Origin of the sequence: Bacillus salitolerans, from assembly GCF_042680805.1 — a bacterium.
In the GTDB taxonomy this organism is placed as follows: domain Bacteria; phylum Bacillota; class Bacilli; order Bacillales; family SA4; genus Bacillus_CJ; species Bacillus_CJ salitolerans.
The window spans coordinates 91,873-149,543 of sequence record NZ_JBHUEM010000045.1 but is presented as its reverse complement, the minus strand read 5'-3'; the positions used below and the strand labels follow the sequence as shown (position 1 = coordinate 149,543).

Annotated in this window: 63 protein-coding genes, 1 other RNA gene and 2 pseudogenes (1 of these 66 running past the window's edge); 44 read left to right on the top strand and 22 right to left on the bottom strand. The window is 35.4% G+C overall.

Features of this window, described 5'->3' with window-relative positions; genetic code table 11:
* Positions 1-288 precede the first annotated feature (288 nt).
* The 7 genes from ACFSCX_RS18505 to ACFSCX_RS18475 all read left to right on the top strand — a co-directional run bounded on the left by ACFSCX_RS18505 (position 289) and on the right by ACFSCX_RS18475 (position 5,982).
* Positions 289-459, top strand: coding sequence for a YpmA family protein (locus tag ACFSCX_RS18505; RefSeq protein WP_377929722.1), 171 nt, complete (start codon positions 289-291; stop codon positions 457-459).
* A gap of 12 nt (positions 460-471) precedes the next feature.
* Positions 472-945: a PepSY domain-containing protein gene (locus tag ACFSCX_RS18500; RefSeq protein ID WP_377929721.1), complete on the top strand. Its 474-nt coding sequence runs from the start codon at positions 472-474 to the stop codon at positions 943-945.
* A gap of 13 nt (positions 946-958) precedes the next feature.
* A complete protein-coding gene (locus ACFSCX_RS18495) occupies positions 959-2,146 on the top strand; it encodes a pyridoxal phosphate-dependent aminotransferase (RefSeq protein WP_377929720.1) in 1,188 nt (395 codons plus the stop codon).
* A gap of 283 nt (positions 2,147-2,429) precedes the next feature.
* Positions 2,430-3,722: an asparagine--tRNA ligase gene (asnS, locus tag ACFSCX_RS18490; RefSeq protein ID WP_377929719.1), complete on the top strand. Its 1,293-nt coding sequence runs from the start codon at positions 2,430-2,432 to the stop codon at positions 3,720-3,722.
* 368 nt (positions 3,723-4,090) lie between these two features.
* On the top strand, positions 4,091-4,786 hold the full coding sequence (locus tag ACFSCX_RS18485) for a DnaD domain-containing protein (protein WP_377929718.1): 696 nt from the start codon (positions 4,091-4,093) through the stop codon (positions 4,784-4,786).
* A gap of 19 nt (positions 4,787-4,805) precedes the next feature.
* A complete protein-coding gene (gene nth, locus ACFSCX_RS18480; RefSeq protein ID WP_377929717.1) occupies positions 4,806-5,456 on the top strand; it encodes an endonuclease III in 651 nt (216 codons plus the stop codon).
* Position 5,457: 1 nt separating this feature from the next.
* Positions 5,458-5,982, top strand: a complete 525-nt coding sequence (locus tag ACFSCX_RS18475) for a YpoC family protein (protein WP_377929716.1) — start codon at positions 5,458-5,460, stop codon at positions 5,980-5,982.
* Between the two features lie 31 nt (positions 5,983-6,013).
* Here the strand turns inward: ACFSCX_RS18475 and ACFSCX_RS18470 are convergent, their stop codons facing one another.
* Both ACFSCX_RS18470 and recU read right to left on the bottom strand, forming a co-directional pair.
* Positions 6,014-8,530 carry a PBP1A family penicillin-binding protein gene (locus tag ACFSCX_RS18470; RefSeq protein WP_377929715.1) on the bottom strand — a complete coding sequence of 839 codons (2,517 nt, stop codon included), beginning with the start codon at positions 8,528-8,530 and terminating at the stop codon, positions 6,014-6,016.
* Between the two features lie 36 nt (positions 8,531-8,566).
* Positions 8,567-9,169 carry a Holliday junction resolvase RecU gene (gene recU / locus ACFSCX_RS18465; protein ID WP_377929714.1) on the bottom strand — a complete coding sequence of 201 codons (603 nt, stop codon included), beginning with the start codon at positions 9,167-9,169 and terminating at the stop codon, positions 8,567-8,569.
* Positions 9,170-9,380: 211 nt separating this feature from the next.
* Here recU and ACFSCX_RS18460 point away from each other — a divergent pair, with 211 nt between their 5' ends.
* The 3 genes from ACFSCX_RS18460 to ACFSCX_RS18450 all read left to right on the top strand — a co-directional run bounded on the left by ACFSCX_RS18460 (position 9,381) and on the right by ACFSCX_RS18450 (position 11,362).
* Positions 9,381-10,364: a DUF2515 domain-containing protein gene (locus tag ACFSCX_RS18460; RefSeq protein ID WP_377929713.1), complete on the top strand. Its 984-nt coding sequence runs from the start codon at positions 9,381-9,383 to the stop codon at positions 10,362-10,364.
* A gap of 333 nt (positions 10,365-10,697) precedes the next feature.
* Complete coding sequence (locus tag ACFSCX_RS18455) at positions 10,698-10,925, top strand: hypothetical protein (RefSeq protein WP_377929712.1); 228 nt, start codon at positions 10,698-10,700, stop codon at positions 10,923-10,925.
* A 62-nt stretch (positions 10,926-10,987) separates the two neighbouring features.
* On the top strand, positions 10,988-11,362 hold the full coding sequence (locus ACFSCX_RS18450; RefSeq protein ID WP_377929711.1) for a YppE family protein: 375 nt from the start codon (positions 10,988-10,990) through the stop codon (positions 11,360-11,362).
* Between the two features lie 14 nt (positions 11,363-11,376).
* Here the strand turns inward: ACFSCX_RS18450 and ACFSCX_RS18445 are convergent, their stop codons facing one another.
* Entirely contained in the window at positions 11,377-11,550 is a 174-nt protein-coding gene (locus ACFSCX_RS18445; protein ID WP_377929710.1) for a hypothetical protein, read from the bottom strand.
* Between the two features lie 108 nt (positions 11,551-11,658).
* Complete coding sequence (gene yppF, locus ACFSCX_RS18440; RefSeq protein ID WP_377929709.1) at positions 11,659-11,844, bottom strand: YppF family protein; 186 nt, start codon at positions 11,842-11,844, stop codon at positions 11,659-11,661.
* A gap of 309 nt (positions 11,845-12,153) precedes the next feature.
* Here yppF and ACFSCX_RS18435 point away from each other — a divergent pair, with 309 nt between their 5' ends.
* The 3 genes from ACFSCX_RS18435 to ACFSCX_RS18425 all read left to right on the top strand — a co-directional run bounded on the left by ACFSCX_RS18435 (position 12,154) and on the right by ACFSCX_RS18425 (position 17,450).
* Entirely contained in the window at positions 12,154-15,279 is a 3,126-nt protein-coding gene (locus ACFSCX_RS18435; RefSeq protein WP_377929708.1) for an S-layer homology domain-containing protein, read from the top strand.
* Positions 15,280-15,402: 123 nt separating this feature from the next.
* Positions 15,403-15,807: a YppG family protein gene (locus ACFSCX_RS18430; protein WP_377929707.1), complete on the top strand. Its 405-nt coding sequence runs from the start codon at positions 15,403-15,405 to the stop codon at positions 15,805-15,807.
* A 386-nt stretch (positions 15,808-16,193) separates the two neighbouring features.
* Positions 16,194-17,450, top strand: coding sequence for an MFS transporter (locus ACFSCX_RS18425; RefSeq protein ID WP_377929706.1), 1,257 nt, complete (start codon positions 16,194-16,196; stop codon positions 17,448-17,450).
* On the opposite strand, the gene ACFSCX_RS18420 is transcribed toward ACFSCX_RS18425, so the two are convergent.
* From ACFSCX_RS18420 to ACFSCX_RS18405, 4 genes are all read right to left on the bottom strand, one after another.
* A complete protein-coding gene (locus ACFSCX_RS18420; protein ID WP_377929705.1) occupies positions 17,447-17,608 on the bottom strand; it encodes a hypothetical protein in 162 nt (53 codons plus the stop codon). The genes ACFSCX_RS18425 and ACFSCX_RS18420 overlap by 4 nt on opposite strands.
* A 92-nt stretch (positions 17,609-17,700) precedes the next feature.
* The gene (locus tag ACFSCX_RS18415) at positions 17,701-18,285 is read right to left on the bottom strand and encodes a YitT family protein (RefSeq protein ID WP_377929704.1); all 585 of its coding nucleotides are present in this window, start codon (positions 18,283-18,285) and stop codon (positions 17,701-17,703) included.
* 100 nt (positions 18,286-18,385) lie between these two features.
* Entirely contained in the window at positions 18,386-18,637 is a 252-nt protein-coding gene (locus ACFSCX_RS18410) for a sporulation protein (RefSeq protein WP_377929703.1), read from the bottom strand.
* Positions 18,638-18,649: 12 nt separating this feature from the next.
* On the bottom strand, positions 18,650-18,847 hold the full coding sequence (locus ACFSCX_RS18405) for a hypothetical protein (RefSeq protein ID WP_377929702.1): 198 nt from the start codon (positions 18,845-18,847) through the stop codon (positions 18,650-18,652).
* A gap of 131 nt (positions 18,848-18,978) precedes the next feature.
* Between ACFSCX_RS18405 and ACFSCX_RS18400 the strand changes: the two genes are divergently transcribed.
* The 3 genes from ACFSCX_RS18400 to ACFSCX_RS18390 all read left to right on the top strand — a co-directional run bounded on the left by ACFSCX_RS18400 (position 18,979) and on the right by ACFSCX_RS18390 (position 21,451).
* Positions 18,979-19,374 (top strand): YuzC family spore coat inner layer protein, encoded by a 396-nt coding sequence (locus ACFSCX_RS18400; protein ID WP_377929701.1) that lies wholly within the window; start codon positions 18,979-18,981, stop codon positions 19,372-19,374.
* Between the two features lie 461 nt (positions 19,375-19,835).
* Positions 19,836-20,948: a phosphatidylglycerol lysyltransferase domain-containing protein gene (locus tag ACFSCX_RS18395; RefSeq protein ID WP_377929700.1), complete on the top strand. Its 1,113-nt coding sequence runs from the start codon at positions 19,836-19,838 to the stop codon at positions 20,946-20,948.
* Positions 20,949-21,046: 98 nt separating this feature from the next.
* Positions 21,047-21,451 (top strand): cytosolic protein, encoded by a 405-nt coding sequence (locus ACFSCX_RS18390; protein ID WP_377929699.1) that lies wholly within the window; start codon positions 21,047-21,049, stop codon positions 21,449-21,451.
* A gap of 47 nt (positions 21,452-21,498) precedes the next feature.
* On the opposite strand, the gene ACFSCX_RS18385 is transcribed toward ACFSCX_RS18390, so the two are convergent.
* Positions 21,499-21,792 carry a DUF6509 family protein gene (locus ACFSCX_RS18385; protein WP_377929698.1) on the bottom strand — a complete coding sequence of 98 codons (294 nt, stop codon included), beginning with the start codon at positions 21,790-21,792 and terminating at the stop codon, positions 21,499-21,501.
* A gap of 123 nt (positions 21,793-21,915) precedes the next feature.
* Between ACFSCX_RS18385 and ACFSCX_RS18380 the strand changes: the two genes are divergently transcribed.
* Positions 21,916-22,092 carry a hypothetical protein gene (locus ACFSCX_RS18380; protein ID WP_377929697.1) on the top strand — a complete coding sequence of 59 codons (177 nt, stop codon included), beginning with the start codon at positions 21,916-21,918 and terminating at the stop codon, positions 22,090-22,092.
* A gap of 30 nt (positions 22,093-22,122) precedes the next feature.
* On the opposite strand, the gene ACFSCX_RS18375 is transcribed toward ACFSCX_RS18380, so the two are convergent.
* Positions 22,123-22,884 (bottom strand): YqcI/YcgG family protein, encoded by a 762-nt coding sequence (locus ACFSCX_RS18375; protein ID WP_377929696.1) that lies wholly within the window; start codon positions 22,882-22,884, stop codon positions 22,123-22,125.
* A gap of 63 nt (positions 22,885-22,947) precedes the next feature.
* Positions 22,948-23,571, bottom strand: coding sequence for a LysE family transporter (locus tag ACFSCX_RS18370; RefSeq protein ID WP_377929695.1), 624 nt, complete (start codon positions 23,569-23,571; stop codon positions 22,948-22,950).
* Positions 23,572-23,728: 157 nt separating this feature from the next.
* Between ACFSCX_RS18370 and ACFSCX_RS18365 the strand changes: the two genes are divergently transcribed.
* Entirely contained in the window at positions 23,729-24,412 is a 684-nt protein-coding gene (locus ACFSCX_RS18365) for an MOSC domain-containing protein (protein ID WP_377929694.1), read from the top strand.
* Between the two features lie 18 nt (positions 24,413-24,430).
* Here the strand turns inward: ACFSCX_RS18365 and ACFSCX_RS18360 are convergent, their stop codons facing one another.
* The 4 genes from ACFSCX_RS18360 to ACFSCX_RS18345 all read right to left on the bottom strand — a co-directional run bounded on the left by ACFSCX_RS18360 (position 24,431) and on the right by ACFSCX_RS18345 (position 26,220).
* Positions 24,431-24,688: a hypothetical protein gene (locus tag ACFSCX_RS18360; RefSeq protein ID WP_377929693.1), complete on the bottom strand. Its 258-nt coding sequence runs from the start codon at positions 24,686-24,688 to the stop codon at positions 24,431-24,433.
* Positions 24,689-24,765: 77 nt separating this feature from the next.
* Positions 24,766-25,269, bottom strand: coding sequence for an Rrf2 family transcriptional regulator (locus tag ACFSCX_RS18355; RefSeq protein WP_377929692.1), 504 nt, complete (start codon positions 25,267-25,269; stop codon positions 24,766-24,768).
* Between the two features lie 71 nt (positions 25,270-25,340).
* A complete protein-coding gene (locus ACFSCX_RS18350) occupies positions 25,341-25,955 on the bottom strand; it encodes a succinate dehydrogenase/fumarate reductase transmembrane subunit (RefSeq protein WP_377929691.1) in 615 nt (204 codons plus the stop codon).
* A gap of 157 nt (positions 25,956-26,112) precedes the next feature.
* Entirely contained in the window at positions 26,113-26,220 is a 108-nt protein-coding gene (locus ACFSCX_RS18345; protein WP_377929690.1) for a YjcZ family sporulation protein, read from the bottom strand.
* Positions 26,221-26,490: 270 nt separating this feature from the next.
* Here ACFSCX_RS18345 and ACFSCX_RS18340 point away from each other — a divergent pair, with 270 nt between their 5' ends.
* On the top strand, positions 26,491-27,048 hold the full coding sequence (locus tag ACFSCX_RS18340; protein ID WP_377929689.1) for an isochorismatase family protein: 558 nt from the start codon (positions 26,491-26,493) through the stop codon (positions 27,046-27,048).
* 68 nt (positions 27,049-27,116) lie between these two features.
* On the opposite strand, the gene pdxR is transcribed toward ACFSCX_RS18340, so the two are convergent.
* Together pdxR and fbpA are read right to left on the bottom strand one after the other, a co-directional pair.
* A complete protein-coding gene (pdxR, locus tag ACFSCX_RS18335; RefSeq protein WP_377929688.1) occupies positions 27,117-28,574 on the bottom strand; it encodes a MocR-like pyridoxine biosynthesis transcription factor PdxR in 1,458 nt (485 codons plus the stop codon).
* Between the two features lie 233 nt (positions 28,575-28,807).
* Positions 28,808-28,912: a Fur-regulated basic protein FbpA gene (gene fbpA / locus ACFSCX_RS25735; protein ID WP_465252675.1), complete on the bottom strand. Its 105-nt coding sequence runs from the start codon at positions 28,910-28,912 to the stop codon at positions 28,808-28,810.
* A gap of 262 nt (positions 28,913-29,174) precedes the next feature.
* On the opposite strand from fbpA, the gene ACFSCX_RS18330 reads away from it, so the two are divergent.
* The 3 genes from ACFSCX_RS18330 (at position 29,175) to ACFSCX_RS18320 (ending at position 31,405) form a co-directional block, all read left to right on the top strand.
* Positions 29,175-29,510: a MerR family transcriptional regulator gene (locus ACFSCX_RS18330; protein ID WP_377929687.1), complete on the top strand. Its 336-nt coding sequence runs from the start codon at positions 29,175-29,177 to the stop codon at positions 29,508-29,510.
* Positions 29,511-29,751: 241 nt separating this feature from the next.
* Positions 29,752-31,023 carry an ammonium transporter gene (locus ACFSCX_RS18325; protein ID WP_377929686.1) on the top strand — a complete coding sequence of 424 codons (1,272 nt, stop codon included), beginning with the start codon at positions 29,752-29,754 and terminating at the stop codon, positions 31,021-31,023.
* A gap of 130 nt (positions 31,024-31,153) precedes the next feature.
* Positions 31,154-31,405, top strand: a complete 252-nt coding sequence (locus ACFSCX_RS18320) for a hypothetical protein (protein WP_377929685.1) — start codon at positions 31,154-31,156, stop codon at positions 31,403-31,405.
* A gap of 177 nt (positions 31,406-31,582) precedes the next feature.
* On the opposite strand, the gene ACFSCX_RS18315 is transcribed toward ACFSCX_RS18320, so the two are convergent.
* Positions 31,583-31,774, bottom strand: coding sequence for a hypothetical protein (locus tag ACFSCX_RS18315; protein WP_377929684.1), 192 nt, complete (start codon positions 31,772-31,774; stop codon positions 31,583-31,585).
* Positions 31,775-32,130: 356 nt separating this feature from the next.
* Between ACFSCX_RS18315 and sda the strand changes: the two genes are divergently transcribed.
* The 8 genes from sda to ACFSCX_RS18275 all read left to right on the top strand — a co-directional run bounded on the left by sda (position 32,131) and on the right by ACFSCX_RS18275 (position 39,697).
* Positions 32,131-32,268 carry a sporulation histidine kinase inhibitor Sda gene (gene sda / locus ACFSCX_RS18310; protein ID WP_377929683.1) on the top strand — a complete coding sequence of 46 codons (138 nt, stop codon included), beginning with the start codon at positions 32,131-32,133 and terminating at the stop codon, positions 32,266-32,268.
* Between the two features lie 134 nt (positions 32,269-32,402).
* The gene (locus tag ACFSCX_RS18305) at positions 32,403-34,670 is read left to right on the top strand and encodes a DEAD/DEAH box helicase (RefSeq protein ID WP_377929682.1); all 2,268 of its coding nucleotides are present in this window, start codon (positions 32,403-32,405) and stop codon (positions 34,668-34,670) included.
* Positions 34,671-34,686: 16 nt separating this feature from the next.
* Entirely contained in the window at positions 34,687-35,940 is a 1,254-nt protein-coding gene (locus ACFSCX_RS18300) for a ribonuclease H-like domain-containing protein (protein WP_377929681.1), read from the top strand.
* A 379-nt stretch (positions 35,941-36,319) separates the two neighbouring features.
* A complete protein-coding gene (locus tag ACFSCX_RS18295) occupies positions 36,320-36,643 on the top strand; it encodes a CotD family spore coat protein (RefSeq protein WP_377929680.1) in 324 nt (107 codons plus the stop codon).
* Between the two features lie 199 nt (positions 36,644-36,842).
* Positions 36,843-37,412 (top strand): SLOG family protein, encoded by a 570-nt coding sequence (locus ACFSCX_RS18290; protein WP_377929679.1) that lies wholly within the window; start codon positions 36,843-36,845, stop codon positions 37,410-37,412.
* Between the two features lie 125 nt (positions 37,413-37,537).
* On the top strand, positions 37,538-37,834 hold the full coding sequence (gpsB, locus tag ACFSCX_RS18285) for a cell division regulator GpsB (protein WP_377929825.1): 297 nt from the start codon (positions 37,538-37,540) through the stop codon (positions 37,832-37,834).
* A gap of 78 nt (positions 37,835-37,912) precedes the next feature.
* Positions 37,913-38,305, top strand: an RNA gene (gene rnpB, locus ACFSCX_RS18280) — RNase P RNA component class B.
* Between the two features lie 246 nt (positions 38,306-38,551).
* Entirely contained in the window at positions 38,552-39,697 is a 1,146-nt protein-coding gene (locus tag ACFSCX_RS18275; protein WP_377929678.1) for a THUMP domain-containing class I SAM-dependent RNA methyltransferase, read from the top strand.
* Positions 39,698-39,734: 37 nt separating this feature from the next.
* Here the strand turns inward: ACFSCX_RS18275 and ACFSCX_RS18270 are convergent, their stop codons facing one another.
* On the bottom strand, positions 39,735-39,938 hold the full coding sequence (locus ACFSCX_RS18270; RefSeq protein ID WP_377929677.1) for a TM2 domain-containing protein: 204 nt from the start codon (positions 39,936-39,938) through the stop codon (positions 39,735-39,737).
* Between the two features lie 206 nt (positions 39,939-40,144).
* Between ACFSCX_RS18270 and ACFSCX_RS18265 the strand changes: the two genes are divergently transcribed.
* The 8 genes and pseudogenes from ACFSCX_RS18265 to ACFSCX_RS18230 all read left to right on the top strand — a co-directional run bounded on the left by ACFSCX_RS18265 (position 40,145) and on the right by ACFSCX_RS18230 (position 48,691).
* Positions 40,145-40,333 (top strand): DUF3921 family protein, encoded by a 189-nt coding sequence (locus ACFSCX_RS18265; RefSeq protein ID WP_377929676.1) that lies wholly within the window; start codon positions 40,145-40,147, stop codon positions 40,331-40,333.
* 93 nt (positions 40,334-40,426) lie between these two features.
* A complete protein-coding gene (locus ACFSCX_RS18260; RefSeq protein ID WP_377929675.1) occupies positions 40,427-42,358 on the top strand; it encodes an ATP-dependent DNA helicase in 1,932 nt (643 codons plus the stop codon).
* Between the two features lie 58 nt (positions 42,359-42,416).
* Positions 42,417-43,931, top strand: a complete 1,515-nt coding sequence (locus ACFSCX_RS18255; RefSeq protein ID WP_377929674.1) for a carboxypeptidase M32 — start codon at positions 42,417-42,419, stop codon at positions 43,929-43,931.
* A 470-nt stretch (positions 43,932-44,401) separates the two neighbouring features.
* On the top strand, positions 44,402-45,406 hold the full coding sequence (locus tag ACFSCX_RS18250) for a S66 family peptidase (RefSeq protein WP_377929673.1): 1,005 nt from the start codon (positions 44,402-44,404) through the stop codon (positions 45,404-45,406).
* 159 nt (positions 45,407-45,565) lie between these two features.
* Positions 45,566-45,856: pseudogene (locus ACFSCX_RS18245) on the top strand (histidine phosphatase family protein); the annotation flags it as partial.
* Positions 45,857-46,048: 192 nt separating this feature from the next.
* Complete coding sequence (locus ACFSCX_RS18240; protein ID WP_377929672.1) at positions 46,049-46,264, top strand: hypothetical protein; 216 nt, start codon at positions 46,049-46,051, stop codon at positions 46,262-46,264.
* Positions 46,265-46,389: 125 nt separating this feature from the next.
* Positions 46,390-46,692 carry a hypothetical protein gene (locus ACFSCX_RS18235; protein WP_377929671.1) on the top strand — a complete coding sequence of 101 codons (303 nt, stop codon included), beginning with the start codon at positions 46,390-46,392 and terminating at the stop codon, positions 46,690-46,692.
* Positions 46,693-47,686: 994 nt separating this feature from the next.
* Positions 47,687-48,691, top strand: a complete 1,005-nt coding sequence (locus ACFSCX_RS18230) for a DUF3231 family protein (RefSeq protein ID WP_377929670.1) — start codon at positions 47,687-47,689, stop codon at positions 48,689-48,691.
* Between the two features lie 420 nt (positions 48,692-49,111).
* Here the strand turns inward: ACFSCX_RS18230 and ACFSCX_RS18225 are convergent, their stop codons facing one another.
* A complete protein-coding gene (locus tag ACFSCX_RS18225) occupies positions 49,112-49,321 on the bottom strand; it encodes a methionine aminopeptidase (protein ID WP_377929669.1) in 210 nt (69 codons plus the stop codon).
* A 162-nt stretch (positions 49,322-49,483) separates the two neighbouring features.
* On the opposite strand from ACFSCX_RS18225, the gene ACFSCX_RS18220 reads away from it, so the two are divergent.
* Together ACFSCX_RS18220 and ACFSCX_RS18215 are read left to right on the top strand one after the other, a co-directional pair.
* A complete protein-coding gene (locus ACFSCX_RS18220) occupies positions 49,484-50,455 on the top strand; it encodes a sodium-dependent bicarbonate transport family permease (protein WP_377929668.1) in 972 nt (323 codons plus the stop codon).
* Between the two features lie 688 nt (positions 50,456-51,143).
* Positions 51,144-51,917 (top strand): SDR family NAD(P)-dependent oxidoreductase, encoded by a 774-nt coding sequence (locus ACFSCX_RS18215; RefSeq protein WP_377929667.1) that lies wholly within the window; start codon positions 51,144-51,146, stop codon positions 51,915-51,917.
* A gap of 141 nt (positions 51,918-52,058) precedes the next feature.
* On the opposite strand, the gene ACFSCX_RS18210 is transcribed toward ACFSCX_RS18215, so the two are convergent.
* Both ACFSCX_RS18210 and ACFSCX_RS18205 read right to left on the bottom strand, forming a co-directional pair.
* Positions 52,059-52,565: a hypothetical protein gene (locus ACFSCX_RS18210; RefSeq protein WP_377929666.1), complete on the bottom strand. Its 507-nt coding sequence runs from the start codon at positions 52,563-52,565 to the stop codon at positions 52,059-52,061.
* Positions 52,566-52,621: 56 nt separating this feature from the next.
* Positions 52,622-53,259, bottom strand: a pseudogene (locus ACFSCX_RS18205) (IS1595 family transposase); the annotation flags it as partial.
* Between the two features lie 514 nt (positions 53,260-53,773).
* Here ACFSCX_RS18205 and ACFSCX_RS18200 point away from each other — a divergent pair.
* The 4 genes from ACFSCX_RS18200 to ACFSCX_RS18185 form a co-directional block, all read left to right on the top strand.
* A complete protein-coding gene (locus ACFSCX_RS18200; RefSeq protein WP_377929665.1) occupies positions 53,774-54,880 on the top strand; it encodes a PRK06851 family protein in 1,107 nt (368 codons plus the stop codon).
* Positions 54,881-55,589: 709 nt separating this feature from the next.
* Positions 55,590-56,687 (top strand): type III polyketide synthase, encoded by a 1,098-nt coding sequence (locus tag ACFSCX_RS18195; protein WP_377929664.1) that lies wholly within the window; start codon positions 55,590-55,592, stop codon positions 56,685-56,687.
* Positions 56,687-57,250 (top strand): isoprenylcysteine carboxyl methyltransferase family protein, encoded by a 564-nt coding sequence (locus ACFSCX_RS18190; RefSeq protein ID WP_377929663.1) that lies wholly within the window; start codon positions 56,687-56,689, stop codon positions 57,248-57,250. The genes ACFSCX_RS18195 and ACFSCX_RS18190 overlap by 1 nt, the downstream gene beginning before the upstream one ends.
* A 140-nt stretch (positions 57,251-57,390) precedes the next feature.
* A protein-coding gene (locus ACFSCX_RS18185) for a dynamin family protein (RefSeq protein WP_377929662.1) crosses the window boundary here: on the top strand, positions 57,391-57,671 show its 5' portion. It continues 3,382 nt past the right edge of the window; 281 of the gene's 3,663 nt are visible here — the first part of the coding sequence; it begins with the start codon at positions 57,391-57,393; the stop codon falls past the right edge of the window.

Below are 57,671 nucleotides of genomic sequence, written 5' to 3'. Positions count from 1 at the left end.
GATTTACTAAGCACATCACTTAGTTATTCACGATGATGAGTGAGCTTTTAATTGTTCCTATAACAAAGAAAAAAACCTGATGCAAAAGGCAACAGGTCCTAAGTGTGGGTAAGAGAATATTTTTTTGGTCTGGAATAAAAGTTTAGTGTAATTTATTTTACTTCATAAAAGAACTGATATAATTAATGTTAACAGTAAGTGAAGTGACCTCGCTTTCTGTACTACTATTGTGACCATCTATGACCAATGATATTAGTTACAAATTTTGTGTTAAACGGAGGAATTTATATGGAGAGTAAGATTGAAGTCATTTCAACAGTTACAGTAAAAAACTCATCAGATCTTTATAAAATAGTGGATAGCCTAAATAGGAACCTTAAAGACCGTAACTTAATGTTTGGGCTTGCCTTAGATCAAGAAGATCAAGAGAAGGCGATTTTCACAATTTATCGTACATAGGGGTTCATTCATATGAAGAAATGGATTGTCGTATTACTTTGTATTCTCATTATTGTCATTTGGCAAAGTATTTTTACATATAAATCCGCCCAGGATTACTTAACAAATCAACATAAAAAAGCGATAAGCGCAGCAAAAGGCGTTGAATCCATAATGGAGGTTACGGATATTTCCACCTATCATGGTACTTCTTCCTATTCCATTATATATAGTATATTATCTGATGATAGTGAACGAATTATTTGTGTTCCGAATAAAGATAATTTAGAAATTATTACAATTGATCCTGAAGAAGGAATTTCTAAAGAAGAGGCAATCGAGATTGTTCGAAATAATCGAAATCCTTTATCCATATTATCCGTAACAATTGGAGTTGAACAAAATGTACCAATATGGGAAATTACTTATTTAGATCAACAGGAAAGGTATTCCTATTATTATGTGACATTTAAAGATGGAACCTTTATCAAAAGATACAGCTTATAGGAGGGAATATGAGATGAAATTAGCAAAAAGAGTAAGCGCATTAACTCCATCCACAACTCTTGAAATAACTGCAAAAGCAAAAGCGTTAAAAGATCAAGGATTTGATGTGATTGGTTTAGGAGCAGGTGAACCAGACTTCAATACCCCGGACCATATTATTGAGGCTGCAGTAAAAGCCATGAAGGAAGGTCATACAAAATATACGCCATCAGGTGGATTACCTACTCTAAAAAAAGCAATCATACAAAAGTTTAACCAGGATCAAGCCATCGAGTATGATGCTGCCCAAATTGTTGTATGTTCAGGGGCAAAACATGCTCTCTATACACTTTTCCAAGTTATATTAAATCCTGGCGATGAAGTAATTATTCCAACTCCTTATTGGGTTAGCTATCCAGAACAAGTAAAGCTTGCAGACGGAAAACCAGTATTCATTGAGGGAAGTGAATCAAATCAATTCAAAATTACCCCAGAGCAATTAGAATCAGCCATAACTAAAGAAACGAAAGCAGTTATTATTAATTCGCCAAGTAACCCAACTGGAATGATCTATTCCGAAAAGGAACTGCTACAAATTGGTGAAGTTTGTTTAAAACATGACATTCTAATTATTTCTGATGAAATCTATGAGAAATTAATATATGGTGATCATACCCATACTTCGATTGCTCAATTATCTCCTGAATTAAAGGAGAAGACGATTGTTATTAATGGGGTTTCAAAGTCGCATTCCATGACAGGTTGGAGAATTGGCTATGCTGCAGGAAATAAAGAAATTATTAGTGCTATGACAAATTTGGCTAGTCATAGTACATCAAATCCAACATCAGTTGCACAGTATGCGACGATAGCTGCATATGAAGGATCTCAAGAAATGCTTGAAACAATGAAGATAGCATTTGAAGAACGTTTAAATATTATTTATGAAAAGCTCCTGCATATTCCAGGGTTCACTTGCTTAAAGCCTCAAGGAGCATTCTATCTATTTCCAAACGTAACAAAAGCTGTGGAATTGACGGGTTATGAATCAGTTGATGAATGGGTAACAGCCATTTTAGAGCAGGAAAAGGTTGCCATTGTGCCAGGATCTGGTTTTGGAGCCCCTGATTATGTCCGATTATCCTATGCTACTTCCTTAGATTTGCTTGAAAAGGCAGTTGGACGAATTCATAATTTCATGACAGAAAACATGAAAGGCTAAATAGCCTTTCCTTTTTCTGTTCCAAAATGTATTACCATTCAAACATAAAAAAACAAAAACTGACAACAATCCTTTGTTGTAGTTGGATTATGACTTAGACTATACTATAATAATGAATATTACATAATTTCATATAGCTATTAGGAACGTATCGTTCCACCGAGGTACAATATAAATCCTTCATTTTAGCTATTTATCAAAATAAAAACAAACGAGGATCACCAATCATATAAAAACACATGGTGGTTTGCAAAGGTTTTTAATCTTTTTAGGAGGAAGCTTTGTGAAAACAACGATTGCAGAAGTAGGTAAATACGTAGGACAAGATGTTACAATTGGAGTATGGCTTGCTAACAAACGTTCAAGTGGTAAAATAGCCTTTTTACAACTACGAGATGGGACTGGCTTTATTCAAGGTGTAGTTGTAAAAAATGAAGTAGCAGAGGAAGTATTTGAAAATGCTAAATCTATTACGCAGGAAACTTCTCTTTATGTTACAGGAGAAGTGCGTGAGGATAAACGGTCTCCATTTGGGTATGAGCTAGGGATTAAAAAGATCGAGATCATTCATGATGCTATAGAGTACCCAATTACTCCTAAGGAACATGGGGTCGAATTTTTAATGGATCATCGTCATTTATGGCTACGCTCAAAAAAACAGCATGCCGTAATGAAAATTCGAAATGAAGTCATTCGAGCTACATATGAATTTTTCAATAACAATGGATTTACAAAAGTGGACCCTCCTATTTTAACCGGTAGTGCACCAGAAGGAACGACAGAATTATTCGCTACTAAGTACTTTGATGAAGATGCTTATCTATCTCAAAGTGGTCAATTATACATGGAGGCAGCAGCAATGGCACTAGGGAAGGTCTTTTCCTTTGGTCCGACATTCCGTGCAGAGAAGTCAAAAACAAGACGCCACTTAATCGAATTTTGGATGATTGAACCGGAGATGGCCTTTTATGAATTCGAAGATAATTTAAGAGTACAAGAGGAATACGTGTCATATATTGTTCAATCTGTGTTAAACAATTGTAAGCTCGAATTAGGGGTATTGGAAAGAGATGTAGCCAAATTAGAAAAAATCACGGCTCCATTCCCAAGAATTTCTTATGATGATGCTATACAATTCTTAAAAGACAAAGGCTTTACAGATATTGAATGGGGAGATGATTTTGGTGCTCCACACGAAACAGCTATCGCTGAAAGTTATGAAAAGCCAGTCTTTATCACACATTATCCGACAACACTTAAGCCTTTTTATATGCAGCCACATCCGACTCGTGAAGATGTAGTACTTTGCGCAGATTTAATTGCACCAGAAGGTTACGGTGAAATAATTGGTGGATCTGAACGAATCCATGACCATAATTTGTTAAAGCAGCGTTTAGAAGAACATGGCTTACTCGATGGTGCCTATAAGTGGTACCTAGAATTAAGACAATATGGTTCTGTTCCACACTCTGGATTTGGACTAGGTTTAGAAAGAACAGTTGCTTGGATAAGTGGTGTTGAACACGTACGTGAAACAATTCCATTCCCACGTTTATTAAATCGTTTATATCCATAAGAAAGAAAGGTCCCCTTTGGGGGCCTTTTTAAATTATTAAGAATGTACAAATCTTTTCAGCAAGAGAATGGGCTAGTGACTTGGAATCCAGCTTCAGCAGCACCCAGCCACTCGAGGTTACATAACCTGTCATGATTAAAAGGGAGAACCACCCTTTTTTCATGACAGAACATTTGCTCTGCCTTAGGCTAACCGGGGCGCTTTGAGTCTTTTGTTCATCTAAAAGTCAATACTGTGGAATTACCTAGCCTTAATAATGGGCAAGAACGTCAAGATGTGGAAAAATTAACTACAGAAGAATCAAATCCTGTTCTTGTCATGTACATGTTATAATATTAGGATGAATGAAAGGATTGAGGGGAAATGTCATGAAAAGAGAAAGAATGATTGAATGGCTTGAACAGGGAAGCATAGCACTTCCAAAGCTCCTAGTTAACAACTATTCAAGATTAGGTTTGAACGAAAGTGAGTTTATGTTGCTTGTGCATGTTCACCTTTCAATAGAAAGTGGAAATCCGTTTCCTACCCCTGAAGAGATTTCAAATAAAATGTCTATTACGGAATATGACTGTATGGACATACTTAGGAAATTGATACAAAGAGGGTTTCTAAAAATAGAGATTAATGAACATTCAGAGATGATCGGTGAAAAATACACACTACAACCCCTTTGGGAAAGGATTTTACTTCTTTTTCAACAAGATGAGCAACATGATTTGAAGATGCAATCCAAACATATGGAGGCAAACCTTTATATCTTATTTGAGCAGGAGTTTGGACGACCTTTATCTCCCATTGAAATAGAGACGTTGTCGATATGGGTTGACCAGGACCACCATGATCCAATTCTTATTAAAGCAGCATTAAAGGAAGCTGTTCTATCAGGAAAAATGAATTTTAGATATATAGATCGTATCTTATTTGACTGGAAAAAGAAGGGGATTAAATCTACACAAGAAGCAAAATTACAAGGTCAAAGGGTTAGACAAAACAATACGAAAACAAGTAGGTCAGCTCAAGTAGATGTAGAAAAATCAGTCAATCATTGGTCAAATCAAGAATAAAAAAAGGGTGAAAATCGTCATGTTAACTAAAAAGCAAATTCGCTTTTGCTTAGATACAATGGGAGAGATGTTTCCAGATGCGCATTGTGAGTTAAACCATTCAAATCCTTTTGAACTCGTTATAGCCGTTAGTCTTTCTGCACAATGTACCGATGCTCTCGTCAATAAGGTGACCAACCATTTATTTGAGAAGTATAAAACACCGCAAGATTATTTAGCAGTTTCAGAAGAGGAATTGCAAAATGACATTCGTTCCATTGGATTATTTCGAAACAAGGCAAAAAATATTCGAAAGCTTTCACAATTATTGATGGATGAATACGATGGAATTATACCAAATGATAGAGATGAACTAACAAAATTGCCGGGAGTCGGACGGAAAACAGCAAATGTTGTCGTTTCAGTAGCTTTCAATGAGCCTGCAATCGCTGTAGACACACATGTAGAGCGAGTAAGTAAACGACTTGCTTTTTGTAGATGGAAAGACAGCGTTCTTGAGGTAGAGAAGACATTAATGAGAAAAGTCCCAAAAGATGAGTGGTCTGTTACACATCATAGAATGATTTTCTTTGGAAGGTATCATTGTAAGGCACAAAACCCACAGTGTGATAGTTGTCCACTATTGGAGGTTTGTCGTGAGGGACAAAAGAGGATCAAGGGGGGAAAGTAAGGTGACAAGTCGTATAAACTTGTTGATTCCTTGTCATTTTCAACCTTCTCTATTTTTTAATAATAAAGAATGGATAACGATTAATAAAGGTGAAGAATTACTTTATGAACCGTTTCTTTATGATATAGCATATTACCATAAAATTTCAATCGATAAGCCGTGGGAGAATAATAGGGCTCTTGTTCTAAAATTATATGATAGATGGACTGAAGACAAAGAAATCTTGAAGTTGTTTTTTAACAATAGAAATCGACAAGGGGCTCGCCCATATATGATTAAAAGCTTAGGCTTTTTCATCATGTTCATATGTTGGTCAAATCAACAACCAGTACTTTCTATAACTGATTGGACGACACAAGTATCTAGACTTCCTATTAAGCCCGTTAATATGATTGAAAGACTGAACCATATATTCACTTCACCTGATCATTATCATTCATACCTTCAACTTACCCAGTTATATGAAGAACTTAATAAACAATATCAAAAATCATTCATATTAAAACAAAAAGAAACACCGAAATAATGATATTTCGGTGTTTTCTTTCATTTATTATCTAATTGCCATCTCCATTGGAAGGTGGATTTTGCCCTTGATCTCCTTGATCTCCTTCATTGCTACCTGGATCATTACCTTCATTTTCGTCTTCATTACCAGGTTGGTCCTGGTCATTTTCATCATCAGGAATGATATCAAGGTCTAAATCAATCTCAGTCTCAGCAGGGATTTCTATACGAACCTCTCCAACATCACTTCGATTCTCAATAAAGTCATCGTTATATGCTGTCACCCTAAAGGTATAAATAGCACCTTTAATAGGATTTGTCATATTTAATCCTAAATCTTTTGTTGTTTTTAATACATTAAATGGACCTTCATCCACAGAGTATTGAACTTCAAATGTAATGCCTTCTCGTAATTCTTCAGGATATAGCCACGTTAAAGTTAACTGTTTTAAATCAACGTCATAGTTAATAGATACATCAGTTGGGGCTTCAGGCTTTTGATAAAGTTCTGATACCTCTTTTGGCTCTGTTCCTTTGATAAAGTACTCTTTAACAATTTGGTCTTTAGGTGTAAATTCACTTGGTAGTTTTGGTGGATTTGAGCCTTTCTCTACTTCAACTAATATAACATTATTAGGCTTAACAAAATCTGATTTCTCTTTTCCTTCTGATACATGTTGCACAATTTCTTTAAATAATTGTTTAGCAATCGCTTTTTCTTCACTGCTTAAAATATAATTTGTCTCACTCGTCTTGCTATACCCTGTCCAGACAGCAAGAGTGTAATTGGGTGTGTAACCTGCAAACCATATATCTGGTACACCACCGGATTTAATATTGTATTTTTTCTTTGTATCGCTATCAAAATTTGTAGTTCCTGTTTTTCCAGCTACTTGTAATCCTGAAATATTTGCACTTCTACCTGTTCCTGAACGTACTACTGATCTCATCATGTCTGTCACCATGAAAGCAGTAGATTCTTTCATGACCACTTTTGGCTCAGGTTTCATATCAACCTCTGTCTTATCCATAAATACCACTTTTGTTACAGTATGAGGTTTAATAAACACACCCTTATTTCCAAAAGAACTAAATGCACCTGCAAGCTGCAGAGGTGACACTCCATTGAAGCCACCAATTGAATGAGATTCATAAATTTGGTCGCCAACAGGGATACCTAGATTTGCAGCAAAATCTCTTGCCTTAGATAATCCAACTTCTTGCAATGTTTTAAGAGCTGGTATATTTCTGGAATCAGCTAATGCTTCTCTTATAGACATCTGACCCTTATACTTATTGTCATAGTTTTTCAGTGGTGTACCATTAGAATACGTATGAGCTTCGTCAACGATTTGATGATACGTTGACCATTGTAAATACTCAATAGCTGGTCCATAATCGATTATAGGTTTAATCGTAGAACCGGGTTGACGATTAATATCTGTCGCAAAATTAAAATCTGCAGCCTGTCGGTTTCTACCACCACCAATTGCTCTTACTTCGCCTGTCTGGGTGTCGGTTAAAACAAGCCCTGCTTGGAATTCTTCATTTGGGAATTGAACTACATCATTTGTATTTAATACATTTTCAACATATGCCTGTGCCTCTGGATCAAGAGTCGTATAAATTTGAAGTCCAGCGGAGAATACATCAACGTCTCCAAGTTCTGATACTTCTTTTATCACTTGATCAATGAAAGAATCATATGGTCTCGGATCCTTCTGGACCTTAACTAATGTAGACTCTACTGGAATTTCCTTTGCAGCAGTAGCCTCCTGTTCAGTAATAAATCCGTGCTTTGCCATTAAGGTCAACACAATATTACGTCTCTCTTCGGCAGCCTCTGGGTTCTTAAATGGATTGTATCTGTTTGGACTTTGTGGCATTCCTGCTAGTAATGCTGCTTCATGAAGCTCTAATTCATGTAAAGTCTTTCCAAAATAGGCTTCTGCAGCAGTCGCAACACCATGGACCTGGCCGAAGGAGGTGCTAGAAAAATAGATTTTATTCACATACATTTCAAATATTTGTACTTTAGAAAACTTCTGCTCCAATTTAATGGCTAACCACTGTTCTTGTAGTTTACGATCAATTGTTTTTTCAGGTGATAAAAAGTAATTTTTTACGACTTGTTGTGTGATCGTACTTGCTCCTTCGGCTCCAAAGCCTTCTTGAAAGTTTGCAATGACTGCCCCAACTAAACGCCTTAAATCAACACCGTGATGATCATAAAAACGAATATCCTCAACCGAAATAAATGCGTTTTCAACTAACTTTGGAATATCCTGATATTTCACGTATGTCCTTTTTTCAATCCCTAGTTCTGCAACCTTATTTCCATTCATATCATAAACCTTTGATGAAACAGGGTCTTTCAATTGTGATTCATCAATTGGTGGAGCATCTTTCACTATGGCATAGAATGTTACCGCGCCTGCAACCATTCCAACAATACCAAGTATAAACAGTGCCATGATAAGCTTTTTAAAAAATGAAGATGTAGATTTTTTTTGATTTCCTGTATTTTTTGTTTTTTTATATTGTGATCTCGTTCGATTTTCTGCCATACTTTATTCCTGCCTTTCAACTTCACCTTCTAGATGTCATTTAAAATAGAATGTGTCAATAATAGAGATATAATCAATTCTAGGCTGAAACCCGATAGGAATCATGTGACCTTTTTCAGCAATTTCAGATTTTGAAATCGATTTTCTTCCCCCTTTTTTTTGTCTTTCCCAAAATAAAAAGAGGTGATCAGCTTCTAGAAAAAAGACTTCCTCTGTTGTAGCAAAGCGAAGAATGACAAAGCATATCCCTGACTGAGCTTTTACATTTTTCATATGTAGTATTTGATGATCATGAAAATTTTGAAGAGGAAATGATGTTTTATTCTTTGTCTCTTTTGCTTCAAAGTCGATATATCTTCCTTTATATACCCCATTATAATCAGTAGTTGAAGCTTGTTTAAAATAAGCTTCTTTGATGACTGCAGCACTCCTTTTGGGATAATCAACATTTACAATTTGCACTGGTGTTGGCTTTTTATGAATAACTGCAATTTGTCTTTCTAAATAATAATGATTCGTTACATTTATATCTTCTTCGAGGGTCATTCCGCGATTACTATATGAAAATTTTTTTTTACTTTCTATAGGTATGTTTGAACTACCTTGAAATATTTTACCGTTTGGATACCGTATTGACATGCTCACACTCCTCTTTTGAGGCACAATTATTAGACGTATTGACTTCAATAGAAGTTACATTCGATTTTTTATTGATTATGTACCTTGTTTTAAATAAGCTGGTTGTTTCCTATTCGTATCATATCAAAAAATTGCTTTGAAAGGTTGTAAAAAACATAAAGATGGTTCTTTCAGCCCTTTTTGTACATTCTAATTAGAGAGGATGAGAGAGATGGGGGTGAGGAATATCTTCAATGAAGAGGTAAAAATCATTAATTGTATTAAGGAGAAAACCAGAGAAGGAAATATCGATAATATTACGAGAACAAAAGCCTACGAAGATTTTTATAAACAATATAAAGAAATTAAGTGGTCATTTCTAGCGAGTATGGTTTCAAGGAATGCTGGTTGGAGTATGGGGGATTTACAAGGTAGTTGGCTTCCGAGAGTTCTTTCTCAGGAACTTAGAAGAAGATTATTTCTAACTTATGAGAGAGCGAATTGGCTCATATTTTCAGATGCTTTTCCACAACTATGTCTTTACGCAGCCTCTAAAAAGCTGAACAGACCATTATTTCATTTACTACCTATTTTTCATGTTTCACCATTTATGGTTAAGGAATGGATGAAATTTTGGGAATCACATGATCAAACAAGGCTACTATATTCCTTAATCATAAATGAACAAAATGTAATTCAAAAGCCGGTTATCGAGCATCCTGTATATAGGCGAAGAGTCTTTCATACATGGTTGTTTTTTTTGCAAGACAGATTGCATTTTAGCTTTGTTCTCTTTCCAACTCTTTCGGGTGAATTGTATGGTTTATCTGTACACGAGTTCTGGAAGCTAGATAGTCGAATCAGATTGGGAAAGAGGTTAGCAAATCTCTTGTTTGATCCTTCACTTTACTCACAGTTTGCTGAGTTTTCACTAAAAGTAGACCACTCCGGATCTAGACATGACTATGAAAAATATGTTTATAAGGAAAAAGTTCGAGACACGCCGAGGCTAAGAGAAGCATTTACCGTCGTTCCTCACAGTAGGGACTATTTTTTTCAATGGAGTGCAACGAAAAGACAAATAAACAAATGGTTAAAGCATGAGAAATTACCAAAACAAGTAAAGATAACAAACTGGTATATGAAGAAGCAAGAACAGCTTCATACTGCTGTTGAATTGGATGAGTATTTATTACACTTACTTAAGGCAACATAAAAAATAAGCAAGGAAGGTTCCTTGCTTATTTTTTATGTTGAAGGTCGATTTGGTCCTTCTAGCTTTTTATTTCCATATCCTGGTGAAGTTTCTTCTTGTTTACGTGTATCAGTAGATTTATCCTGCTTTTTGCTCAAGTTGGATGCCACCTCCTTAAATTAGTTTTTACATTCGACTATTTTTCATTCTTGATAATGTTATTGTCGAACGCAAAAAAAAATTTAGCGAAAACCACTTTCTTTGGCGAATAGACACTAGTTTTGTCAGCCTTGAAGGGAGCATCCAACTATATATTGAATACATAAGAAACACTTATTGTAGGAGGGTTTTCAAATGACAAAAGTAGTATCATTAGATTGTATTGAGAAGGCATTTGATGAAGTCCTTATTAGCTTAGACGTAGTTGAGAGAATAATTGAGGAACATATAGAGATTGAAATTAACGAAATGAAGTTAGCCCAGGTGGAAAAGATACATTATATCAGACAGAGGATGAACAAGCTTGAAATGAACAAATCAGATTCGTATTTACCAGTGTATAAGCTTGCAATGGGCAGATAGCTTGAAAATATATATATAGCAGGGGTATGATAGTTGTATTATAAGTTAATGATGGTGATTAAATGGATAACAACCAACTTTATTTAGATACAAAACAATTAATACAATACAATCAGAAGCTAAGTGAAATATTTACACAGATCAAGACCGCAAATGAGCCAGCAGATTTTTTCGGTGTAGTTAAACCTACTGCTGATGAAATATGGCAGGTTCTAGATCGATGGAAGCCACAAGTTCTGGATTGGATCAAAATTGAAAAACCTAAATATTTTCATCCTAATCAAATTGAAAGTACTTGCGAAAATATCCAAGCTGTGTCTGTCCAAGCCTTTTTCCCTGATACAAAGGAGAAGAGGTTTAAAGAACTAATTCGCTCCAATAAATATATTTTCGATACTTTAATTGAACTTCTAGAGAAACAAGAAAAGAGCCAATAAGGCTCTTTTCTTGTTTAGTCCGTATCTTTTTTAACTTCAATTGTTACGGCACGATCCCCGTAGCTTGCGACAGGTTCAATCGCATACTCTACATTTTCTGTATGTTTTGGAGGTACTTGCTTTCCTCTCTTCGGTAATTCATGGTCATGCCCTTTGATTTTATGATTAAATGACTTCCCTCTGCCCATCACAATCACTCCTCATCATAATATGGTGCATTATTAATGTGCGAATTACAGGGCAAAATATGTTGCTTTATCAAAAGGTAACTTCTGTCATGAAATGGGTGTAAAAATTTATAATTGTCCTTCCAATGTGTAATCTGCCTTTACTTCTAATTCTTTTACTATTTCTCGGTATTCTACAATTGAAATATCGTTTCTGATGTAACATACCTTAGCAAATTGAAGGAGTTCTATTGTTTCTATTGGTTCTTGTTGTTTTAGTGCAATAAATTTATTTCGCAGTTCTACTAATTTCATTCGACCAAGCCCCCCAATAAAAGATACATTCATCTTATCAGATAAACTTCTTTTTCATTGATTTTAAAAAATTTTAACTTCCGACAAAAATTTACGTTTTTCTTATAAACTAGTTAGATTTGTCGTTTTCTCAAAGAGTAGTCAACTTTATTTTTAGAAAGTTTAACTTTGGAGATGATAGAAGAAGGTGATTCAAAAATGAAAAAATCAAGAATCATCTTGGTATTTTTTAAAATTAGCACATATTCTCATCATTGTTGGGAAAGATGAGAAGGAATAATCACAATGAATAAAGAGGTGACGTAAATTATGGTGAATGTTTTGCGCCATGAGTTAAAGAAACAAGGTAATGAAACAACCATCATCGTATATTTAGATTCAAACTTAACGGAGTTTGCAGAGGAGTTTGGGTCCAGATCTAATGGAGATCAAGAAGATGTTAGAAAAAGTGTGAAGGGTTATATCAGTCAAAAGTTTCCTAATCTAAAAAATGCAACTGTAAAAGTTATGGTAGGTTCAATGCTAGTAACTTCCTTCGCTGTTGGGGGTGGTATTCTAGCTGGTGCAGGAAAAGCAGAAGCAGCTGCTCCAACTGCTCAAGCTGCTCAAGCTGCTGCACAAAACTTTAAAGATATTTCTGGAACAATGGATGAGGAAACAAGAACAGCCATTGGACAGCTATCTACTGCTGAAGTTATTAAAGGATATGATGACGGAACATTTAAGCCATACCAAGAAATTAATCGTATGCAGGCAGCTGTAATTCTCGTTCGAACTCTTGGGCTTGATACAACAAATGTAACAGATCCAGGGTTTAAGGACATTCCAAAAACTCATATGTATTATAAAGAAATTGCAGCTGCAACAAATGCAGGACTTTTCAACGAAGCTGATAACTTCAATCCAGACGGTGTATTCACAAGAGGACAGGCTGCATCCGTACTAGCACGTGCTTTTGACCTTGATGCCGAAACAAAAACAACGCCATTTAATGATGTTGTTGGTAGTGGCCATGAACAAGGAATTGGCGTACTCTTTAATAAAGGAATGGTTAAAGGAAAGTCAGCCACTTCATTTGATCCAAACGGTAAACTAAATCGTTCACAATTTGCTCTAATGCTTCAACGCTCGTTTAAAGTGGATGAGGTAAAACCTAAGCTATCCGAACAAGTAAGAGATCGATTAGGTATCGAAGTTACACCGGGTGCACCAGTTGATCCAGTCGAACCAGATGATGTAGTAGCGGCAACTGCTGCGGTAGATGCATATGAAGCATTAACTGTTGGAAGCTATTCTGACTACTTAACTTCTGTTGGTTTAGAAACAGCTGCGAGAGCATCGGTTGATGTATTAACGGATGAGACAGTTAAAGCGGATCTTAGTGCAAGAGTTGATGCGCAAGCGGCAACTAACACAGGAATTGTTAATACTGCAGTATCAAACGTGACAGCTGCAACGAATCATGTAGCATTGAGTGGAGCGTTAGGATTCTTCTCTGATGTAAATAATGATTTAATTGCCCAGTATGATACAGCTATTACAAATGATATTGATACAGCAGATGAAATTCAAACGACTATTTATTCTCAAAATCTAATTAGTAAATTTAACACGGCTGTCCCATCAACTGCTGATGATCGAGGAGATATTAATCAGCTAGCATTTTATGCGGCGATTCAATATGGAGCAGATAAGGGATTATTGACAAATGTTGATTTAGATGTATATTTTGATACTTATTTAGATAGTGCTGTTGCATTAACAGGTGCTGTGACAACAGTAGATACGATTCAAGATAGTGTGATTTCACCTGCTGTTAATGCAATCTTAACTGATGCAACGAACAAAGTTGCATCTGCTGAAGGAAACCCAACAGGATTAACGGCCGATAATAGTAAGACGCTTATTCAAGAAGCTCAGAATTCAATTAATGGATTACCTGATGGTATTAGTAATAACACGACTTCAAAAGCTGCTCTTCAAGAACGACTTGATAAAGTGAAGGCTGTTTTACCAGTCATTGATGCTGATAATCAAGTTGAATTATTAGGAGCATTGCAACAGTCAACCTACTTTGACCGTATTAATGTAGACTTCATTGCTGACTATGAATCATCTATTAATGCCATTGCAGGTACAAAATCTGTTGATAACGTTCAAGGTGCCATTGATTCAGTTAACCTGTCAAAAGCACAAACAGCTGTCACAGCTGCTGAAGGTGACACTACATCATCAACTAAAATCGCAACTGCACAAAGTTATGTTGATTTAGTAAAACCTGATGCTGAAAATGTTACAACAAAAGCAGATTTACAAGCACGCGTTAATGCATTAGTCGAAAATCTACCATTAGAAACTGCGCTTGATGATGCTAATGCATTGACTGGTACAAGCTCAAATGACGGTATATTAGCAGCGTTATCTTCATTGTCCGTTTCATCACCGGATTTTGATATTGCAACAGTTGATCACAACTTCCTACCACAGATTGCTGCACAAATTGATGCAGATGGGGCAGGAGGCGACTTAACAGCTGCACAAATTCAAACATCTGTAGAAAAAGCCCTTGTTGGAGTTGTTGGTGGATTAACAGCTGCTTCTGCTGATGCTGATGTACTAGCAGCACTTGCGGGATTATCCAAAGCCTCTACCGCATTTGAATATAATACAGTCATCGAAAATCTGTCAAATGAATATGCAACAGCTATTGGTGGAGCCCTTGCAGCGGATAAGGATAGTGCAGCTGAAATTCAAACGATTATTCAAAGCATTCCATTAACACAAGCAAATGCATTAACTGGTGCGTCAACTAATGATGATATTAGTAAAGCTTTAAGCTCTTTAGCCACATCATCTGCTGATTTAAATGCTGCGACAATTAATAGTGCGCTATTAAATCAGTATGCAACCCAAATTGCTGCAGATAAAACAGCAAAAGCAGCAGATTTAACAGCAGCAGAAATCCAAGATTCACTAGATGTAGTGAATAATTTACATGCAGTAAACACTGTAACAAGTGCTTCTGACATGAGAACTGCATTAACAACATTTGCAGTTGAAACAGGTCATACCACATATCTTGATTTATCAGGAGTGGCGAAATTAGAAGTTGCACAATCGATTCTCGGATCACGTGCTGATCAAACAGATAGTAAGTTCGCTAATACAACGGCTGTGACTTCTGAAATTGATGCGAAAATCTCTGAACGAGCTACTTTAATTGGTAACGTTAATGGAGCAACAAGCATAACGGCAATGAATACAGCTTTAGATGCGTTAAATTATGGTCCGTATGAAGCATTATCATCAACAGAAAAAATCAATACGGCAGAAGCGTTCCTTAACGCAGTTCCTAAGGATGCAAATGGTAATCCAATTGCTTATACTTCCCTAGGTGCGATCCACTCAGCAATTGACACTGCCATTGGAAGATAATATAGAAAAGATTCAACTGCTATGTAGTAGTTGGATCTTTTTTATTCATTTAAAAATACACCTTTCCCTTTCCTTCCTCATAATAATAGTAGTATGAGACATTTACCTAGGGAGGAAAGAAACATGTTTGGACACAAGCATCGAAGAAGAATGGTTCAAAATAAAATTCCTTACAGTGGTTATTCGTATCCTTATCCAAGTGGGCATTCTCAATCTAATCAAAACAATTATATGTACTATCCAAATCAAGGGTTCTATGGTATGCCAAATCAGGCGTCACAATTACCTAGTTATGGGCAACCAAATATGCAGCAGCCGTTCTTTATGCCATATCCAAAATCCATGCAGCAAAGTGCCCCGAAACCACCACAAGGCGGGATGCAATCGATCCTAGCCCAGTTCAAGACGAAGGAAGGTGGCTATGATTTTAATAAAATGGTGAATACCGCCGGTCAAATGATGAATACTGTAAATCAATTAAACGGGATGGTCAAACAAGTCGGAGCACTTTTTAAGACAAAAGTTTAGAATGGGGTGGAAGCCCCATTCTTTTTTCATTTTAGAAATGATAATTTCAGCTTCATAAAAAAATACGCTAGGTTGCTAAAAAACGGAAGATGGGGGTATAGAAATCCTGCTCTGATGTGGAATTCGATCATTTTAACTTTTTAAGATATTTAGAGCGGAAAATCTAATAATCCAACGATTTTCACCATATTCCACCTTTTAGACTATTATGGAAAAACAAAAGCATCTACTCAAGAAATACAGTTCAAAGAATCGGCACTTTTTTATATAAAAAAATACTTTAAATAGTAGTAAAAAAATATATTGCAAGTTTATGAATACAGGAGTAAACTCCTTCTATAAACATTTCGAGTATCGAAGAAAAATTCGAAGGAAGTTGAGCTCCAATGAACTATTCAATGGAAATAATCAAAAAAAATGAAGCATTAAGTAAATGGAATGGTGCAGCATCCATTTTCTCACAAAGCTTTATAAGTAGCTTTATCCCGTTATTTGCGATACAGGTATTAGGCGCAAGTAACTTTCAAGTCGGTCTTATCAGCTCGATGCCGTCCTTTATGACGATGCTTGCGATGATTCCTGGCGCAATATGGATCAATAGACTTGAGTTAAAAAAAATGTTTACGGCCTATACGGTGTTTGCTGCTAGGTTTTGCTTATTTTTAATCAGTTTAATTCCATTCATTCCCATGACAAATCATGCTTGGATCTTAGTCGCTTTTATTGGGTTAATGAATTTTCCAAATGCGCTAGCAACATTGTCTTGGCAATCATTTATTGGAGATTTAATTCCAGATGAACGAAGAGGAAAGTTTTTTAGTGAAAGAAACAGAATTTTGACGATCGTTGGGATGATCGTTACCTTTATCGCGGGAATTTCCTTAAATGTATTTGAAAAAACAGATCCAGTGCCATATCAATGGATTTTTATAATAGGGTTTTTATTTGGAGTACTAGAAGTATATTATTTAATAAAGCATTTTGAAATGAAAAAGACGCAGAAGCAAGTGAAACAAATGAATCCCAATATGTTTTTTGCCATGTTCACATATAAACCATATTTCTACTTTTTACTTTGTGCAATTCTATTCAATTTTGGTTGGCAAATGGCGTGGCCGTTATTTAACATTTACCAAATTAATGATGCCCATGCTAGCGCGTTTTGGATTAGTTTGTTTACAGTGGCGAACCAAGTCTCACAAATTGTCAGCTATAAATGGTGGGGAGTATTTGCAGATCGCTATGGAAATACAATGATGCTCTTTATTGCATCAATGGGAATTGGTACTGCACCTTTTTTAACGATATTATCAACAAATCTTTATTATTTAACTTTTGTTAATTTATGGACAGGAGCATTTGTTGCAGGAACGGTAATGCTCTTATTTAATCAGCTTCTGAGAGTTTCCCCTGATGAAAGAAGAACATCATTTCTTGCTAACTATAATTTACTAATTGCTGTAATTGGATGTATTGCACCGCAAGTAGGAGTATTTTTATTGGAATGGTTTGGTATTCACGTTGCCATGACACTTTCTTCTGTCATTAGATGGTTAGGAGCATTTTCATTCTTACTCGTCTTTTATATAGAGTATAAAAATAAACGGAAGAAGAAGGAAATGAACCCTTCTGTTCCACTTTAATCATTCCTTTTACTTACCATTTGTTCATCATGATATTTTTTAGCTAAAAGTGCAAATACTTCATTATACGATAATCCTGAATTTGCATTTAATCGTTTTACTTCTTCAATATCGGTATTACTATATTGTTTGGTAGAAAATACTTTATCATTTTTCATAAGTTATCCTCCAATTTAAAAGCAAAGTTTATTTGTATCATGTTCCAATAAAGAGAAGGTATTCAAGGAAAAGAGTGACAATGCATCAATTGTTACTCTTCTTTACTATAAGTATAGGTGCAAAATGTTGTAAACACGCCCACAAAAAAAACAGTTAAGCTTGAATATAGGAGCGAGGAATTTTGAATCAGTTGGCTACCTGAAACGACAATAGTGAAATCAAATAGAAAAATGATGAACCCAACATTTAAGGGAATAATGGATGAGAAAAATTGAGCAAGCAAATCTAGTCCACCAGTACTTGTTCTATATCGAAGCATTAATCCAATGCCTATACCAATTAGTGATCCTCCCATTATGGAGCTTACATAAATGGGAAGTTGAAATGATTCTCGAATTGGATATAAAATATCAATAAAAAACGAGGATAAAAGTAAGCCATGAATACTATTTAAGAAAAAAGACCGGTTGTAAAAATAGGTCAAAATATAAATAGGAAAACTCAGAAGAATAATCGTGAGTCCTGTTTCAAACCCCCATTTATATTTCGCTATAAGTCCAAGTCCAATCATGCCGCCCTCCATAAGATGGTGTGGAATGATAAACGCATTAACACCTACCCCAATAAGAAAACTTCCAATTAGAACGGCTAATATCCTTTCAAACAATGGTATCATCCTTCCAAGAAACGTTCATCTAGTCCAATATATGTACAAGCAATACACGAAATTACATCATTTGTATAAAAGAAAAAAGTCGCCATAATAGGCGACTTTTTTAAATGAGTAATTCATAAACGTTGTTTAGTTCTGACATTCTTGTATAGTCTTGTTCTTCTAAAGCATGATTAATTTCATCGGGTAATATTTTATTTAAATATAAGGTTTCTTCTTCGTCCAAAGCTCTTACGAATGCTTGCTCGTTCTCGTATTGAGTGGATTCTAGTTTTTCATATATTTGTCTGGATTGTGCTTGATGATCTAAATAATTTGACAAAATCTCTCTCAAGTAACCTAATGTTTGTTCCATCTTCTCACTCCATTATGATTTGCGGAAATATTGGTTGAATTTTTCTTCTGCGGTGACGGAAAAATCATCATGATGATAATATGGGTTTTCTTCCTTATTACTTTTTGGATCCAAGTTCGTCTTAATGACAAAAGTGGGTTCACTTGTCGGTTCTGCAATAATACGGTCAGATAAAGAATCGAAATCAGGTATCTCTTTGTTTCCTGTCATTTCGCTTTCACCCCCTCATGTTATATTCCTACCTTGTATAACAAACTATTCTAAAAAAAAATGTTTTTAGTTCCATTAACCAAGCATCAATACATACATTGTTATTGTAGTAAAAAAGGGAGGGGAAACGATTGTCAGCTATTCGAAATTATCAATACTTCGGTGGACAACCAGTTAAATGGGGAGAGTATGAACCAATTTTTTATACCGCGCAAAGTAATACGAATCGTGAGTTTCCAGAAGTTGATGTAACATTATTTAATGAATCAGCCAATGCCTTTAAGCGGCTAATGAGGGACGCCTCAATCGTATTAGATGCGCTTGCTGGTTCTAAGCATTTTGATTTTGAGCTCATGTCTGCAGCACAAGTATCCGATAAGAAAAAGGTAGATCAATTAATTCAATCAACTGGGATAAAATCAAAGGTGGATACAACCTATAACCCAGACGGAATCACATTAAATTTCCAGGAAAGTGTTAAGAATACAGAATGCTGTAAACTTACAATGAAGCTTAGGTGGAGATAGGACTTACCAAACGGTAGGTCCTTTTTTTAATTATTATGAAAGTAAAAAAATTTTCAGCAAGAGAATGGGCTAGTGACTTGGAATCCAGCTTCAGCACCCAGCCAAGATGAAATGGCGACGATCTTTGCCATTTCATCCTACTCGAGGGAAAAAGAAAAATCACTTTTTTCCTTAGTCAAATAACCTGTCATGAATAAAAGGGAAAACTACCCTTTTTTTCATGACAGAACATTTGCTTTGCCTTAGGCTAAACGGTGCGCCCTGAGCCTTTTGTTCTCTAATCTCTCACAATGGAGCCAAGAAAATAATATGTTCACAAGCAGGATTTTATGGTATGTTTGAATAAGTTTTGTTCGATAAATTTCTATACTCATATTCGAATAGGATGAGGACTATAAGGATAATTTTGAACTATTACAATTACTAGGGGGCACTTTCACTTTATAGTTTGGAGGGACAACATGGTATTTATTACGAGTAGTATCTTCTTCCTACTATTTCTATCTTTGGCTAGCCGTAAATTCGGTCAACAGTATAGTGATACATTATATCATGATACCTGTTCTTTAGATTTATTTCGCTTTATGACCAATTATGGTGGTCATTCACTATCACATCTTATGTTTTTAAATGATAAATTTGGATATTGGGCAGCAAGAAGATCTGTATATTTCAGTTTTCAGAAAAAAGGGAAAAGAATGATTGTGTTAGGTGATCCGATTGGTGACGAGCAATTATTTCAAGATGCGATGAGGGAGTTGCAGGAAGATTGTGAAAAAAACAAGATTAAAAGTCCTGTTTTTTACCAAATATCAGCGAAATATATGCATTTATATGACCAATATGCTTATCGCACGATCAAAATTGGAGAGGAAGCAAAGGTATCTTTAAAGGATTTCTCTCTTACAGGCAAACAAGGAGCGAAGCTAAGATCTAGTAGGAATAAATTTCAGCGAGAAGGGTTTATATTTAAAGTGGTTTATCCACCATATAGCCAAGTGCAACTGGAAGAAATTAAAGAAGTGTCAGATCAATGGATTGGTAAACGAGCTGAAAAAGGCTTTTCAGTAAGTTTCTTTCATGAAGATTATGTCTCTAAGTTCCCAATTGCACTCATGTATAATTCTGACCATAACTTAATCGCATTCGCGACTTTGCCTTCACATCAAGCAGATCAAGAAAAAACCATTCATATTGACTTGATGAGATATATTCCGAACAGTCCAAATGGTACGATGGATGTGTTATTTACTTCTATCTTTTTTTGGGCAAAAGAATTGAATTATGACTATTGTAGTCTTGGCATGGCACCACTTTCAAATGTAGGGAATTGCGAAGATTCGAACTCATTCTATGAAAAACTTGGACAAGTTATCTTTAATCATGGAGAAGTGTTTTACAAATTTAAGGGCTTAAAAAAATATAAAGCAAAGTTTGCCACACATTGGGAGCCAAGGTATATCGCGTATAAAAATATTTCGATTATAGGAGTATTATTTAGACTTGTTTTATTAGTTCACAAAACAACTTTAATCACAAAACACTGGCCCATTATCATGAAAAGGGCAAGCTAGAAAGAATAAATACCGTTATTTATCAGGATTGTCCTTGACTAAATAGACAAAAATAGTATTGTAAAATCATCTTATACTAACAGAAAGAAGGAATCGATATGAAATCGTTTACGGTCAATTTCCATGCTGAGGATCAAATGAAGCCAATGACTGTTAATAAATTGACAGAAGAAGACTTTCATGCACTTACAGAGGGTGGTACAAGACATTTGTTTGAATTAGATACAAATGTTGGTTTTTTTGTATTTTTTGATGCAGAAGATCAAACTGGTAATGAGCATTATCTTGTTCTTCAATATGAAGAAGGAGAAGAAGACCCAGTGGCATGCTATGAATTTGAGCTCAACGACTTTTATCAATTTACTGCCCTTTACTTAAATGATCTACAGTTTAGTGATGAGTTAAACGAAGAGGATCATGAGGAAGAGGAATACGGTCCTATTCACCATTTGGCACACTTAATGTATCATATTTTTGAAGATGGTAAAAATATAGAAGTTTAAAAGAGAAAGATCCCCATAATTATGGGGATCTTTTCTATTCATATTACTTATTCAGCCTCAGAGATATGTTCCATACAAAACGAAAGAATCATTTCCTCCTCATCCTCTTCAAGGCCGAAATCTAAATAAGCATTCGTCGAACGATTGTGAAACGTATATTGTGATATTCGTGCATGATTCCCTTCTACAGCGAGAATCACTCTTAGACTTACCCCATCATCCAAAAAAAGCTCATCCTCTTCGTCAACCTCTAGGTTTAATATGTACTCAAATCGGTGCCCAGCTAAAATACCGGTAGGATCTTTAATCTCTTCTACTGAATAGTCATGAATTGTAAACATTCTCAATCACCTACAAAAATTTATTATTTACAGTTAGTTTGTTCTATATTATTATACACAGAAGGATATATTGATAATAATATGTTTGATGCTCTAATTGAAAATTAAAGGAGATAAAATAAAATGACTGAAGAAAGAAAAAAAATTAGCCTGCAAGACGCTATTAAACAACAATTAGCAAACAAGAAAAATAACCAAGAATCAGGTAAGGGTTCAAATGCACTAGCAAGCTCCACACCTAAAATGAAAAGCCAACATACAAAAAAACCAAATAATCAACGAAGAAAAACTGGTGCATAAAAAAGATCCTTTCAAGGGATCTTTTTTTGATTATTTTCGTAGTGATTTTAAGGTATTCCGAATATATGAAAAAGGACAGGATGGAGCAGTTGACTGGTCGTCCCGTAGGAAATATTGTTTCCATTCGAAATTATCGTTCTGCCCATACATATTTAGGTTAGGATGTGCTGGGATTGAATCATATTTCTGCAATCTTTTCCGAATTGATTTTTTTACCTTACCTACATGTTTTGAACCTGAATTAAACTTTTCTAGTACCCATCTTGGTGTAATTGCAAGTAGTAAATATGGAAAACTTCGACTTTGTCGCTGAACATGGCCTGGTGTCCCGCAGTAAACAAAATATTGTTCCCCGTGGAAGCAAAACTCCCATATGTGGTGATTAGGATCAGTAGGAATATCGCTTGGCCAGTCTTTTATATCGTGTTTTGTTGTTTCGTTTAGTAACGACCAAAATATATTTTCATAATCAACAATAGTTGATGTTTTGATTAGATCAAGTGGAGTATCACAGAAGATAATAAGTGATGTATAATCTCCAAGTTCTCTGGACTTTTGAGTGTATTTCTTTAATAAATATGCTAATTGTTGTCCACTGGTTTTTTTTCTAGGGTCATCGACAAATCCATAACGAAGTTGATTCGAAAAGTATCCTTGGGTAGCAGGAATACAAGGGAACTTTCTTTCCTTATCACTAAGTTTGGTTGAAAACAAATCAAATGCATTTAGCTGCCAGTCCGTAAGATTAGACAAATTCTGTGTGAAATCTTCTTTGCTATACAAATATCCCATACCCTAGCCTCCTTTACACAATACTGTATTAGAGGGATTGGGCATGGGTGAATGTCCAATATGCTAAAATATAATTAGGTAGGCTTGAATTCCAAAGTATAACCCGAATCCAATTAAGGATAAACCAGACAAAATAGAAATGATTTTAAGTAATTTCGTTGTGAGTAAGTTTCTAAATGAGCTTGATAAAGCTGCCATCGACACGTCCCATAATAGTAATCCTAAAATGATTGCAAAGCTATAGGTTGCTAATTGGTTCATTGTAAAATTGGAGGCGGTCTTAGCGATGATTGAACCATAGATCCCTAGCCAGAATAGGATTGTTAAAGGGTTTGATAATGCCATTAGAAATCCTGTCAAAAAAGTTTTTATCTTTGATTCCACTTCACCTCTTGTAGTTACTCCAATTTGACCAGCACTTATCATACTTTCAATACCTGTATAAGTCAGTACAAAAAAACCGAATGACCACAAAAATGCCTTAACAATTGGTATCTCGATAAAATGAACCATACCTAGATAAACTAAACACATATATATGATATCTGCCACAACCGATCCTAGTCCAATTAACCATGCATGAAAAAAACCGTTTTTTATTCCTCTGTCTAGTTGTGCAGCATTTATTGGCCCAATGGGGGCTGCTAACGAAAGACCAAGAAATATATAGCTTAAAAAAACGCTCATGTTAACACCTCTGAATGATTATTGTATAATTTGATAGTGACTTGTACATATGTATGCACGTAACCGAGGTTGTACAACTAAAAATGAATTCGTCATTCATGGATGGGTAATTTCTTAATGAATGAAGGAGATTATAAACTAAGGGGGAGTAAGCATCTTGTACCAAAAAGCAAAGCTGGTTTCTTTAAATATTGGTCTACCTAAAAAAATTGATCTAGAGAATGAGGAGACAAGACAATCTGGAGTAGGGAAAGTAAGTGTGCCGAAAGCATACCTTACAAAAGAAGGCTTTACTGGAGATGGAGTTCAACTTACTAAGTTTCATGGTGGTCTAGATCGAGCTATCCTCTGCTACTGCTATGAGCACTATGAAAAATGGAATAAAGAATTTAATAAACACCTGAAAATACCAGGTTTTGGTGAGAATCTAACTATTTCTGGATTGTCTGAAGAAAACGTTTGGATAGGAGATATTTATCAAATTGGAGAGGCAAAGATTCAAATAACACAGTCAAGAATTCCATGTAATACTTTATCTAAATATAATGGGGTCGAATCACTTTTATCGAAATTAGTTGAGACAGGCTATACGGGGTTTTTAGCTAGGGTACTAAAAGAAGGATGGATATATGAAGATTCATCAGTGTCATTGATAGAAAGAAATCCAAATGCAGTTTCTGTTCAATATACAAATGAAGTGTATTTTCATGATAAGAAAAATATAGAAGGTATAAGAAAAATCTTGAATAGTAAAGACCTAGCGGTTGCCTGGAAGGATATTCTAATGAGTAGACTACTTAAACTTGAGAAGAAATCCGTTTCGAATGAAACAAAAAGCTGAACATATTGTTCAGCTTTGTTAACGATCCAATAAAGATTGTTCAGCTTCCTCTAGGTGTTTTAAATGCTCCTGTGCTTGGTGCAATCGATGATTTAATCCTGCATTATCTAACGGGAGTTTAGTTTGTGCTGCATGAACCTTTTCTTTTGCTAATTTTACCTTCTGGTCAGCTTGCTGGAAATCTTCTGGATTTGAGTTAGCTTGCGCATGATACACGGCCTCTTCTGCAGAATGAACAGCCTCAAGAACTTCATTAAATTGTTGATTTGATTCCATTTGCTTCTCCTCCATAACCATACTTTTATCATTTATTAATAAAGTGTGTAGAATAGGGAGAAGTTATACTTTTATATCTAGTTGTTTAAAGAGTCTTCATAAGCAGTAATTAATTGCTTGACCAATGCGTAACGAGTATTTTCATCTTCTAGTTTATTATTCTTCATTGCGATAGTTGCCATATCTTTTATCGTTGTCATTTTCAAACGATCAAACATCTGCTTCTCGGCTTCCCATATGGTACTGTGAACCTCACACATGCCAGGAAGAACTTCAAGTCCTCTTGATAAGCCGCGAATATTTGCACATTGAAACATGTGCCCCTTTCCATTTATGGCAGAATACACATCATAAAAGGTTATGTCTTCTGCTGGTATAGCTAGACTAATTCCACCTTTACTCCCTAATGAAGTACTTATTAATCCAGCTTTCCCTAGCTGTGTAAAAATCTTAGCTAAATAAGTGTTGGTAACACCTAGCATGAAAGAAAGTTGTTTTATCGTAATGTTCATATGTTCTGGTAATAATGCCATAGCGATTAAACTATGGAGAGCATATTCGTAACTTAGTGAGTTCTTCAAAAATAGAACCTCCGCACTTTGAGTTTTTGCCATTATATCAAAGAATAGATTTTATGGACAATCATTATACTTTATATAAATGCAACCATTGTACGGATGGCCATATAGGTCATCATGAAAAAGATAAACAATGAAATCCAAGTCATCAGATTTTGAGACTTAGGTGAGATGGTAATTCCCCAATGAACAAAAAATGACCATAATCCATTTGAAAAATGAAAGATGGCACTAATTGTTCCAACAAGATAAAAAACAACCATAAAAGGATTTTCAAAGATATTAGCCATCATTTTATAATCTAATTCGACATGTCCAAGGGCATACTGAACACGAGTTTCCCAAACGTGCCAAACAATAAAGATAAAGGTAATAATACCTGTTATTCTCTGGGCAAAAAACATTTGGTTTCTAAAGTAACTATAGTTTTTGATATTATGCTTTGATTTAAATGCAATGTATAACCCATAAATTGCGTGATATAAGATAGGTAAATAGATGAGAGTGGCTTCCAAGAATAATAGGAAAGGGAATGATTCAACAATTTTAACTGTTTGATTAAATGAATCTTCACCTCTAGTTGCTTGATAATTGATTAAAAAATGAACAAACAAATATCCGCCGACAGGTATAACTCCTAATAATGAATGTATTTTTTGAAAAGTGAAATCGGATTTAGATGGACGCACATGAAATCCCTCCGTTTAATTACGACAATTTATATCCTAATTGTATTATATAATATCTTTAAGTCAAGAAATTTTTGGTAAATTTTAATTTTTAAACGGATAAATAAAGATAAGTAGAAAAAACAGAGCCGAAAAAATCAGCCCCGGTTTCTTCTAATTAATAGCCATATCCACCACCAGAATATCCACCCGCACCTACAATAATTAGGAGGATAAACAATACAACGATTAGTGCAAAGCCTGCACCATATCCGTATCCACTCACTTATATCACCTCCTTTTAAAAGGCGTACTATATGGTATGCATGGAGGAAAAGCTGTGTATAGGTAAGGGTTTAATTATCGGTAGAAATTAAGATGGAAAGTATTTGAAGCATTTCATATCTTTTTATTGTAGAATAAACCTGCAGGTGAATGTTTAATTCAGGAGTGATGAGTATGGAAAACATAAATAAGAAGAATTTAAAAGTAAGTTCTAATTTTGTTAGGGGGAATAGGAAGGTTTAGCTTTTTCCCCTAAGCGGAGGAATGACTAATGGGAAAAACAGCTTTACTTGTTATTGATGCACAAGTTGGAATTATTGAAGGTCCATCTATTGGTCCAATTTACGAAAAAAAACAGACATTAAGAGTCATAAAAGAAGTAATTCATCATGCGAGACATTTGAGTGTTCCAATCATTTATATTCAAGATTTAGATGTTGGAAGTGATAATGAGGAGGAGTTTAAGATTCATCCGAGTATTGCTCCTAGTATGAACGATTGGGTCATTACTAAAAAGGCAACAAATGCATTCCATTTAACGGATCTTCATGAAACATTACAAAACCAATACATTGAACATTTAGTAGTCACCGGAATGAAAACAGAGTATTGTGTAGACACAACATCAAGAGGAGCGACAGTACTTGGCTATGATGTCACACTTGTTAGCGATGGACATTCAACGACTGATAATAAAGAATTAACAGCCGAACAAATTATTGCTCATCATAATGCTCATTTACATGGATTAGATAATGTAAACCACTTTATTTTAATAAGATCTTCAAATGAAAATATATTTGATCATAAGCATCTAGAATATAAATAACAAATAAGCTTGTAGAAAAAAATGAAGCAATTACCAGTCAACTGGTGATTGCTTTTTCAAATGATGAATCAGTTATTTATTAACTTTCGAATGATCTGTCCAAGTTTTTTTATTCCCTTTTCTAAGTCGAACAATGAAGCATAAGAATAGGACAGTCTGAGGTAGTGGAATGATTGTTCGTCATACAATTTTCCTGGATTTAATAATATCCCAAATGCTAAAGCCTCGTAAAATAGCTCCTTTATTGAGATCGTGGGAGGAAGTCTTAGCCATATGTAAAAACCCCCTGATGGAACAGTCCATTCCGCAATATCTACGAACTCATTTTGTAATACACGAATGGCTGTGCTTCTTCTCAATCGTAAAGCTTCTCTCATGCTCTCTAAATGCTTTACATATTTTCCGCTTTCTAACCATTCGGTAACGGCCCACTGAGATAATGAGCTAGAGCCGTAATCTGTTTGCATTTTAATATCTGCAAGTCGATTAATGACCTGTTCTGGACCAACAATCCAACCAATCCGTAGTCCAGGGCTTAATGCCTTTGAAATACTACCTATATACAAAATACTACCATTATTATCCATTGATTTAAGTGCCGGTGGTGGAGGTGTATCAATCCATAATTCCCTGTAAACATCGTCCTCGATGATTGGTAATTGTTCTTCCTCACATACTGTTAATAAATGCTTACGCCTTTCAAGTGTCATCACGTTTCCGGTTGGATTATGGAAGGTCGGATTTGTGTATACCAATGAAGCATTATACCGTCTTTTATACGATTTGATAAAAGAGGTGTCCATTCCATTCCGATCCATTGGTATATTAGCTAATTTTATACCAAGTGATTGAAAAACATTAAGTGAGTTTACATATGAGGGGTTTTCGAGTAAAAGGGTGGAACCACCTCTTAATAATCCTAATGAAATTAATTGAAGGGCTTGAAGAGCTCCCGATACAACTAAGATAGAAGAAGGTGTAGCATTGATTCCAAGTGTCTCAAGATAATGACAAAGCTGCTTACGTAGCTGAGGTAACCCTTTTTCCTCCTCATATCCCATTATTTCTATTTTGGTAGAGAGTGTTTTCAGTACTTCTCCCATTATGTCTTTTGGATACATTTCAGGAGAAGGTTCACCTGTTCCTAAGCGTATAATATTGGTTTGAGGTTCCACTTTATGTATATCTTGTATGGTCGGTAAATTTGGCTTGTAAATCCCATTTTCAACATAATGATTCCAGTTAGGGGGTGAGGTGGTTTGGAATAGTGACCATAGATTGTTTTTTACCCTTGTTCCATTTCCGGTATTCCCCTCGAGAAATCCATCAGCTATTAATTCCTCAAAAGCGTTCATGACGGTACTTCGATTTACCTCGAGTAATTCGGCTAGTTTACGTTGAGAAGGTATCTTCATCCCGACTGTCCATTCACCATTGATTATTTTTTTATGAATATACTCTTTTATCTGTATATAGATGGGTATTTTCGAAGTTTTATCTGGTTTCCAATCAATATTTATTATCATCCTTGTTCTCCCAAGTCATTCGTCATTATATCTATTATATATTAGAGGGTCACAACTATGAATATGTGTTTGAATAGAGACAGATAGATATAGAAACCTGGGGTCATTCGTACTGGTACTGCCCGCGGAAAGTGCAGTACCTGGAGAGCAATTAACAGACAAGTGTAACAACTAAAAATAAGAGGGACTACAAAGGTTAGTCTCCTAGACTTTTTGGTGAGCCCTAGGAAAATCTACACCTCTTTTACTCCTACAAGTAAATGATATTCTCTTTTGAGTTCACATAGCGTATATTTGTTGAGCAGTTCTGTATCTTTATAAACACCTGACTCTACTATTATTTTATATAATTTTCCTCCCTATTTTCTACAGCCTTTCTTAAATGATTTGCCGCTTTCACACCCCTCTTTTCCATGTGAAATATACCATCATTTTATACATTATAAAAAACTTCTTGTTAATTTCTATTACATGTAAAAAAACCTAACACAATAAATGGAATTGTGTTAATATTCATGTAATAAAAACTAACATAGTTCGATGGGGAATTGTATTTTTAATACATAGTGGATATATCATCTTGAAAAGGGGTGGGTTATTGTGGATCCTAGTAAACAATCTTATTTAACGAAAAAAGTCATTTCGATTGGGGTTGTTAGTGAACTTACTGGACTGAGTGAAAGGCAAATTCGTTATTATGAAGAAAGAAAATTAATTTTCCCGAAAAGAACAGATCGCGGAACTAGGAAATACTCTTTTTCTGATGTTGAGATTTTAGTGGAGATAGCGAATAAAATGGAGGATGGGATTCAAACCACTGAATTACGAAGAGAGATGAATAAGCATAAGGATAGAGAAAAAGAAAATAATATTAAAAAGAGTATGATTCGTGGTCAAATGAATGCTCATTTCAATAGAAAAAATAAACCGCTTTAGTTCTAACTTCTATAGTTAGAGCTTTTTTTATAAGTAAAGAAAGCATAAGTTTCTGGTGTTTAGTTTTTGATATCAGATGATTGTAACGGAAAGTAAGTATTCTTAACCATTATTATGGTTATTTAATTATTGGAAATGAAAAACCATGTTAGAAAATCTTACAATGTTGTTGTATCTGAAAATTCTGACTGTATAATGAGGTGCATATATGTAATAAAATCTAACACGAAAGGAAGATATTATGAAGGATGTCATTTTTTTAATGAACAATTTATGGGTATTAATAGCTGGGGTATTAGTCTTATTTATGCAAGGAGGATTTATCCTATTAGAAGCAGGCTCCACAAGAATGAAGAATGCTGGTCACATTGCTGGAAAGACGGTATTTACAGTTGGAGTGGCTTCCCTCGTTTTTTGGGCGGTTGGTTATGGGCTCATTTATGGTGAAGGGAATGCATTTATTGGATTAAGTAGCTTTTTCTATGGTGACTTTACAACAATGGGTGAGGGTTTAGCCGGATCGGTTGATTTCTTCTTCCAGCTAACATTTGCAACTATCGCCCTAACTATTGCGTTTGCAGGATTTGCTGAACGGGCAAAATTATCAACGTATGTACTATTTGCATTGATATTTTCCGCTGCGGTATATCCAGTGGTCGCCCATTGGATCTGGGGAGGAGGTTGGTTAGCGGAATATGGTAAACAGGATTTTGCTGGTTCGACTGTTGTTCATTTAACAGGGGCAATGGCAGCCTTAGCAGCAACCCTTATTCTGAAACCAAGGATAGGAAAATATAATAAAGATGGTTCATCAAATGAATTATCAGGACATAATCAAGTGTTCACAGCACTTGGAGTTTTGGTACTATGGGTTGGTTGGTTCGGTTTTAACGCAGGAAGTACTTTCGGTGTTGATAGTGCCTTTTTTGGATATGTGGCCCTAAATACCCAACTCGCTGCGTCTGCTGGTGCTGTTGCTGCACTATTTACTGCTTGGGCAGTAACAGGAAAAGCGGATATTGTGACAACTCTAAATGGAGCTTTAGCGGGCCTTGTTGCGATTACAGCTTCTTGTGCGTTTGTTGCACCATGGGGCGCCGTTATCATTGGTTTAATCGGTGGGCTCATTGTATTTTATAGCATGAAATTCTTTGAAAAAGCAAAAATTGACGATCCGATTTTTGCGCTTTCTGTGCACGGAGTGGCTGGTGTTTGGGGGACGTTATCTACTGGCATTTTTGCTACTCCCGAGCTTGCAGCAATAAATACAGGATTACCAGGATTATTATATGGTGGTGGATTTACACAGCTAGGAGTTCAAGCCTTAGGGGTGGTAAGCTCTGGATTATATGCATTTGTCGTTTCATATATAATCTTAAAAGTTATGAAAGCTGTTATGGGAAGTATTCGTGTGACAAAAGAAAATGAAATTATCGGTTTGGATTTGAGTGAGCATGGCTCTTATGGATATCCTGAAACAATGATAGAAAGGGAAGTTCAACCTGGTACCTAATTAGTAGAAGTCTAAAGATAAGGGGTATGAGTAGGTAATGAACCGTTACGTTGAATGAAGAATGGCGACATGAGCAAATTTAATTCGTTTTAAGTGACCATGAGAATTAAATGTATTTCATGAAATATTGATGAAAAAGCTTGTTAGTACAGCTGGGAATGATGGTTTCCTTTACTTGGATGAAGAGGACCTCTTCTCACGATTGATAAACAATCTTTATCAAAGGTTAGTAGAAAATATGGGATATCTTAAAAAGGCGATTGGTCCATTAAGTCAATTAACACGAAAGCTGTTTGGAGAAGAAGCAAGGAGTATTTATATAAAAGAAGTAACTAATTTTCCATATGTTCATTCGTTACGGTTACTTGCTCTAAAAGAATAAATAATCGAGCAATCTACATTAAGTCGATTTCAAATGTTATTTAAGCATTAGTGGGTATAACGAAAGAACAACTTTTAAATGCACCAACTATATTGACCTCCAAATAGGTTCAAAAACAGAAGGTTCTTGAATCTATTGGAGGTCATTCCTAGCCATTTAATAATTTAATACCCCGTTTTAATCCCGAGTTTTTTTCTCATTTTCTTCAGCTAACATGAAGAATGAGACTATTCCCGAAAACACCGATCCACCTATTGCAATGAATAGTTTTGTGTCATCTGCTAATTCAGCGTAATTGTGATTAAGTATTCTATTTGCTAGAAAAAATACAATAATCATAATAGGGATTGCATATTTTAAGCGTCTCATTTTGCCACATCCTTCATTTGAAATTAGCACTTTCTACATAATAGCATGATACTATCATATCATTTCGGAAATGAACATGGTTATTGTTGATAGTTTGACACAGTAAAGGTTAGAGTCGAAGCAGATTGTAGACAATTTTGATAGGTTAGAAACAGTTGTAGATCGAAATATTCACTCCGTACAAGTAGATATTAACTAGACCTCACTTATCTTAGCTAAATTTGCGTTAAACCATTCAAACTAGCGGGATTCTGTTCAGAGTTATCTATGAAAATAAACTTGATAACGAATAATGCATCATTTAATATAATAGTTGGTTGTTATTAATGATTTGAATGTTGAGGGTGTTAAAGGTTTTGAATATTCCAGACGAAGAACTAATCGAAGCATATATACAGGCAATCAAACTTGATTTAGATCTAGATTTTATTGCAATGTTGTCAGAAGAATTTGAAGCTAGAAATTTAAAAATCAATAATTATCCCTTTTGGTAAGATTACAATTTAGTAGTCTTTTTTATTTTGCTTTTTTAGGGTTTAGAAAATCGAGAATACCTCAAATATTGTTAGTTTACGAAACGAACATTTATTCGTAAAATAGAATTAGTAGAATGATTGAGGTGAAAACAATGAACCTGTTTGGTAAAAAGTCTATGCAGGATATAATAGTAGAACTTAAAAAGAACAAACACATCGTACATTGGCAAACAATTGAGCCGAGGAAAGCGATTACGAGCTGCATCCCTGAGTCAGTGGATGAAAGGCTGAAAAAAGCTCTACATGACCGAGGAATAAGAGAGCTCTATTCTCATCAAGTATCTGCGTACGAAACGATTAAGCGAGGTGAAAATTTTGTTGCAGTAACCCCTACCGCTTCGGGGAAAACCTTATGTTATAATTTGCCGGTTCTTCAATCTATCCTTGAAAATGAAGAAGCAAGAGCCCTGTATTTGTTTCCGACAAAAGCGTTAGCTCAAGACCAAAAAAGTGAATTAAATGATTTGATAGATCAACTAGGTGTTCAAATCAACAGCTACACGTATGATGGAGATACCTCACCATCAATAAGGCAAAAGGTTCGTAAAGCTGGACATATTGTGATAACGAATCCAGATATGCTTCATTCAGCTATTCTTCCTCACCATACAAAATGGGTTTCACTTTTTGAGAACCTTAAATATATCGTAATAGATGAATTACATACGTATCGTGGTGTCTTTGGTAGTCATGTGTCGAATGTAATTAGGCGTTTGAAAAGGATTTGCAAATTTTATGGAACAAACCCACAATTTATTTGTACTTCAGCTACAATTGCCAATCCGAAGGAGCTAGCAGAACAATTAACCGGTGAAAGGATGGAGCACATTCAAAATAACGGTGCTCCCTCTGGCCGAAAGCACTTTGCCTTCTATAATCCTCCGATCATCAATAAGCCCCTAAATATTAGGAAGAGTGCCACTCTAGAAGTAAAGGATCTTGCTGGAGAATTTCTTAAAATTAAAATCCAAACGATTGTCTTTGCAAGAAGCAGGGTTCGAGTAGAAATAATATTAACGTATTTAAAGGAGCTTGTAAGTCATCAGCTAGGAGAAAAGTCCATTCGTGGTTACAGAGGGGGCTATTTACCTAAACAACGAAGGGAAATCGAAAGAGGCTTACGATCAGGTGATATATATGGCGTTGTTAGTACGAACGCTCTAGAGCTAGGTGTGGATATTGGCCAGCTTCAGGTTTGTATTATGACAGGTTATCCAGGCACAATTGCGAGTGCTTGGCAGCAGGCAGGTAGAGCGGGTAGAAGACAAGGAGAGGCATTGATTATTATGGTCGGGAGCTCTAGTCCTCTTGATCAATATATTATTCAGAATCCCGCCTATTTCTTCGAGCAAAATCCGGAGACTGCACGAATTAATCCAAACAACCTTGTTATTCTTCTTGATCATATTAAATGTGCAGCATATGAATTGCCCTTTAAAAAAGGCGATACGTTTGGTGGTGTTGAGTTAGAAGATATTCTAGATTTCTTAACAGAGGAAAAAGTACTTCATTACAAATCAAATAGATGGTTCTGGATGAATGACTCGTTTCCAGCACATAACATAAGTTTGCGCTCGGCATCACAAGAAAACGTTGTCATTATTGATATTTCGAATGTAGCGGATGTAAAAGTAATTGGTGAGATGGATCGATTCAGTGCCATGACTTTATTACACGATGAGGCTATTTACCTACACCAAGGTATTCAATATCAAGTTGAAAAACTAGATTGGGAAGAGAAAAAAGCATTTGTAAGGGAAGTAGATGTAGATTATTTTACAGATGCGAACTTGGCGGTACAGCTAAAGGTGCTTGAGGAAGATAAGAAGCGAACTATAGCAGATTTGCAAGTAGGTTATGGTGATGTGATGGTTTCAGCTATGGCTACTATTTTTAAAAAGATTAAATTTGAAACACATGAGAATATAGGGTCAGGCCCGATTCATTTACCAGAAGAAGAGCTTCACACAAATGCTGCGTGGATTTCATTTCAAGATAACAAAGACTACTCGGAGCAAAAGCTCGAGCAGGGGCTAATCGGAATTTCACATGCGATGAGACATATTGCTCCATTATTAGTGATGTGTGATCCTGCCGATTTACATATTGTCCCCCAAGTGAAGTCAACTCACAGCGGTGAACCTACGATTTATTTATATGATCGCTACCCTGGGGGAATCGGGTTAAGTGAAAAGCTTTTCGATAGGATTGAAGAGATTGTAATGGAAGCTGAAAATGTGATAAAGCATTGTCCATGTGAGGAGGGATGTCCATCTTGTGTTGGAATTGACCTTCACGTAACGAATACTAAACACGTTTCATTACGATTATTAAAGGAAATGGGGTTTCCTGTTAAGTAAGAAATGAGGTAATTGAATGTCTTTAAAAGCAAAGCTTCAGCGTATGAAAAATCACATCGTTACGGATTCAACTAACTCTGACCTGAATGGTGGAGACGAAAGTAACTCTAAGACAATTCCTTACTTAAAGGAGTGGGAACAATTTGGGGCAAAACCATACTTTTTTGAGAATGAATACATCTTCATTAGGGAGGCGGTGTACTCATTAAATGTTGTGCATGGTTTATACTCTCTTGGGGAATTAGTAGGTGTAGTTCAGGATTGGAACCATTCAACATTTGAACATCCACTATCTTCAAAGGGTTTTCATGCATCTGATCTTTTCTTTTTTGATACTGAAACGACAGGTCTTGGTTCGGGAGTAGGAAATACTATTTTCTTATTAGGATATGCTCAAGTTTTTAGGGATCATGTTTTGGTGAAGCAATTATTTTTACCTAGTCCGAGCTCAGAAGTTGCCCTATACCATTATTTTTTACAAGATATTAATTTTTCAACACTAGTAACCTATAATGGAAAAGCATTCGATTGGCCACAGGTGAAGACAAGACACACATTAATTCGAGATCTTGTTCCGAAATTACCTAAATTCGGACATTTTGACCTCTTACATGCAAGTAGGAGATTGTGGAAAAATGAGTACGATTCCCTTAAACTATCAGTGGTTGAAAAAGATATTTTAAATATTACTAGAAAAGATGATATACCGGGCTTCATGGCGCCGATGATCTATATGCAATATTTGGACGACTCTAATCCTGAAGGTGTTTTTGGGGTTATGGCACACAATGAGACTGATATCCTAACGTTAATTTCCTTGTATATTCATCTATCAAAAAAACTACTGTTTTCGGAGGCTTCGAAGAGTAATGAGAGGTTTGAAGTGGCGAGATGGCTCCGAACATTAGGGGAAGAGAAAGAGGCTCAAAAAGTATTTGAACAGTTGTCATCGACAGATGATATGAAAATTAAATGGTCGTCCAAGATGGCTATGGCCATGCATTGGAAAAAACAAAATAGGTATGCGGATTCAATTCAAATTTGGGATGAAATCCACGTCTCTCAAGAAGCTCAAGATACTATTCGAATACAAGCTGCTGTTGAGCTAGCCAAATATTATGAACATAAAGAGAAAGATATAGACAAGGCTCTTGAGATAACGGAAAGAGCTTACACGATTTGGAAGGAGAAGTTTACTACAATTAGGTTAAGTGAAGAGCCTCACCTCGAAAAGAGATTGAGTCGTTTATTACAGAAGCTAAGAAAATAAGCTCGTACATTTCCTGGGTAAGCGCATAAATCACCAACTTTCGCGTAACTTATGTCGAATGAGACCAAATAACACTCTTTCTAAAAATTTCTTGTTGTTTTTTGACGAAGGGAATTATAAAATCTTCAGTTGTAAACAATCTACAACTAGGGGAGAGCACAATTGAGGAAAGTATTACTTTTTATATTTTTCTTTATGATATGTTTAACAATTCTTGTTTTTTCTGAATTCAAGCAAAGTATTCACTTTCTGTTTTAGTAGGCATTTATCATGAAGAACATTATTTTTTCTAAAAATAGGTGTTTGCATTAGTACATGTATACCTCTTTCTTCATAGGCTATTACTGTAAATACTAAAAAGATGAAAGGAGAAATTAGTATGTACGGAAGACCAAATGTTATGCCACCTATTGTCTACCCAACGAAATGCTGTGTGAAACACGCTTATACAAATACAATCGTTCCACACATTCATCCAAGTCATACAACTAATGTGCTTCACCATAACTATCAACACAATCATTATTTCCCTCATACGGAATCAGTTGTAAATGAGGTTTCAAACCAACAATTTGTATGCCCTGGTCCTTACCCAGGTATGGGCCCAGGTGCCCCAGGAGTTGCTCCAGGTATGGCCCCAGGCATGGCTCCAGGCGCAATGGCTCCAGGCGCAATGGCTCCAGGAAACATGATGAGAAAATAAGGTACTCTGAAACAAGAACTGGCTGTTGTCAGTTCTTGTTTTTTTACATTAGGAACGATAAAAACTCCATTATAGCTTATATTTTTTTCAACATTCTCATCATGATTATTTGGAAAAAACAATGTCCACCTTATTGGTAACGAGCATGGCACTAGCCATCATTTTCTATTACAATATGAATTACTAGGTGGTGAATGAAATGACAAAGGTCGTGGCAATTACAGGCTACAAATCGTTTGAGTTAGGCATTTTCAAGCAAGATCATATAGCCATTCAATACATAAAAAGAGCATTTAGAAAGCGACTTCTTACCTTAATAGAGGGAAATTTAGAATGGATATTAATTAGTGGACAGCTTGGAACGGAACTGTGGGTAGCTGAGGAGATATTTGATCTACAAACTGAATTTCCAAATGTAAAACTTGCTGTCCTAACACCATATTTAGATCAAGAATCGAAATGGAATGATTTCAATAAGGAGCAATATGAGTTTATTGTGTCACAAGCAGATTTTGTTGATAGTATAACCAAGCGTCCGTACGAAAATCCAGGACAATTAAAAGCAAAGAATCAGTTTATAATTCAGAAAAGTGATGCACTTATCGCTTTTTATGATGATGAAAAACAAGGTAGTCCATTATTTATGATTCAAGAAGCAAAGAGAAGAGCAGAACGTGAGGATTACCCGATAATCCTCATTACACCGCTTGATATAGAAGAACTTATTCTTGAAGACAAATATAGTGATCCAGCCAATTGGTCTTCATAAAAAATAATAGAATGAATTAGTGTAACCAGTGATACTAAATCGTAATAATAAGATAAATTGACAATTGTGAAGTTTTTTGAAAAAATAAGAAGAGATGAATGGTATACGTTATAGAGGTGAACAATATGTTATCAGATCGAATAAAGTTAAGTGCAAAAGATATTTTAGAAAAAGAATTCAAATCTGCATTCCGTGGATATAGTCAAGAAGAAGTAGATAAATTTTTAGATTATGTCATTAAAGATTATGAAGTATTCCATCAAGAAATCGAAGAATTACAACAAGAAAACCTTCGTCTAAAAAGACAACTTGAGGATACAAGTAAGCGTCCAACTCCAACAACAGGAAATACAAATTTTGACATTCTAAAACGATTATCTAATTTAGAAAAGCATGTATTTGGAAGCAAATTGTATGATTAATACAAAATGGTAGCTTTGGAATCATTTGATGTTGCGGAATTAACAATAGTGTAATATACTAAATCTTGCTCATCAATGACGTTCGGGTAATCGCTGAATGAGAGATCATGCAGAGGAAAGTCCATGCTCGCACAAGCTGAGATGCTTGTAGTGTTCGTGCCTAGCCAATTCATAAGCTAGGGCAGCCGGGTGTTAAAACCGGTTGACGGCAGGGAAACGACCTACGTCCCTTGGATATGGTCCGACTACCTTGAAAGTGCCACAGTGACGAAGTCTAGCTAGAAATGGCTAGAGTGGAACGAGGTAAACCCCACGAGCGAGAAACCCAAATAATGGTAGGGGCGCGTTCTCTAAGGAATTCAACGATGAGAACGACAGATGTTGTAGACATCTGTAGATAGATGATTACCACCGGAGTACGAGACTCGTCAGTCGATTGTAGTACAATGGTACAAAACATGGCTTACAGAACGTTATTGAGACATCATTAAAAAAGTAAAGCGTTATGTTTTACCATTAGAAGGGTAAAACTATGATTTCTATAGTCGTTAGATAAAGATTTTTTGAAAACGATAGGTAATAACTGTAGCTGAACTTTTCATGAAATTGATTGAGTATAGCTCTCCAATTGGAGAGCTTTTTGCATTATTACTTGTATAAACTTATGTCTACTGCGAAATGATGTTAATATTATATACATAACTAAAGGAGCGACCTATGGGTAAAGTAACCTTAATTGCTACTGCAGCAATGGGAATAGAATCTGTTGTTGCAGAGGAAGTCCGAAGTCTCGGGTATGAAAATTGCGTTGTAGATAATGGAAAAGTAACATTTGAGGCTGATGAACGTGCGATATGTAGAACCAATCTGTGGCTTCGAACTGCTGACCGTATCAAGCTGAAGGTCGGAGAGTTTAAAGCGACAACGTTTGATGAATTGTTTGAGAAAACGAAAAAAATTAAATGGTCAGATTTTATCCCAAAAGATGCTGAATTCCCTGTGATAGGCAAATCTGTTAAATCAAAATTATTTAGCGTTTCTGATTGTCAAGGAATAGTAAAAAGAGCAGTTGTTGAAAGCTTGAAAAATACATATAAAGACGTTACTTGGTTTGAAGAAACAGGTCCTCTTTATAGAATTGAAGTTGCCTTACTTAAAGATATCGTAACACTAACCATTGATACGAGTGGTGCTGGTCTTCATAAGCGAGGATATCGAGTTGATCAAGGGGAAGCTCCGCTAAAGGAAACATTAGCTGCAACTTTAATAAAGCTAACCAATTGGAACGCTGATCGCCCGTTAATCGATCCTTTTTGTGGTTCGGGAACGATTCCTATTGAGGCCGCATTAATCGGTCAAAACATTGCTCCAGGGTTTAATCGAGATTTTGTGTCAGAAAAATGGTCATTTATTGATTCGAAGCTTTGGGATGAAGCAAGAGAGGAAGCAGAAGATTTAGCGAAATATGACCAACCTCTTTCGATTATGGGTACTGATATTGATCATCGAATGGTGAATATCTCTAAAGATAACGCCTTTGAAGCAGGATTAGGGGATCTGCTTACTTTCAAGCAAATGCAAGTAACCGATATAACGTCAAAAGATGAATATGGAGTAATTATTGGAAACCCACCATACGGTGAACGTCTAGGTGATAAACCGATTGTCGAGAAATTGTATAGAGATATGGGAAAAGCATTTGAAAGTCTTCCTACTTGGTCAGTTTACATGTTAACCTCTCATGAAGGCTTTGAGGAGCTATACGGGAAGAAAGCTACAAAGAAGCGAAAGCTGTTTAATGGGTTTATCAAAACGGACTATTATCAGTACTGGGGACCAAGGCCGCCAAGAAGAGAACAATAATCAGAGCCTTTTCCTGATTAGAGAGGCTCTGTAATCGTTATTTTGAATATTTAGCGTGAAACTCTTCGTCTGTTTTTACTAGATAAAGTATACCTTCAATAAGACCGATAATTCCAGGTATCCCTGTCCAGCTAAATAATAGGTAAAGGATGCCTTGCCAAATCTTACCTAAGTAAAATTTGTGAATCCCGAATGAGCCAAGTAAAATTCCTAGAATGCCCGCTACTATACGACTTTTCATGCTCTCTCCCTCCAATACTGGAACTAGAAAGTCTTGAGTAAAAGTGAACGGTCTTTGTTTAAAGTTTCCCGAATTTTTTATGTTTCTATTAAAAAATATGTGCTTTTTCACTCATTCATGATTCTAATTTTATGTATACCTTATTTTTGTCACGCATATACTGTTTACTGTTCAAAATTTAGAATTGTAGGAGTGGAAACAACAATATGCATTGTGATCAACTTGATTTCAATCGAATCTTTAGAGCCCTAAAGGATACATATACTACGTTAGGAGCAGAGTCAGCCTCTAGCCAGGAGTTAACCGGAATGAGTGAGGCACAAGAAAATTATTTACATGCACTGTCACACGCAACCTTAATCGACCCAAAATTACTTAAATATATACAGGACTAAGTAGTTTTCCATAATGGAAAACTTTTCTTTTTGAAGGAATCGCTCCAATCATTAACGAAGTTAACAATTTGATAAATATGCTGGAGGTAGTACATGTTGAATCAGAAGCTTCCGTTTGAAGTTGGTAAAACGGATAATTTTTTTACTAAATTAAATGAATGGGTTGGAGATGTGTTTTATGATATCCTTCCTGATGCAGGATTTGAATTAAGAGATGAACAAATATACATGGCATTTCAGCTTGAGAAAGCGTTTAAAGACAAAAAAGTGATGTTTGCTGAAGCTGGTGTAGGAACAGGTAAAACGATCGTATATTTGTTATATGCAATTTGTTATGCACGTTTCGTTGGAAAGCCAGCTATTATTGCTTGTGCGGATGAAACATTAATTGAGCAGCTCGTAAAGCAAGAAGGAGATATTGCAAAAATTGCAAAATATTTAAATGTAGTAATCGATTCAAGATTAGCAAAATCACCAGGGCAATATGTTTGTCTAAATAAATTAGACGAACGAATTGCTGCTTCACCATCTGAAAAAGAAAATAAGATGTTCGAACAGCTTCCGGATTTTGTTCACGATACAAGTGGATTTCAAAGGTTTTACCACTATGGTGATCGAAAAGAGTATCCCCACTTTACAGATGAAGAATGGCGAAATGTTGCTTGGGATCACTTTCAAGATTGCTTTGCATGCTCGAAGAGGCATCGTTGTGGTCAAACGTTAACTCGCGATTATTACCGTAAAGCAAGTGATATTATTATTTGTTCACATGATTTTTATATGGAGCATATTTGGACAGCCGAATCAAGAAAGAGAGAAGGACAATTACCGCTACTTCCAGATGCAAGTAGTGTTGTTTTCGATGAAGGTCACCTAGTAGAATATGCCGCACAAAAAGCTCTTACCTATCGTGTAAAAGAGAGAACTCTAGAGGATCTACTAACAAGATTACTTGGAAATGATTTACGTGAGGAATTTGCAGAATTGGTTGAGGAAGCCTTAGAGAATAATGCATATTTCTTTGACCTATTAAAGGAGAATAGCAATGAGGTAGCAGGTTCTTCACGAATGGAGATATCTTTTACTGAGGTACTTTTAGATCAATCTAAGAAGTTGTATCAAAAAATTGTAGATATTGGAGAGTCGCTAGTTTTTGAAGGAGAATTACATACAATTAATCATTATGACCTTCGTATTGTAGAGGAACATTTAGACCAGATGGAGTACTCCCTTAAGCTGTTTTTACAAACTGAGAATGTTATATCATGGGTAGAAATAGATATTGACAGCTATCACTTGGTAATCATGCCAAGAACGGTTCAAGAAGTCTTAAGTGAATCGGTATTTTCTCAAAAAATTCCTTTTATTTTTTCTTCTGCAACCTTGTCGCAAAATGGTGATTTTACTTATCTTTCTAACAGCTTAGGAGTGGAGAGCTACCATTCATTTTCAGTTGCATCTCCTTTTGACTATGAAGAGCAAATGAGTATTTATCTAAAAGGAATGACGAGTAGCCACACCTTAGAGGACAAGCTAGCCATCACCCTTGAGCAGTTAGGAAAAACAAATGGACAAGCTTTACTACTTTTCAATACAGAAGAAGAACTTAAGCAGTTTAAAGAGGCAGTAACTCCGGTTTCTAAGTACAAGTTTTTGTTTGAAGGAGACAAAGAAATTAGTGACCTTGTTTCGACCTTTCAAAACGACGTCGAATCTGTTCTTTGTGCCGTACACCTATGGGAAGGGCTAGATATACCAGGGCCATCACTCTCAAACGTTGTCATATGGTCCCTACCGTTCCCACCTAATGATCCTGTTTTCCAATCAAAGCGTAAACAAGTGTCTGATTTCCTGTGGGAAGTTGAGGTTCCTTATATGATTTTACGATTAAGACAAGGTATCGGGCGTTTAATAAGGACAAGTGAGGATCAAGGAATCATCACTTTATTTATTCCAGAAAAGCTCGATACAAAGCTACTTGAGACCATTATTGAAGCATGCCCAACAAGTCCACAAAAAATATAAAAAGGAACTTTCCTATTTTTGGAGAAATTTAACTAGGTAATTAATAAGAGGGGGAAGTATGACAATGATTCAAGATACAGAGAAAAAGTTTTTAGATCATGTAAAAAAAATGGCTGCGTATAATGAAGCGCTAGGTTTAATGTACTGGGATCTTCGCACCGGTGCACCTAAGAATGGTATTGAACAACGCTCAGAGGTTTTAGGCGTTCTATCGTCTGAGGTATTTGCTATGTCTACTTCTGATGAAATGGCAAGCTACATCGAGGTATTGTCTACTCCAGAAGCTCAAGAGCAAATCTCTGAAATCACTAAAATGTCAGTCCGAGAATGTAAGAAAGATTATGAGAAAAATAAGAAGATTCCAGCGATTGAATATCGAGAGTATGTCATTTTACAATCAAAGGCCGAATCTGCTTGGGAACAAGCAAAGGCTGAATCGGATTTTTCAGCATTCCAGCCCTACTTAGAAAAGCTAGTAGAATTTAACAAAAAGTTCATCAACTACTGGGGCTATGAAGGTAATAAATATAATACTCTTCTAGATGACTATGAACCAGGTGTAACGGTTGAAATTTTAGATAAAGTGTTCGGACAATTAAGAGAAAGTATTGTGCCTTTAGTACAGCGTATAGCAGCGTCGGAGCATAAGCCAGTAACTGATTTCTTATTCCAACCATTTCCAAAAGATAAGCAAAAAGATTTTAGTTTAGCTGTATTAAAGGAGTTAGGATACAACTTTGATTCTGGTAGACTTGATGAGACGGTTCATCCTTTTGCCACTGGTCTTAACCCTGGTGATGTTCGCGTCACAACCAAATATGATGAAAATGATTTTAGAACAGCTGTATTTGGAACAATCCATGAATGTGGACATGCACTATATGAGCAAAATATATCTCCTGAATTAATTGGTACTCCACTTTGTGGTGGTACTTCTATGGGGATCCATGAATCGCAATCTTTATTCTACGAAAATTTTGTAGGTCGTGATTTTCATTTTTGGAAGCGCAACTATAGTGTTTTAAAAGAATATGCTAACGGACAATTCGATAACGTTTCTCTTGAGGATTATTACAGAGCTATCAATGAGTCGAAGCCATCTCTTATTAGAATTGAGGCAGATGAATTAACATACTCATTGCATGTAATGGTTCGATATGAAATAGAGAAAGGGCTATTTAATGATGAAATCGAAGTCAAGGATCTGCCTGAAATTTGGAATAACAAAATGGAGGAATACTTAGGTGTCAGACCAGATAATGATGCACAAGGTGTACTCCAGGATGTTCACTGGTCAGGCGGAGCATTCGGCTATTTCCCATCTTATGCACTAGGCTATATGTATGCTGCACAAATTAAGGAAGCCATGTTAAAGGATTTACCTCATTATGATCAATTGGTAGAAGAAGGAAATCTTATTCAAATACGTGAATGGTTAACGGAGAAGATTCACCGTCATGGTGGCATGAAAAAGCCATTAGAAATACTAAATGATGTAACTGGTGAAGGCTTAAACGCACAGCATTTAATCAATTATTTAGAAAAGAAGTATGCTGAGGTATATAAGCTATAAAAGTGTAAGGACCAATTTTAAGTAGTTCCGATTCAGTGGAGAGACATGGAAATAGCATATTCATTAGCAGACCAAGTAGCATTTTACTTGGTCTCTTACTTTTTTCTTATATATCAACGTGGATAATAACATTTAAATTATCTAAAAATCGCAACCGAAATATCCTATTGAGGGTCTATTTAATTTGAAAAGAAAGATCTACCGAAAAAGCTAAGAGGTTCCAGTAATTTTATTATAGGAGTCTATGTTATGTCTATTGGTATAGTGTTATTTGCAATCATTTGAGGTTTTATCAAGTAAACTTAGACTATAGATTGGTATATAAAACCGTTCTTATTATGCTATAGGGTGCTTTGAGATCAGCTAAGGGCTGTTTTTTTTCTTTATGGGTACGTCTTGTTAAGCAAGAAAATGGTACTATAAAGTTATTCCATAAAATAAACTATTAGTTGTTGAAAGGTTGTTATTCTATGCTAAAACCAAATGCTTTAAAAAATGGAGATACAGTTGGAATTATTACTCCATCGTCTCCAGCACCAGTTCTTTTTAAAGAAAGATACCGAAGAGGGTTGACTCAGTTAGAAAAAATGGGATTTAAGATTATTGAAGGTTCATGTTCGAAGGAAATACAAGCATATCGTTCGAGTTCAATCAGAGCAAGAGCCGAAGAGATAAATGAGTTAATTTATAATGACGATGTGAAAGCAATTATAAGTACAATTGGAGGACTAAATTCCAATTCCTTATTACCTTATATTGACTACGAATATTTAAAAAGTAGCCCAAAAGTTGTGATGGGTTACAGTGATGTTACAGCTCTTTTGTTAGGAATATATGCTAAAACTGGTTTAACCACTTTTTATGGTCCTGCTATTGTTCCTTCTTTCGGGGAATTTCCAGAAATGCTTCCAAAAGGAAAAGAGTATTTTGAAGACATAGTAAAATTAAAAAAGAGAGCTCCGTTCTCGCTAGAAGTGCCATTGGAATGGACAGAAGAAAGATTAGATTGGAACTCACAAATTAGAGGGAAAGAAATGTCGAAAAATGAAGGATGGATAACGCTACGTGAAGGAAATGCCACAGGAAGATTGATTGGTGGAAATTTAAATACTATGTCTGGGTTCATGGGCTCAGAATTCTTTCCAATATTAAAAGGAGCTATATTCTTTATAGAAGATTCCTCTAAAGATATGGCTATCCAAGAGCGTTCTTTAAGTATGCTAAAAGTTGCTGGAGTTTTTGATGAAATTGCAGGATTAATTATTGGTAAGCATGAACATTTTAATGATTTAGGTTCACCATTTTCACTTAATGAATTGATCATTGAAATAATTGGTGATACCAATATTCCAATACTTTCAAATGTAGATATTGGACATACATTCCCTTCACACGTATTTCCAATTGGGATTGAAGTGAACCTAGATGCTACAAAAGGAACAATTATGTTCCTTGAAGATGGTGTATATGAATAAATGTGCTGGTTCTGGTAAATGGTCTTTTCAAAAACAGGATATATTACGAACGTGTGCGATGATCTATGAGGATTTTCCCCTCTCATTGTTTAGATAAAGATCCGTATAGTTAAAGAAGGATATTTCTTCCGATTCTAGAATTGATATTTTTGGGAGACTCCACAGCTGTTTAGTAACGAATCTGTAGAGTCGTTTTTAAAAGTCCAAGAAAGAATGGTGGATACAATAAATATAATAATAAAACAACACCCATTCGAAAATGTACTAATTGTTACACATTCTATTGCACTTAAACTACTTATGGATTACTTTGAAAAAAATGAATTGAAGAATCTCTGGTCAACTCCAGCAATCCCTTCAACAAGTTTGACTTTGGTAGAAATTAAAAATAATGAGCAGGAAGTTATATATAAATACGATACACAACATCTAGTGGAGTTAGTGCGTTAATCTTTATGATTAGCACACTTTTGTTACAAAAAGCAATGAACACTAAAATAAAGTACGTGAAATAAATGACTTAATGTAATGGGGCAAAAATGCAATAAGGAATTCTCACTAATGCAGCTCCTGTTTTACTACTAAGGGATCATAATAATTGAATAACTATTAAAGAATTTCTATGGATAAGGGAGGGATTATATGGTTTTTGAAGTATTAACAGGCCAGCTTTCGGTTGTAATTACCCTTGCTTTTGGGGCATTGTTAATTGTGCTATACCCCTTAATACATAAGGAAAATAAATACTTTGCTTGGTTTAGTATGGTAATGGGCGTTATAGTTTTATTACTATTATTATGGTTTACATTTGGCAATGAGGTTATCAGACATCAAATATTAAAATATGGACTTCATTAAGAATAATTCGAGTAACGGGTATCATCTCTAAGAAGGAGATGTTGCTTTTAGTGTTACTAGTATAAGAAATGTATTTGAAGGATATAGGAGAATAAATATTTTATTGAAAGTTGGATTTAAAACAAATGAGAATATGGTTTTTATTAGGAATAGTACTCGTTTTTATTTCAATGATAATTGCTTTGATAACAGGTTATTTTGAGTTATTAGTTTTTTTTAATTTAATTGTAGGATTAATTAGTTTAGTAATTGCATTATATTTGCATATTGGAATGGTTTGGTTTTACCGCTATAACCAATTTAGAAATAATCATGTTCATGCAGATTACAAAGGACGGAATCGTCTTAAGTATAAGTTTGTTTCATTTGGGATACCGAATGTTGTTGTTGGTGAAATAGTAAACAGAGTTTTTGATATTTGGAATTAGTGGAATATATAGTATAGCAAGCTTTGGTATATAGTACTTCTTACTTTAAGTTATCAGTGTTCCTCAACTAAAGGGATCAAGAATTGAATAAGTAATATGATCAGCTGGGGCTCATCATTTTTTTTCATAGGGTCGAATACTTTAGGAAGAAAATGCAACACTATTTTACAAGAAAATTAGGAAGTTTCATTAAAGGCGAAATTTATGAGTGGGATGGCCTTATTCAATCATTTGAACAATAAGATTAAGAAAAAACATATTCTTTCTTAATTATTATAATGGGAGCGAATGTTGAATAGCCAAATGGGATCAGCTACTGCTGATGCCTCTTTTTTATGGGTTCGGAAAGTGGAACAAGAAATCATAAATTTTGAGGAATAATTGGAATTTAACGGTTAAATTTAAATGGATAGTAGTCATTTTCTAATCAAGATAACGTGAGATAAAGTTAGAATTATATGTTTGATAATTTAAGGAAATTCACACCTCCTGAAAAGAGTTTAATGTCTTTAAGCTTATAAAATATAGTTTTGAGCAACAACTGCCCATTTCTACTTTGTCTATGTTAGGTTTCTTTGATGGTTTACACTGCAGGGATATAAAAGGTACTCATTTGAAACTACGGGAGGGCAAGACAGGCAATGCTAAACGCCAGATCATAGGCCCTGCGTTACGTAAAGCTTGTAGGCTTTTCCCTTTAATGGAGGAGAGATCTAGAAGGATTCTCTCTTTTTGTTTGTTTAATATATGGAAATTACTTGGTGATAATAGTAAGGAAGTAAAAAAGTAAGAAAGGGAGGTCTAAGCTTGTTTAAAATAGTAAAGGATAGTTCAAAAAGACAAATTACTTTCCAAAGGAAATTAGACAATGATTAAGTATCTTTCAAGGGGACAATGTTGCACATGTTTTTGAAAATGGAACGGTCAATGTGGAAAAATTAAAGAGTTACTTGAAATCTAAAAGTAGTAAAACGATTTTATTGGAGGTTATTATGTGGAACATAACGTTGAACTTACATCAGCAGAAATAGCAAATCTTTGGAGTCAATATATAAATGATTCATTATCCTTATGTATCCTTACTCATTCTATTGAACAGGCAAAAGATGAAGAGATTAAGGATATACTTGTAATTGCTCGTAGCCTTGCAGAATCCCATATAGAAAAAATCACTGAATTTTTTATTCAAGAGAATTTTCCTATCCCAAAAGGATTTTCAATAAAAGAAGATGTTAATATCAATGCTCCTGCTCTATTTACAGATACATTTATGTTGATCTATATGCATGTTATGACATTGCTTGGATTGACAGGCTACGCAGGTGCAGTAGCGACATCTTCTCGATCTGACCAAATAAAATACTTTGTTCAATGTAATACAGAAGCGATGGAATTATATGAACGCATCGCAAATGTATTGCTGAAAAAAGGGATTTATAGTAAACCCCCACGAATTAATACACCAAAGGAAGTTGAATTTGTAAATAATCAACGATATTTAACTGGTTGGTTTGGTAAAAAACGACCTTTAAGTGCTGTTGAAATTAGTGGTATTAGCTTCAATATGGTAAAGGTTATTGTTAAAGTCGTATTAGAAATTGGATTTGGACAAGTTTGCCAAAACAAAGATGTTAGGAAATATTTTCAAAGGGGCAAAAGTATTTGTGAAAAACAATTCAACAAACTAAGTGATTCTTTAACTAAAGATGAATTGGCATCACCTGCTTCATGGGTATCCGAAATAACAAGTTCAACAGTTTCTCCTTTTTCGGATAAATTGATGTTAAATCATATTGTAATTTTGGTTTCCGCCGCAGTAGGTTATTATGGAGCAGGTATGTCTGTTTCCCAAAGAAGAGACTTAGCTGTTGAATATATAAGTCTTTTGACTGAGATAGGGTTATATGCAGAGGATGGGGCCCAACTATTGATAAAATACGGATGGTTGGAGCAACCACCGTTAGCTGATGACCGAGAAAATTTAGCAAGTGAAAAGTAATGTATGCCTTATGCAAAGTACCATTTTCCATGTCGGATAAAGGTACTTTTTTTGAGCTATGACACTTATAGACGTAAAAAAGCACCTTACAGAAGGATGCTCTATCTTTTGCACGAACTCAATTTATTTCATAAGAAGATTACCACTCATCCTTCATCATCAGGTGTGGGAGTTGTCGAAGCAATCAGTTGTATCAGTCTCATCATCATTCTCTTAAAATGTTTGTCCATCAGACTCGTTTTCAGTAGTACGGTCATAATCATTAGAATCATTTTGTACCATAAATACTGTCACCTCCTTCGTGTATATATTTTATAGTAAATCACTTTAACTTTGCTGAAGCACGCTCCTACAATCAAAATGCCTCTTTGTAAATCCTTATTAATATCGATACTTTTGTTGGTTTTGAGGTGCCATTGGTTACCTTAACTCATCCCACTTTGTGTACATTCCCGTTCCGTTACAGCCTGTACAATCGAGGTTATTATTATAATAGGAAAATTCATAAGCAGAGTAGCCGTAAATCCCTAAACCACCACATTGGGGACATCTCCCCTTTTCCCTCATAGTTGATACATACTTCTCTTGTCTCGAAGCATTCCATTCTGATAGTTTATTAAAAAGCCCCATGACTTTCACCTCATCTTTTTTTACTACTAGGTTTGCCTATAAGTCTAAATTTATCCAAAAAAATTTTAGGGAGAAGTTGAATGACATTGTAAGAGAATAGAAATATAGGTAAGATAGTAGTAGCATTTCTTACACCAATTGGAGGAGGAACAAATAATTTAAATGGATCTTATTATTGATATAGTTCATGCTAATTTATTATCACCAATGATTTTGTTCTTTGTCATGGGTATTCTGGCTGTCATTGTAAACTCAGATTTAAAGGTACCAGAAGCCTTTTATAGCGGATATACAATGATTATCTTATTTACGATTGGTATAAAGGGTGGAATCGAACTTAGAAATATTAGCTTTATGACCATGATCCTACCACTACTTGCCGCCATCTTTTTAAGTCTCATCATGCTTGCAATTGCATTTGTATTTTTACATAAGGTATTTAAGTTTTCATTGACTGATTCAATTGGAACAGCTGCTCATTATGGTTCAGTGAGTGCTGTTACCTTCATTGCTGGCCTTGGTTTCCTTGATAAAATTGGTGTTAGCTATGAAAGCTATATATCAGCCATATTAGTAGTGATGGAAGGACCGGCTATTATAGTAGCGATCATTATTTATAATATGATCAATAAGGGAGCTAATCAAAAAGCAAATTTAACCTTTGCCATTAAAGATGCGTTTTTTGGTAAAAGTATCTTCCTGCTTATTGGAGGAATTGTTATTGGATTAGTTGCACATAAAGAGGGATTACTAAAAATTCAACCTTTATTTGGAGATTTATTTTACGGATTGTTATGTATCTTTTTATTACATATAGGAATGGTTGCAACCCTTCAAATTAGAAAAATCAAAGGGTTTAAAATACATACCTTCGCCTTTGCTTTTATTCTTCCAATCATTGGGGGTGTGATAGGAGTATTTGTTGGTTCTCTTATAGGTATGTCCATTGGAGGTACTTTCATGCTAGGTGTATTGACTGCTAGTTCATCTTACATTGCAGCACCTGCCGCAATAGGACATGCTATTCCTTCCGCAAACTCAGGTATATATTTAGGCTCATCCTTAGGTTTAACGTTACCATTTAATTTAATTGTAGGAATACCGCTTTATTACTGGTTAAGTACTATCTTATAATTTTCAAAATTAGTAGGTAAACTTCATCTATCCTAGTAGTTAGTAAATGCTTCACTGATGGTGGAGCATTTATTTGGTATCTTCTGTTGGTAAGTGTCATAATTTTCATATAAAATAAGCTTAATATAGCAAAAAATGGGGTAAATTTAACGAATCTTACAATATAGTCATGAATTTGTAAAAAGAAAAGAATGCCAGGTGTTTTATACAATAAAGTTTCCGATTAACAAATGGTTGTTTTAACCTGTATTGGGACCTAGACCTAGATTAGTAGAATTACTTCCAAAGGCGATGAATATTCGTAACAGTGATGCCAAAATCATTAAGAATGCAGGTGAGCAGGATCGCATCCATTTAGGAGTATTATGCGAAGTATTTTAGTTGCCGATTATGCTTTGAAGATGAAATCTATGTCATTGGTCATCATGATGGAGAATGGGAGGCATGCATGCAAATCCTGTTTTAGAAAAAGCTATAGAGGCTGGAGTATCTTCAGGAGAATAGATATTTTGCAACATGCAAGAATTAATATTGAGGTATTTTTAAAGTGTAGAAGCGAGTGTCAGTGAGTTTGTTAATATGATAAAAAACCATCCTTTTTTACCAGGGAACATTGTTTCACCTGGATTAACCATTAGTTAGATTTGTGAAGGATGGATATAAATAACTAGTAAAGGAGTCATACATAATGTATTTACCTTCATTTCAGCTAGAAGGAAAAATAGCCATCATAACAGGTGCCGGAAGAGGAATTGGGAGAGCGATTGCTATAGGGATGGCAGAGGCCGGGGCAGATGTTGCTCTTTTATCAAGAACTGAAGAGGATTTAGTAGAAGTGGCAGAGCAAATAAGCAAGCTAAAAAGACGTGCACTCCCTATTATCACAGATGTAACCAATCGAGAAAGCATCCAACATGCGATAAGGATGGTAGAAGAAGAATACGGTAAAATTGATATCTTAGTGAATAATGCAGGCATGAATATTCGTTCAAAAGCGTTAGATGTAACGGACGTGGAGTGGCAAACGATCATGGATACAAATTTAAAATCTGCTTTCATGATGTCACAAGAGGTTGCTAAGAGAATGAAGGGGAGCCATGTAAACGGCAGAATTATCAATATTTCCTCAGTCGCAGGTCACGTAGCTCTTCGGACAGGTGTGGTTTACGCAGCAACAAAAGCTGCTATCATTCAAATGACAAAGGTCCTTGCTCTAGAATGGGGAGAATATGGAATCAACGTAAATTCTATCGGGCCTTGGTACTTCAAAACACCTCTTACTGAGAAATTATTGCAAGATGAAGCATACGTAAGTGATATTCTTTCCGTAACACCACTGAAACGTGTAGGAGAATTACCCGAACTAGTTGGACCTGCCGTTTTCTTATCTTCAGATGCTGGTAACTATATAACAGGTCAAACGTTGTTTGTCGATGGTGGAATGACGATTCACGGATTTTAAAATGAAAGCCTGCCTTTTGGCAGGCATTTTTTAAAAGTTAGGCTCTGTTAAACTTTAATGTTGATAATTGGATAAGAAATAAGGAAAACCATACTCTATCAGGGTTTCCCTAGTTTTGCTACTCGAATAAGAGTACAGTGCTTATTTTATCCTTTTAATTGATACCGAATTGTTTGGAAAATGTAATAAAACATTTCCACCTGATGAAAATAACACTTCAAACGAAATTGTTGATTGGTTAATCGGCAAAAATTCTTGATATAACCAATCGTCTATTTCTCTATTAAACATACTTTTTACATTATCATAATTATGATGCTGATACTTATAGTAAGAGACCTTTTCAAAACTCAATACCCATAATTTTTCATTTTCTTTATCTTCAACATCGTTTGAAACAGTGAAATGTACGTTTAAATCAATAAGACTTTTATGTTCCATCTCCATCTTTTTTAAACGATAGTCGTGAAACCCCCAAGAGTTAAAGTGTTCAAAAACATCGTGAGGTAATCGGTCAGCTAAAGTCTTATATATTTCTTGATATTTCTCAACGTTTTGTTGCCATTTTCTATCATTAAGATTAAATTCTTCGTCACTTATATTGTCCATATTTTGAGCCAAAAGCAAATCATATAAATAATATTTCAATTATTATCTCTCCTGTTCGCCTTTAATTCGTCTACCTCACGTTAATTGAATAAGGACTACACATTGAATTTTGAGAAACGTAAACTATCATAAGTATCTGTCATTTCACATACAAATGAAGATAGTAAAAATCCTTTACTATTGTGTCTGGTGCTTTCGTTACTACGACTATCTACGAACAAAAACCAAGCCAGATAATTGTCAAGGTACTTCGTAGCCACACCTTTAAAACGGTCTATCCATTGCTTCATACGAGAGTGGAGACCATTTACATTTTGAATGTGATACTAGCCTTTACTAACGTAATGACCATCGTTTGATTTAATTCTGTAATGTTCTATCCCTTATTCTTTAGCATAGGTTTTGTAGGCTCTCCAAGCATCAGAAACAAGAACGTTCTCTTTTGGAAGTTTTGAACCAATCATACTATCACCTTAGATGTTACGACGTGCCGCATACAAGCAACTTTGGAGGCTGCTTTTGTACGGTCTCTGGCAACCAGAATGCATACTTGTTCGTTGCTAATACCTCTATATTTAGATTTCCCGCCACGTTTATGAGGTTTGCGTTCCGCAATCCCACGTTGACCTTTTTGAGAGTAAAGGAAATAGCTCTCGTCAACTTCAACGATACCTTCAAATTGCTCAACATCCATTTGATTTAATGCACTTAACAGCTTTTGTCTCCAATAAAAAAAATTACTTTTAAATCCAGCTCCAGCGTGCTCAGCCAAGATGAAATGGCGACGATCTTTGCCATTTCATCCTACTCGAAGGAAACAGAAAGATCACTTTATTTTTGGTCAAATAACCTGCCATGAATTAAAGGGAAAACCACCATTTTTTCATGACAGAACATTTGCTCTGCCTTAGGCTGAACGGGGCGCCTTGAGCCTTTTATAAAAGAATGGAGTGTACTACCCTGTTCAGATTTTACACAATGTTTAAGCAATTGAATTTTTGGGTATATGGGAATGACGTAACAACGAATACATTTGTGAAACTCAGACGGGATACCAGCAACTATTTCCATTATTCTTCACAACTTAGGATTCATTATCGATAACTTACAATTTTCGTAGCTTTACACATTACAGTTTAACTACGCCAATAATAATTTACTAGTCCTCTTTGTCACAAAAAGTGTGATTTCCCATATTTTATGAATAGGCAATCCTCTAAGAATGGCTAAGGGAGATGGTTTTGGGTATGGCAAAAATAAAAAACTATTATGCAGGTTCAAACTCAAGTCAAGGCTTTTACTCACTCTATGAAGAAGCGTTAAAAGGGTTAAATAGGTTATATATCTTAAAGGGTGGACCTGGAACAGGCAAATCAACCTTTATGAGAAAGCTTGGCCTAGTAATGATGGATAAAGGTTATGAGCTAGAGTATCTACACTGCTCGAGCGATAATAAATCAATCGACGGAATTGTTATTCCAGCATTGAAGGTAGGAGTTGTGGATGGAACAGCACCACATGTTATTGAGCCGAAATACCCTGGTGTTGTGGAAAAAGTGATTGATCTAGGGGCATATCGTGATGATCATTACTTAACTCAATATAAACAAATTATTATTTCATTAACGAATGATATTAGTACTAGTTTTAAGGCTGCTTATCAAACCATGCAGGAAGCGAAAAAAATCCATCTAAAAAAAGAAGAGATTTATGTTAGTTCTATGGATTTTGACAAGGCAAATCATGTAACAAATGATTTAATTCGTTCAATCTTTGATTTTCCATTTGAAGCAGAAGATAAGCCAACCTTGAAACGAAGATTTTTTGGAGCAGCTACACCAAAGGGTGCTGTGAACTTTATTGATAATATTACAGAAGATTTGTCACGAAGATTTATTATTAAAGGAAGACCTGGTAGTGGTAAATCAACACTAATGAAAAAAATCGGTAAGTATGCTGAAGAAAAGGGACTTTCAGTTGTATATTTTCCTTGTGCATTTGATCCTGGCAGCATGGATATGGTGATTATCCCATCATTAAGTGTTGCTGTTGTTGACGGTACCGCTCCGCATGTTGTAGATCCGTTTAGGCTAAATGACGTAGTTGTTGATATGTTCAAATTGTGTATGGATACAAGTATTGAAGAAAAACAAAGGGAAAGTATTGAACAATTAAATACAGCCTATCAAAATAAAATGACGCTTGCGACGAATTTTTTATCAGAAGCAAAACGACTTCACGATCGGTTGGAAGAATATTATAAAACTGCAATGGATTTTGAGAAAGTTGATCAAAAGAGAGAAGAAGTATTACAAGAAATTCTAACAATCGAAAAGGAAATAGCCTCCAACTAAAACGATATCAACCATCATCATCAATACTAAACGCGGGTAGGAGGTTTTATAGATCAATATAAAATGTCATTCCAAGATCATCCTCACTCCTGTTCTTGACGAGGATGAGTATGATTTGTGAAGACTGCTGAAGATAGCGTAAAAGATGCACTTTTCTCGAAAATCGAACAGTTACCATAAATTGAGAATGTGAAAAAAGACAGAATGCGTTATAATAAAGAAGCACAACAACAACTATAAATTCTCCCAAAACGTTACTTCCCATCATAAGGTGGGGAGTTTTTTTTTAATGAATAAGAAATGATAAGTTTTTAACTGTATCTAATTACGATGTGCTTAGCAATCCGTTTCCAGCGCCCAGCCAAGATGAAAAGGCGACGATCTTTGCCATTTCATTCCTACTCGAGTTCAGATACTGTGAAGCTTCCATCAGTGATTATTTCTAAAGGTTAGTTGATCCAATCGCCTCCAACTGGTGGAATTGTTTTTTACCGCCAGTTGGAGTGGGATAACCCTATATAATTAATGGGGAAAAGCACCCTTTTCTCATTTAGGAACATTTGCTCTTCTTGAGGCTAATCGGGGTTCTCATAGCCTCTTGTGCTAAATCACAATGCCAAATGCCAAACCATGAAGCTTCGGCTTTGTATATTTCGCTGATAAATGGAAAAAGTAAGGATACCAAATTTAGTGAGAAGGAGAAAGCATTTTGCCAAAACTAGCATCTGTCGGTATAAGTGTACCTCCATACCCATTGGATCAACATACATCTATGGAATTTGCAAACGAAATATTTCAAGATTCTTTCAAAGACATTTCTAGATTACTAACGGTTTTCCATAATGGTGATATAGAAGAGCGTAATTTTGTAAAAGACCTTCATTGGTTCAAACAAGATCATACATTTGAAGAAAAAAATAATGCCTATATAGAAAATGCTATCTCATTAAGTGTTCGTGCGATTAAAAACTGCCTCCGAAGCCATACATATGTACATAACGAAATTGAATGCCATGACATTGATGCCATTTTCTTTATATCCTCGACTGGGATATCGACACCGAGTATTGATGCTAAAATTATGAATATACTGCCCTTTTCTCCTCATACAAAACGCATTCCTATATGGGGATTAGGATGTGCTGGAGGAGCGGCTGGGTTATCAAGAGCCTTTGAATATTGCTTGGCTTTTCCAACTTCAAAAGTTTTAGTGGTTGCAGTAGAGCTATGCAGTCTTACGTTTCAAAAGAATGACCGCTCAAAGAGTAATCTTATTGGAACCTCTTTGTTTGCAGATGGAGCAGCTGCCATTTTACTCATTGGTGATAAAGTACAGACGAAGGAATACTTTAAAAAAAACACTCTACCATCCATTGTCGATACCCAATCTACGCTTATGCCTCATTCAGAAGATGTAATGGGCTGGGATGTAAGAAATGAAGGATTATATGTTATTTTTTCAAAGGATATACCGTTAATTATTCGAGAGTGGTTAAAACCAAACGTAGAAAAATTTTTAAAAAAGTATGAATTAAGCATGAATGAGATTAAGCACTTTATTGCACATCCGGGTGGAAAAAAAGTGATTGAGGCATACGAATCAGCGTTAAACCTAACTCACGAAATGACAGAAAGCTCTAGAAACATTTTAAAAAAGCATGGGAACATATCATCTGCCACAGTTTATTATGTAGTAGATGATTTTATGAAAAAAGAGATATCAGATGGTGAATATGGATTAATTGCAGCCCTAGGACCTGGTTTTAGTTCTGAACTTTTATTAGTGAAATGGGAGGAAGGTGCCTAATGCTCTTTTATCTCTTTTTTTCTTATATCCTCCTTCAACGAGTGTTTGAATTGAAGATTGCCAAATCGAATGAAATGTGGATGAAGGAACGCGGGGCAATTGAGTATGGCAGGCAGCATTATCCGATCATAGTAGTATTGCATGTAGCGTTCCTGTTCTTTTTCTTCATTGAGGTGTTAGCCTTTGAAAGGAAACTTTCGAGCTTATGGCTATTTCTATTGTTCCTTTTCATCGTCACACAAGGATTAAGAATATGGGTACTTGCATCACTAGGGAAATTTTGGAACACAAAAATCATTATTTTGCCAAATGCTACGATTGTAAATAAGGGCCCATATCAATATCTGAGGCACCCTAATTATGTGATTGTTGTACTTGAAATTCTTATTATTCCTCTTATGTTTCAAGCGTATTGGACAGCGATTTTCTTTTCGTTATTAAATTTATGGATGCTGTCAATCCGAATTAAGGTTGAAGAAGAAGCTTTAATACAAGAGACCAATTATACAGAGCAGTTTGAAAAGGTATCGAGATTTTCACCCTTTCGAATGAAACGAACATAAAGACTTTTGAGGACTAAATAATTGATATTAGTCCTTTTTTGTATATTTTTTGTTTAATGATAGGAAAACGAACGTATTTGCAGTAAAATGTATAGTGATAATTCAGCTCAGGTGGATTTACACAAAGGGGAATGAAAGCAATGACTCAGCTAACAACTGGGAGACCAAGTCTATCACATGACGAACTAATGACAAATTTGACTGGTCTTTATGAGGAAATGAAAAAAAGTGATCAAGATCGAGCAAGAAAAATGGTTCAGTTGCTTAAAAAGGTACATGACCGTGAATATAGTATTGGGTTTTGCGGGCACTTTTCTGCTGGGAAATCCAGCATGATTAATGAACTAGCTGGCAATGAAATACTCCCATCCAGTCCGATTCCGACAAGTGCTAACCTAGTGAAAGTTAGAAGCGGTGAGGA

Coding starts and splice junctions, on each gene's coding strand:
- recU (WP_377929714.1), bottom strand. CDS start 9,169: ATGTCAATACGGTATCCAAACGGTAAAATATTTCAAGGTAGTTCAAAC.
- ACFSCX_RS18445 (WP_377929710.1), bottom strand. CDS start 11,550: ATGGGCAGAGGGAAGTCATTTAATCATAAAATCAAAGGGCATGACCAT.
- ACFSCX_RS18415 (WP_377929704.1), bottom strand. CDS start 18,285: ATGATACCATTGTTTGAAAGGATATTAGCCGTTCTAATTGGAAGTTTT.
- ACFSCX_RS18200 (WP_377929665.1), top strand. CDS start 53,774: ATGGCAAAAATAAAAAACTATTATGCAGGTTCAAACTCAAGTCAAGGC.
- ACFSCX_RS18260 (WP_377929675.1), top strand. CDS start 40,427: ATGTTGAATCAGAAGCTTCCGTTTGAAGTTGGTAAAACGGATAATTTT.
- ACFSCX_RS18290 (WP_377929679.1), top strand. CDS start 36,843: ATGACAAAGGTCGTGGCAATTACAGGCTACAAATCGTTTGAGTTAGGC.
- ACFSCX_RS18295 (WP_377929680.1), top strand. CDS start 36,320: ATGTACGGAAGACCAAATGTTATGCCACCTATTGTCTACCCAACGAAA.
- ACFSCX_RS18215 (WP_377929667.1), top strand. CDS start 51,144: ATGTATTTACCTTCATTTCAGCTAGAAGGAAAAATAGCCATCATAACA.
- ACFSCX_RS18385 (WP_377929698.1), bottom strand. CDS start 21,792: ATGTTTACAATTCATGACTATTCAGTAGAAGAGATTAAAGATCCTACC.
- ACFSCX_RS18190 (WP_377929663.1), top strand. CDS start 56,687: ATGCTCTTTTATCTCTTTTTTTCTTATATCCTCCTTCAACGAGTGTTT.
- ACFSCX_RS18395 (WP_377929700.1), top strand. CDS start 19,836: ATGGTATTTATTACGAGTAGTATCTTCTTCCTACTATTTCTATCTTTG.
- ACFSCX_RS18240 (WP_377929672.1), top strand. CDS start 46,049: ATGGTTTTTGAAGTATTAACAGGCCAGCTTTCGGTTGTAATTACCCTT.
- ACFSCX_RS18275 (WP_377929678.1), top strand. CDS start 38,552: ATGGGTAAAGTAACCTTAATTGCTACTGCAGCAATGGGAATAGAATCT.
- ACFSCX_RS18325 (WP_377929686.1), top strand. CDS start 29,752: ATGAAGGATGTCATTTTTTTAATGAACAATTTATGGGTATTAATAGCT.
- ACFSCX_RS18500 (WP_377929721.1), top strand. CDS start 472: ATGAAGAAATGGATTGTCGTATTACTTTGTATTCTCATTATTGTCATT.
- ACFSCX_RS18250 (WP_377929673.1), top strand. CDS start 44,402: ATGCTAAAACCAAATGCTTTAAAAAATGGAGATACAGTTGGAATTATT.
- ACFSCX_RS18320 (WP_377929685.1), top strand. CDS start 31,154: ATGAAAAAGCTTGTTAGTACAGCTGGGAATGATGGTTTCCTTTACTTG.
- ACFSCX_RS18340 (WP_377929689.1), top strand. CDS start 26,491: ATGGGAAAAACAGCTTTACTTGTTATTGATGCACAAGTTGGAATTATT.
- ACFSCX_RS18300 (WP_377929681.1), top strand. CDS start 34,687: ATGTCTTTAAAAGCAAAGCTTCAGCGTATGAAAAATCACATCGTTACG.
- ACFSCX_RS18265 (WP_377929676.1), top strand. CDS start 40,145: ATGCATTGTGATCAACTTGATTTCAATCGAATCTTTAGAGCCCTAAAG.
- ACFSCX_RS18255 (WP_377929674.1), top strand. CDS start 42,417: ATGACAATGATTCAAGATACAGAGAAAAAGTTTTTAGATCATGTAAAA.
- ACFSCX_RS18420 (WP_377929705.1), bottom strand. CDS start 17,608: ATGAAAAATGATAAAGTATTTTCTACCAAACAATATAGTAATACCGAT.
- ACFSCX_RS18405 (WP_377929702.1), bottom strand. CDS start 18,847: ATGACAGGAAACAAAGAGATACCTGATTTCGATTCTTTATCTGACCGT.
- ACFSCX_RS18435 (WP_377929708.1), top strand. CDS start 12,154: ATGGTGAATGTTTTGCGCCATGAGTTAAAGAAACAAGGTAATGAAACA.
- yppF (WP_377929709.1), bottom strand. CDS start 11,844: ATGAAATTAGTAGAACTGCGAAATAAATTTATTGCACTAAAACAACAA.
- ACFSCX_RS18450 (WP_377929711.1), top strand. CDS start 10,988: ATGGATAACAACCAACTTTATTTAGATACAAAACAATTAATACAATAC.
- ACFSCX_RS18505 (WP_377929722.1), top strand. CDS start 289: ATGGAGAGTAAGATTGAAGTCATTTCAACAGTTACAGTAAAAAACTCA.
- ACFSCX_RS18455 (WP_377929712.1), top strand. CDS start 10,698: ATGACAAAAGTAGTATCATTAGATTGTATTGAGAAGGCATTTGATGAA.
- ACFSCX_RS18430 (WP_377929707.1), top strand. CDS start 15,403: ATGTTTGGACACAAGCATCGAAGAAGAATGGTTCAAAATAAAATTCCT.
- ACFSCX_RS18375 (WP_377929696.1), bottom strand. CDS start 22,884: ATGGGATATTTGTATAGCAAAGAAGATTTCACACAGAATTTGTCTAAT.
- ACFSCX_RS18315 (WP_377929684.1), bottom strand. CDS start 31,774: ATGAGACGCTTAAAATATGCAATCCCTATTATGATTATTGTATTTTTT.
- nth (WP_377929717.1), top strand. CDS start 4,806: ATGTTAACTAAAAAGCAAATTCGCTTTTGCTTAGATACAATGGGAGAG.
- ACFSCX_RS18495 (WP_377929720.1), top strand. CDS start 959: ATGAAATTAGCAAAAAGAGTAAGCGCATTAACTCCATCCACAACTCTT.
- ACFSCX_RS18410 (WP_377929703.1), bottom strand. CDS start 18,637: ATGGAACAAACATTAGGTTACTTGAGAGAGATTTTGTCAAATTATTTA.
- ACFSCX_RS18360 (WP_377929693.1), bottom strand. CDS start 24,688: ATGGAATCAAATCAACAATTTAATGAAGTTCTTGAGGCTGTTCATTCT.
- ACFSCX_RS18460 (WP_377929713.1), top strand. CDS start 9,381: ATGGGGGTGAGGAATATCTTCAATGAAGAGGTAAAAATCATTAATTGT.
- ACFSCX_RS18390 (WP_377929699.1), top strand. CDS start 21,047: ATGAAATCGTTTACGGTCAATTTCCATGCTGAGGATCAAATGAAGCCA.
- ACFSCX_RS18305 (WP_377929682.1), top strand. CDS start 32,403: ATGAACCTGTTTGGTAAAAAGTCTATGCAGGATATAATAGTAGAACTT.
- ACFSCX_RS18225 (WP_377929669.1), bottom strand. CDS start 49,321: ATGGGGCTTTTTAATAAACTATCAGAATGGAATGCTTCGAGACAAGAG.
- ACFSCX_RS18485 (WP_377929718.1), top strand. CDS start 4,091: ATGAAAAGAGAAAGAATGATTGAATGGCTTGAACAGGGAAGCATAGCA.
- ACFSCX_RS18220 (WP_377929668.1), top strand. CDS start 49,484: ATGGATCTTATTATTGATATAGTTCATGCTAATTTATTATCACCAATG.
- ACFSCX_RS18270 (WP_377929677.1), bottom strand. CDS start 39,938: ATGAAAAGTCGTATAGTAGCGGGCATTCTAGGAATTTTACTTGGCTCA.
- pdxR (WP_377929688.1), bottom strand. CDS start 28,574: ATGATAATAAATATTGATTGGAAACCAGATAAAACTTCGAAAATACCC.
- ACFSCX_RS18470 (WP_377929715.1), bottom strand. CDS start 8,530: ATGGCAGAAAATCGAACGAGATCACAATATAAAAAAACAAAAAATACA.
- ACFSCX_RS18380 (WP_377929697.1), top strand. CDS start 21,916: ATGACTGAAGAAAGAAAAAAAATTAGCCTGCAAGACGCTATTAAACAA.
- ACFSCX_RS18370 (WP_377929695.1), bottom strand. CDS start 23,571: ATGAGCGTTTTTTTAAGCTATATATTTCTTGGTCTTTCGTTAGCAGCC.
- ACFSCX_RS18425 (WP_377929706.1), top strand. CDS start 16,194: ATGAACTATTCAATGGAAATAATCAAAAAAAATGAAGCATTAAGTAAA.
- ACFSCX_RS18235 (WP_377929671.1), top strand. CDS start 46,390: ATGAGAATATGGTTTTTATTAGGAATAGTACTCGTTTTTATTTCAATG.
- gpsB (WP_377929825.1), top strand. CDS start 37,538: ATGTTATCAGATCGAATAAAGTTAAGTGCAAAAGATATTTTAGAAAAA.